The organism is Lacticaseibacillus zeae DSM 20178 = KCTC 3804 (assembly GCF_000260435.1).
Taxonomy (GTDB): Bacteria; Bacillota; Bacilli; order Lactobacillales; family Lactobacillaceae; genus Lacticaseibacillus; species Lacticaseibacillus zeae.
Map to the genome: position 1 here is coordinate 1 of NZ_BACQ01000030.1, position 55549 is coordinate 55549.

At 47.8% G+C, this 55549-nt stretch carries 54 protein-coding genes and 2 pseudogenes; 14 read left to right on the forward strand and 42 right to left on the reverse strand.

All coding sequences use genetic code 11. The features are described from left to right. Nucleotides 1–248: 248 nt before the first annotated feature. The 3 genes from GSO_RS05380 (at nucleotide 249) to GSO_RS05390 (ending at nucleotide 3220) form a co-directional block, all read left to right on the forward strand. Nucleotides 249–1670: a glycosyltransferase family 2 protein gene (locus tag GSO_RS05380; RefSeq protein WP_010489855.1), complete on the forward strand. Its 1422-nt coding sequence runs from the start codon at nucleotides 249–251 to the stop codon at nucleotides 1668–1670. A 124-nt stretch (nucleotides 1671–1794) separates the two neighbouring features. After that, a complete protein-coding gene (locus GSO_RS05385; protein ID WP_010489857.1) occupies nucleotides 1795–2175 on the forward strand; it encodes a hypothetical protein in 381 nt (126 codons plus the stop codon). 370 nt (nucleotides 2176–2545) lie between these two features. Continuing rightward, nucleotides 2546–3220: a type 1 glutamine amidotransferase gene (locus GSO_RS05390; protein WP_010489860.1), complete on the forward strand. Its 675-nt coding sequence runs from the start codon at nucleotides 2546–2548 to the stop codon at nucleotides 3218–3220. 122 nt (nucleotides 3221–3342) lie between these two features. On the opposite strand, the gene GSO_RS05395 is transcribed toward GSO_RS05390, so the two are convergent. The 10 genes from GSO_RS05395 to GSO_RS05445 form a co-directional block, all read right to left on the reverse strand. After that, on the reverse strand, nucleotides 3343–3963 hold the full coding sequence (locus GSO_RS05395; RefSeq protein WP_010489862.1) for an NADPH-dependent F420 reductase: 621 nt from the start codon (nucleotides 3961–3963) through the stop codon (nucleotides 3343–3345). A 243-nt stretch (nucleotides 3964–4206) separates the two neighbouring features. Beyond that, nucleotides 4207–4854, reverse strand: coding sequence for a pyroglutamyl-peptidase I (gene pcp, locus GSO_RS05400; protein WP_010489865.1), 648 nt, complete (start codon nucleotides 4852–4854; stop codon nucleotides 4207–4209). A gap of 13 nt (nucleotides 4855–4867) precedes the next feature. Then, nucleotides 4868–5782, reverse strand: a complete 915-nt coding sequence (locus GSO_RS05405; protein WP_010489867.1) for a DUF979 domain-containing protein — start codon at nucleotides 5780–5782, stop codon at nucleotides 4868–4870. Further along, complete coding sequence (locus GSO_RS05410) at nucleotides 5782–6468, reverse strand: DUF969 domain-containing protein (protein ID WP_010489869.1); 687 nt, start codon at nucleotides 6466–6468, stop codon at nucleotides 5782–5784. The genes GSO_RS05405 and GSO_RS05410 overlap by 1 nt, the downstream gene beginning before the upstream one ends. A gap of 232 nt (nucleotides 6469–6700) precedes the next feature. Continuing rightward, complete coding sequence (locus GSO_RS05415) at nucleotides 6701–7126, reverse strand: Asp23/Gls24 family envelope stress response protein (RefSeq protein WP_010489872.1); 426 nt, start codon at nucleotides 7124–7126, stop codon at nucleotides 6701–6703. Nucleotides 7127–7161: 35 nt separating this feature from the next. After that, nucleotides 7162–7578: an Asp23/Gls24 family envelope stress response protein gene (locus tag GSO_RS05420; protein WP_010489874.1), complete on the reverse strand. Its 417-nt coding sequence runs from the start codon at nucleotides 7576–7578 to the stop codon at nucleotides 7162–7164. Between the two features lie 8 nt (nucleotides 7579–7586). Beyond that, on the reverse strand, nucleotides 7587–7784 hold the full coding sequence (locus tag GSO_RS05425; RefSeq protein WP_010489875.1) for a hypothetical protein: 198 nt from the start codon (nucleotides 7782–7784) through the stop codon (nucleotides 7587–7589). Between the two features lie 98 nt (nucleotides 7785–7882). Continuing rightward, nucleotides 7883–8422, reverse strand: coding sequence for an alkaline shock response membrane anchor protein AmaP (gene amaP / locus GSO_RS05430; RefSeq protein ID WP_010489878.1), 540 nt, complete (start codon nucleotides 8420–8422; stop codon nucleotides 7883–7885). A gap of 13 nt (nucleotides 8423–8435) precedes the next feature. Beyond that, nucleotides 8436–8693: a GlsB/YeaQ/YmgE family stress response membrane protein gene (locus GSO_RS05435; RefSeq protein WP_029345525.1), complete on the reverse strand. Its 258-nt coding sequence runs from the start codon at nucleotides 8691–8693 to the stop codon at nucleotides 8436–8438. Nucleotides 8694–9054: 361 nt separating this feature from the next. Further along, complete coding sequence (locus GSO_RS05445; RefSeq protein ID WP_010489882.1) at nucleotides 9055–9456, reverse strand: pyridoxamine 5'-phosphate oxidase family protein; 402 nt, start codon at nucleotides 9454–9456, stop codon at nucleotides 9055–9057. A 233-nt stretch (nucleotides 9457–9689) separates the two neighbouring features. On the opposite strand from GSO_RS05445, the pseudogene GSO_RS15615 reads away from it, so the two are divergent. Next, a pseudogene (locus tag GSO_RS15615) lies at nucleotides 9690–10659 on the forward strand (2-hydroxyacid dehydrogenase family protein). A gap of 106 nt (nucleotides 10660–10765) precedes the next feature. Here GSO_RS15615 and GSO_RS05455 read toward each other — a convergent pair. From GSO_RS05455 to GSO_RS05475, 4 genes are all read right to left on the reverse strand, one after another. Next, nucleotides 10766–10960, reverse strand: coding sequence for a hypothetical protein (locus GSO_RS05455; protein ID WP_010489885.1), 195 nt, complete (start codon nucleotides 10958–10960; stop codon nucleotides 10766–10768). Continuing rightward, nucleotides 10957–11199 (reverse strand): hypothetical protein, encoded by a 243-nt coding sequence (locus GSO_RS05460; RefSeq protein ID WP_010489886.1) that lies wholly within the window; start codon nucleotides 11197–11199, stop codon nucleotides 10957–10959. The genes GSO_RS05455 and GSO_RS05460 overlap by 4 nt, the downstream gene beginning before the upstream one ends. A 328-nt stretch (nucleotides 11200–11527) precedes the next feature. Continuing rightward, on the reverse strand, nucleotides 11528–11995 hold the full coding sequence (locus GSO_RS05470; RefSeq protein ID WP_010489888.1) for a flavodoxin domain-containing protein: 468 nt from the start codon (nucleotides 11993–11995) through the stop codon (nucleotides 11528–11530). A 135-nt stretch (nucleotides 11996–12130) separates the two neighbouring features. After that, the gene (locus tag GSO_RS05475) at nucleotides 12131–12436 is read right to left on the reverse strand and encodes a hypothetical protein (protein WP_010489891.1); all 306 of its coding nucleotides are present in this window, start codon (nucleotides 12434–12436) and stop codon (nucleotides 12131–12133) included. Between the two features lie 331 nt (nucleotides 12437–12767). Between GSO_RS05475 and GSO_RS05485 the strand changes: the two genes are divergently transcribed. Both GSO_RS05485 and GSO_RS05490 read left to right on the forward strand, forming a co-directional pair. Next, on the forward strand, nucleotides 12768–12974 hold the full coding sequence (locus GSO_RS05485) for an LBP_cg2779 family protein (RefSeq protein WP_010489894.1): 207 nt from the start codon (nucleotides 12768–12770) through the stop codon (nucleotides 12972–12974). A gap of 123 nt (nucleotides 12975–13097) precedes the next feature. After that, a complete protein-coding gene (locus tag GSO_RS05490) occupies nucleotides 13098–14723 on the forward strand; it encodes a gamma-glutamyltransferase family protein (protein WP_010489896.1) in 1626 nt (541 codons plus the stop codon). Nucleotides 14724–14803: 80 nt separating this feature from the next. Here the strand turns inward: GSO_RS05490 and GSO_RS05495 are convergent, their stop codons facing one another. The 5 genes from GSO_RS05495 to GSO_RS05515 all read right to left on the reverse strand — a co-directional run bounded on the left by GSO_RS05495 (nucleotide 14804) and on the right by GSO_RS05515 (nucleotide 19747). Continuing rightward, on the reverse strand, nucleotides 14804–15178 hold the full coding sequence (locus GSO_RS05495; protein ID WP_010489898.1) for a DUF1634 domain-containing protein: 375 nt from the start codon (nucleotides 15176–15178) through the stop codon (nucleotides 14804–14806). Further along, on the reverse strand, nucleotides 15178–16020 hold the full coding sequence (locus GSO_RS05500) for a sulfite exporter TauE/SafE family protein (protein WP_025013497.1): 843 nt from the start codon (nucleotides 16018–16020) through the stop codon (nucleotides 15178–15180). Before GSO_RS05500 ends, GSO_RS05495 begins: the two co-directional genes overlap by 1 nt. A gap of 145 nt (nucleotides 16021–16165) precedes the next feature. After that, complete coding sequence (locus GSO_RS05505; RefSeq protein ID WP_010489901.1) at nucleotides 16166–17479, reverse strand: TPM domain-containing protein; 1314 nt, start codon at nucleotides 17477–17479, stop codon at nucleotides 16166–16168. 263 nt (nucleotides 17480–17742) lie between these two features. Then, nucleotides 17743–18375, reverse strand: coding sequence for an LVIS_2131 family protein (locus tag GSO_RS05510; protein ID WP_010489903.1), 633 nt, complete (start codon nucleotides 18373–18375; stop codon nucleotides 17743–17745). Nucleotides 18376–18385: 10 nt separating this feature from the next. Then, nucleotides 18386–19747 (reverse strand): FAD-dependent oxidoreductase, encoded by a 1362-nt coding sequence (locus tag GSO_RS05515; protein ID WP_010489906.1) that lies wholly within the window; start codon nucleotides 19745–19747, stop codon nucleotides 18386–18388. A gap of 144 nt (nucleotides 19748–19891) precedes the next feature. Here GSO_RS05515 and GSO_RS05520 point away from each other — a divergent pair, with 144 nt between their 5' ends. Beyond that, entirely contained in the window at nucleotides 19892–21742 is a 1851-nt protein-coding gene (locus GSO_RS05520; protein WP_010489908.1) for an FAD/NAD(P)-binding protein, read from the forward strand. A gap of 162 nt (nucleotides 21743–21904) precedes the next feature. On the opposite strand, the gene GSO_RS05525 is transcribed toward GSO_RS05520, so the two are convergent. Then, nucleotides 21905–22771, reverse strand: a complete 867-nt coding sequence (locus tag GSO_RS05525) for a helix-turn-helix domain-containing protein (protein WP_029345526.1) — start codon at nucleotides 22769–22771, stop codon at nucleotides 21905–21907. A 94-nt stretch (nucleotides 22772–22865) separates the two neighbouring features. Here GSO_RS05525 and GSO_RS05530 point away from each other — a divergent pair, with 94 nt between their 5' ends. Beyond that, nucleotides 22866–24446: an ATP-binding cassette domain-containing protein gene (locus tag GSO_RS05530; protein ID WP_010489912.1), complete on the forward strand. Its 1581-nt coding sequence runs from the start codon at nucleotides 22866–22868 to the stop codon at nucleotides 24444–24446. 185 nt (nucleotides 24447–24631) lie between these two features. Here GSO_RS05530 and GSO_RS05535 read toward each other — a convergent pair whose 3' ends face one another. The 9 genes from GSO_RS05535 to GSO_RS05575 form a co-directional block, all read right to left on the reverse strand. Continuing rightward, complete coding sequence (locus tag GSO_RS05535) at nucleotides 24632–25765, reverse strand: baeRF6 domain-containing protein (protein WP_010489914.1); 1134 nt, start codon at nucleotides 25763–25765, stop codon at nucleotides 24632–24634. 155 nt (nucleotides 25766–25920) lie between these two features. Continuing rightward, on the reverse strand, nucleotides 25921–26388 hold the full coding sequence (locus tag GSO_RS05540) for an NUDIX domain-containing protein (protein ID WP_010489916.1): 468 nt from the start codon (nucleotides 26386–26388) through the stop codon (nucleotides 25921–25923). 58 nt (nucleotides 26389–26446) lie between these two features. Beyond that, the gene (locus GSO_RS17985) at nucleotides 26447–26914 is read right to left on the reverse strand and encodes a PolC-type DNA polymerase III N-terminal domain-containing protein (protein WP_010489917.1); all 468 of its coding nucleotides are present in this window, start codon (nucleotides 26912–26914) and stop codon (nucleotides 26447–26449) included. After that, complete coding sequence (locus tag GSO_RS05550) at nucleotides 26911–27585, reverse strand: ABC transporter ATP-binding protein (protein WP_010489918.1); 675 nt, start codon at nucleotides 27583–27585, stop codon at nucleotides 26911–26913. The genes GSO_RS17985 and GSO_RS05550 overlap by 4 nt, the downstream gene beginning before the upstream one ends. After that, entirely contained in the window at nucleotides 27566–28261 is a 696-nt protein-coding gene (locus GSO_RS05555; protein WP_010489919.1) for a hypothetical protein, read from the reverse strand. Before GSO_RS05555 ends, GSO_RS05550 begins: the two co-directional genes overlap by 20 nt. A gap of 45 nt (nucleotides 28262–28306) precedes the next feature. Beyond that, nucleotides 28307–29011 carry a hypothetical protein gene (locus tag GSO_RS05560; protein WP_010489920.1) on the reverse strand — a complete coding sequence of 235 codons (705 nt, stop codon included), beginning with the start codon at nucleotides 29009–29011 and terminating at the stop codon, nucleotides 28307–28309. A 3-nt stretch (nucleotides 29012–29014) separates the two neighbouring features. Further along, nucleotides 29015–29803: a hypothetical protein gene (locus tag GSO_RS05565; protein ID WP_010489921.1), complete on the reverse strand. Its 789-nt coding sequence runs from the start codon at nucleotides 29801–29803 to the stop codon at nucleotides 29015–29017. Nucleotides 29804–30095: 292 nt separating this feature from the next. Further along, nucleotides 30096–31715, reverse strand: a complete 1620-nt coding sequence (locus GSO_RS05570; RefSeq protein ID WP_010489922.1) for a peptide ABC transporter substrate-binding protein — start codon at nucleotides 31713–31715, stop codon at nucleotides 30096–30098. A gap of 325 nt (nucleotides 31716–32040) precedes the next feature. Next, on the reverse strand, nucleotides 32041–34422 hold the full coding sequence (locus GSO_RS05575; protein WP_010489923.1) for a phosphoketolase family protein: 2382 nt from the start codon (nucleotides 34420–34422) through the stop codon (nucleotides 32041–32043). A gap of 432 nt (nucleotides 34423–34854) precedes the next feature. On the opposite strand from GSO_RS05575, the gene GSO_RS18130 reads away from it, so the two are divergent. The 3 genes from GSO_RS18130 to GSO_RS05590 all read left to right on the forward strand — a co-directional run bounded on the left by GSO_RS18130 (nucleotide 34855) and on the right by GSO_RS05590 (nucleotide 36802). Beyond that, nucleotides 34855–35001 (forward strand): hypothetical protein, encoded by a 147-nt coding sequence (locus tag GSO_RS18130; RefSeq protein WP_010489924.1) that lies wholly within the window; start codon nucleotides 34855–34857, stop codon nucleotides 34999–35001. Between the two features lie 15 nt (nucleotides 35002–35016). After that, a complete protein-coding gene (locus GSO_RS18135; protein WP_225358857.1) occupies nucleotides 35017–35196 on the forward strand; it encodes a hypothetical protein in 180 nt (59 codons plus the stop codon). Between the two features lie 157 nt (nucleotides 35197–35353). Further along, on the forward strand, nucleotides 35354–36802 hold the full coding sequence (locus GSO_RS05590) for an MFS transporter (RefSeq protein WP_010489926.1): 1449 nt from the start codon (nucleotides 35354–35356) through the stop codon (nucleotides 36800–36802). 383 nt (nucleotides 36803–37185) lie between these two features. Here GSO_RS05590 and GSO_RS05595 read toward each other — a convergent pair whose 3' ends face one another. Continuing rightward, a complete protein-coding gene (locus GSO_RS05595; protein WP_010489927.1) occupies nucleotides 37186–37482 on the reverse strand; it encodes a thiamine-binding protein in 297 nt (98 codons plus the stop codon). An 18-nt stretch (nucleotides 37483–37500) separates the two neighbouring features. Next, nucleotides 37501–38220: an endonuclease III domain-containing protein gene (locus GSO_RS05600; protein ID WP_010489928.1), complete on the reverse strand. Its 720-nt coding sequence runs from the start codon at nucleotides 38218–38220 to the stop codon at nucleotides 37501–37503. Between the two features lie 124 nt (nucleotides 38221–38344). Here GSO_RS05600 and GSO_RS05605 point away from each other — a divergent pair, with 124 nt between their 5' ends. Next, nucleotides 38345–39166 (forward strand): metallophosphoesterase family protein, encoded by an 822-nt coding sequence (locus GSO_RS05605; RefSeq protein WP_010489929.1) that lies wholly within the window; start codon nucleotides 38345–38347, stop codon nucleotides 39164–39166. 120 nt (nucleotides 39167–39286) lie between these two features. On the opposite strand, the gene ulaA is transcribed toward GSO_RS05605, so the two are convergent. The 3 genes from ulaA to GSO_RS05620 form a co-directional block, all read right to left on the reverse strand. Then, nucleotides 39287–40624 (reverse strand): PTS ascorbate transporter subunit IIC, encoded by a 1338-nt coding sequence (gene ulaA / locus GSO_RS05610; RefSeq protein ID WP_010489930.1) that lies wholly within the window; start codon nucleotides 40622–40624, stop codon nucleotides 39287–39289. Nucleotides 40625–40833: 209 nt separating this feature from the next. Next, nucleotides 40834–41703 (reverse strand): class II fructose-bisphosphate aldolase, encoded by an 870-nt coding sequence (locus GSO_RS05615; RefSeq protein WP_010489931.1) that lies wholly within the window; start codon nucleotides 41701–41703, stop codon nucleotides 40834–40836. 12 nt (nucleotides 41704–41715) lie between these two features. Beyond that, nucleotides 41716–43212 (reverse strand): FGGY-family carbohydrate kinase, encoded by a 1497-nt coding sequence (locus tag GSO_RS05620; RefSeq protein WP_010489933.1) that lies wholly within the window; start codon nucleotides 43210–43212, stop codon nucleotides 41716–41718. A gap of 165 nt (nucleotides 43213–43377) precedes the next feature. Here GSO_RS05620 and GSO_RS05625 point away from each other — a divergent pair, with 165 nt between their 5' ends. Further along, nucleotides 43378–44130, forward strand: a complete 753-nt coding sequence (locus GSO_RS05625) for a DeoR/GlpR family DNA-binding transcription regulator (protein ID WP_010489935.1) — start codon at nucleotides 43378–43380, stop codon at nucleotides 44128–44130. A 133-nt stretch (nucleotides 44131–44263) separates the two neighbouring features. Here the strand turns inward: GSO_RS05625 and GSO_RS05630 are convergent, their stop codons facing one another. Both GSO_RS05630 and GSO_RS05635 read right to left on the reverse strand, forming a co-directional pair. After that, on the reverse strand, nucleotides 44264–45454 hold the full coding sequence (locus GSO_RS05630; RefSeq protein ID WP_010489936.1) for an acetate kinase: 1191 nt from the start codon (nucleotides 45452–45454) through the stop codon (nucleotides 44264–44266). 303 nt (nucleotides 45455–45757) lie between these two features. After that, nucleotides 45758–47104 (reverse strand): replication-associated recombination protein A, encoded by a 1347-nt coding sequence (locus tag GSO_RS05635; protein WP_010489938.1) that lies wholly within the window; start codon nucleotides 47102–47104, stop codon nucleotides 45758–45760. Between the two features lie 158 nt (nucleotides 47105–47262). On the opposite strand from GSO_RS05635, the gene GSO_RS05640 reads away from it, so the two are divergent. Further along, nucleotides 47263–47592, forward strand: coding sequence for a hypothetical protein (locus GSO_RS05640; protein ID WP_010489941.1), 330 nt, complete (start codon nucleotides 47263–47265; stop codon nucleotides 47590–47592). 104 nt (nucleotides 47593–47696) lie between these two features. On the opposite strand, the gene GSO_RS05645 is transcribed toward GSO_RS05640, so the two are convergent. From GSO_RS05645 to GSO_RS15620, 6 genes and pseudogenes are all read right to left on the reverse strand, one after another. Then, nucleotides 47697–48680 (reverse strand): DUF805 domain-containing protein, encoded by a 984-nt coding sequence (locus GSO_RS05645; RefSeq protein ID WP_010489943.1) that lies wholly within the window; start codon nucleotides 48678–48680, stop codon nucleotides 47697–47699. A 141-nt stretch (nucleotides 48681–48821) separates the two neighbouring features. Then, nucleotides 48822–50273: a helix-turn-helix domain-containing protein gene (locus GSO_RS05650; protein ID WP_029345528.1), complete on the reverse strand. Its 1452-nt coding sequence runs from the start codon at nucleotides 50271–50273 to the stop codon at nucleotides 48822–48824. A gap of 409 nt (nucleotides 50274–50682) precedes the next feature. Further along, nucleotides 50683–51768 (reverse strand): WxLIP family cell surface protein, encoded by a 1086-nt coding sequence (locus tag GSO_RS05655; RefSeq protein ID WP_010489947.1) that lies wholly within the window; start codon nucleotides 51766–51768, stop codon nucleotides 50683–50685. Between the two features lie 81 nt (nucleotides 51769–51849). Beyond that, nucleotides 51850–52617, reverse strand: a complete 768-nt coding sequence (locus GSO_RS05660) for a WxL domain-containing protein (RefSeq protein WP_010489949.1) — start codon at nucleotides 52615–52617, stop codon at nucleotides 51850–51852. Between the two features lie 2 nt (nucleotides 52618–52619). Next, complete coding sequence (locus GSO_RS05665; protein WP_010489951.1) at nucleotides 52620–52970, reverse strand: EF2685/EF0750 family sortase-dependent surface protein; 351 nt, start codon at nucleotides 52968–52970, stop codon at nucleotides 52620–52622. Nucleotides 52971–52985: 15 nt separating this feature from the next. Then, nucleotides 52986–54923: pseudogene (locus GSO_RS15620) on the reverse strand (pectate lyase-like adhesive domain-containing protein). Between the last annotated feature and the right edge of the window lie 626 nt (nucleotides 54924–55549).

The window sequence follows — 55549 nt, forward strand, 5'->3', positions numbered from 1 at the left end:
GAGCCGTTTTCGTGCTAATCTAAGGCCATCCAAAAAGAGGGCCTTTGCGTCATCAGTCAATCTTTTCGGCTCAGTCGTTTCACTTTTTCGATAAGTTCGTCGCCACAAGGGGGAGAAAATTTTTCGCGTTAAGTTTGCCGGAATACGACAATGCTGCGTGAGATTTTCTAAGTGCGCGAACGGATACGAAACCGCGCATGATCAGTATAGAAACAGCGTACCGATCACGCGCAAAGGGGGTAGTCAGTATGTTTAAGCATTTTTCTAAATTGGATTCGTGGGCCCTCGTTTTGTTCCTATTGATTGTCATTGGTGGCCCTGTCCTCATTCTGCACAGTATTAGTCATTCTTTTTTACCATTTATTCATCACTTCGGCTTCGTGATTTTCTTGATTGTGATTAGTAGCAGCACTTGGGTTCTTTTGCTGACCATGTATTATGTTTTCATGATGCTGTTTGGCTGGGGCAAGGCACGGCGGGATTACCCGTTGGTCGCACCCAAGAGCCGGTTTCTGATTCTCATTCCGGCACACAATGAAGCCGCCGTCATCACGGCCACTTTGGAGCACCTTCAGCAACTCGACTATCCGCAAGCGGCGTATCACATTGTGGTTGTCAGCGATCAATCCACTGACCAAACAACGGCGCTTGCCGCGGCTCAGGGCGTTCAGGTGATCGACACGTCGCGCCAGCGCTATCAGCGGGTCGGCGTCGGCAAACCGGCCGGCCTCCAATATGCATTGGATGAACTGACCGACTCGGGCACCTTGGAACAATACGACTTGGTAATGGTGCTGGATGCCGACAACTTCACCGACCCTAACCTTTTACGGGAATTGGACAGCCAATATCAAGCAAAGCACTTTACCGCCATTCAGGCCTATCTTGATAGCAAAAATGACAATACGCTGTTGACGTTGGGTTACGCCATGAGTTACTGGACCATGAATCGCTTCTTTCAGCTCAGTAAATATCGGCTGGGTTTGGACAACAGCATCGGCGGAACCGGCTTTGTCGTTGAACGACAATGGCTGGAAGCCAACCATGGTTTTCAATCACACAGTTTAACCGAAGATCTTGAAATGGAAATCCGCATTGTGGAAAGCGGCGGCACCGTGGGCTGGAATCATTTTGCCCGCATTTATGATGAAAAGCCGGATCATTTGCGCGCCAGCATGACCCAACGTTTCCGGTGGAGTCGCGGACATTGGTATACTGCCTTTCACAATTTAGTGCCGTTGTTGCATCACTTTTTGAAAACCGGCGATTTGCGTGACTTGGATCAACTTAGCTATCTCTTTTCCATGCGCCAAAACTTTCAATATCTGCTTGCATCTTTCTTCGGAATCGCGTGGGTCATCAGTCTCGTGATGCCAAGTCTTGGTCTGCATCCAATCTGGCTCATCGATGTCGATCGCAGTTATTTTGTACCGATAACGATAATCAACTGGCTGATTTTGCTGGAGGGATTCATCCCCATGATTGCCGGATTTTTATACGATGCTAATTGGGAAGGTTCCAAATGGTTGATCACCCCAAAAGCCGTCCTAGCTTTTTTCTGGTTCTCGCTCACTTATTTAATTGTTCAAATCGGCGGCTTGCTGACTTTTCCTAATCAAAAAGCCTGGGCGCATACCCAGCATGTCCTGACCGTCACGCATCACCTTTGATATGGCTGGTTTAAGGCGTGCTTATGCCAACCAGTAAGCCGAGATGATAAAATCCAGAATCATTTTGACAATCTCTGACGACAGTTCGATAATGAAGTGGTAACTAAACTCAGAGGCGAAAAAAATGGAATTAGACGGCAAAGAAATCAAGGAAAACGAACAACTGACCGATGCACAGCTGACTGACTTGCACCAGCAATATCAGGCTTTGTGGGATAAATTAAAAAAAGACAACTATCGAACCGAGCATCAGTTCATGGAAGTCTTATATGAAGAACCCGACAACGTTCAAAACTATGAAGCGGCGTTTTTCACGTATCAGATCCGCAAAGATACCGGTGACAATCAGTTTGATCAGTTGAATATCATTTTAAACAATAAACCGACTTTTCATGATCAGCCTGATGAATTCGTATTTGAGATTAGTGATTATCCGGATATGGATGCGATTTATAAGGCGATCGAAGAAAAGGCCCAGCCTTGGATTAAAGCTCACAAGCGTTAGCATTTTGGCTAGGCTCGTGGCTTATCAATGCGGTTAAAGAACCGATCACGATTTATAATGACCGATCTTTAACCGCATTGTTTTTGATGCTGCTTGCCAGTCGCATGCGTTCAACGGACCAGAAACTTGCTCAATAAGGGCTTTGCGCGGAATAGCTAAAACCTGACCTTGCAGCTTTCTGGTGCGAAAACGCGTTCGCTGGCGCAGAAGTCTGCGTATAAGGACCTTGGTCGCAATGGCCTAAGCCCGGGCCATCACGCCCAAGGCCACTTATACTCCGACTTCTAACCGCGCCAGCTTACGCTCTTCTCTTTTGTCCCAATTTTGTGATAAGCTGTTGCCAATCAAACCAAACGGAGGCACTTGATTCATGGCGGATATAATCAAAATCGCGTACTTGTACGAAGATCTCATGAATACCTATGGCGACAGCGGCGATGTTAAAATTTTGCGCTATTTGCTGAATCAACAAGGCTACCAGGTGCAGGTCGATAACATCAGCCTCGGCGACGACTTCAATGCCGACGACTATGACTTCATCTTCTTCGGCGGCGGTCAGGATTATGAACAAACCGTGGTCGCTAAGGATCTGCTTCGGTACGCCCAAACGTTAGGCCGGTATATCGAAAACGGTAAACCCATGCTGGCGATCTGTGGTGGCTACCAATTGCTGGGCGATTACTATAAAACCAGCGAAGGTACCGTCATCAAAGGCCTTGGCATTTTGCCACTGCATACGGTGTTCAAGCCGGACAGTCGCATGATTGGCGACACCAAGTACCAAACCGAATTCGGAACCGTTAAGGCGTTTGAAAACCATAGCGGCCGAACCTATTTTGACGACAAGAAAAAGCTTAAGCCTCTTGGAAAGATGATTGAAGGGTATGGCAACAATCCTGAAGACGGTGTCGAAGGCATGCGCTACAAGAATACCATCGGCAGTTATTCCCATGGTCCCATTCTCAAAAACCAGAACATCGCCAAAGCTATCGCTAAAATGATCGTGCAAAATCACAAAGACCGCATCGGACAGCCTGCGCACTAACACTGCGACTGACGCTGAGTGATTCGGCCTTGATCGCTTTTAAATTTTAGACGTATCAATAAAACGGAAAGCTGCCTCACGCCCGAGCCTGAAATGACGCGTGCATGAATAGCAGCTTTCCGTTATTTGTTTGCCTGCGCCCGCACCTGATCGGCATCGCCCGTAAACAGGAACAACGGACCATCTGCCTGTGCCGGATAACTATCTGCCAAGCCACCAAGATCCACGGCATCAAAGCCGATTTTTTCAATCAAATTCGTCACGGTTTGCTTGGCAGCGGCATCATCCCCGGCAATCGGAATCGCAATCCGATCGCTTGACTGATTCGGCTTAGCCAGACTGCGAATCTTCGTCATGGCAATGGTATTGAATGCCTTCACCACTTTCTTAGTACCGAAGTGCTGCGCCACCAGCTCCGATGAAGTGGTATGATGCTCGGTCAATGCCGAGCGCTCGCCATCACGGCTGGGAAAATAGTTGGTTGCATCAATCACAACCGCATCTGCTTTTACCTTTGTCGGCAACTCGTCTAAGGCGTTGAACGGCACTGCCAACACGACAATATCTTGATCAGCCGCCTCAGCGACCGTGCCTGCTTCGACCGTCGACCGCATCTCGGCAATAACCGGCGCCAACGAAGCCACACCATGGCGATGGGACAAAATCACCTTTTCACCAACATGACTGAAAAGCTGGCCAAGCGCGCGGCCTACATTACCTGATCCAATAATCCCGATACTCACGCAATCGCCCTCCTTGTATAGGTTCATTGAGTGAAAACTGACTTCCACTATTATTATATCGCCTATGGGAGGAAACGGAAAAGACAAGGTTATTCTAGATGGGTGGCAAACTGTATTTTGATTGTTACTGTTCTACAAGACGTGCGCAGTTTCAGAAAACTCCTTGTAACGACTTTGGGCGCAATGGCAAAATCCGCCATCACGCCCAAAGCCACTAATACTTCGATTTCTAAACGCTCGTCCTCAGTGAGTCTTGCCCTCAACCGTTTCCAAATCACCCTTACCATCGCGTTCAACAATGGCTTGGATCGCGGCCGTAATGCCCTTCACATCGTCATCAAGCGACAACGCCGGCGTTTCTGGCCGGGCAACGACTTGCTCCGGTAAAAACGGAATGTGCATGAAGCCGGCTTTGATGGTCGGGAACTCTTTGTCGCGCATGTATTGAACCTGATAAAAAATGTGGTTGCAAACATACGTGCCCGCAGTGTTAGACACTGAAGCAGGAACGCCGGCTTCACGAATGGCCTTTGCCATCGCTTTAATCGGTAATTGGGTGAAATAAGCGGTTTGCCCATCTTCGTGAATCGGATGGTTCAGCGGTTGATATCCAGCGTTGTCTTTAATCCGGCCGTCATCAAGGTTAATGGCCACCCGCTCCGGCGTCAATTCATAGCGACCGCCAGCTTGGCCAATGCTAAGCACATAATCCGGCTTTTCTTTGACAATCGCATCATGCACCACGTCCGCAGACACGTTAAACTTAGTCGGAATTTCCAGCTTCACAATCGTTGCGCCGTTAATTTCGTCTGGCAACCGTTTAACTGCCTCAATCGCCGGATTAATTTTATCATCGCCAAAAGGGTCAAAACCCGTTACAAGAATCTTCATATTAATATCCTTTCTAAAATGCCAAGAAGTACATCAAACCGATTTGAATCACCAGTAACAACACGGCAATCGGTGCCTGTTGCTTGATGACGCCCAATGGATCGTCCATTTCCAGCAACGCGACCGGCAGACTGTTAAAGTTGGCTGCCATCGGGGTCAGCAAGGTTCCACAATACCCCGATGTCATGCCAATCGCCGCAACAATCGCCGGGTTGGCACCTTGGGCAATGACAAACGGAATTCCGATCGCGGCGGTAATCACCGCAAAGGCCGCAAACGCGTTACCCATAATAATCGTGAACAGCGCCATCGCCACACAGTATAAGATGACCCCACCCAGATGACTGCCAGCCGGAAATAGACCGGCAATTAACTTAGCCGTCAACGAGCCGACCCCGGCTGCAGTGAAAACCGCACCCAAAGTGGCCAATAATTGCGGTAAAATGCCGGCAGCACCAACTGAGCGAACCATCCGCTGCGTATCATTATAAACCATTTTTCCGGAAGCTTTGGTCATGATAATAGCGACTACCAGGGAAACTGCTGCGCCAATCCCGATGCCGACCTGACCGCCGAGCTTGGTGAACTGGGCAACCGCGATCGAAACAACTGCCAGCACGACACTCGGAACAAAGACCCAACCGCCGAGCCGTTTAGCCGCCTGAGCCGCATGTGCACCGTCAACTGGTTTGATTTTTCCGATTTGAATCTGCTTGAACAGCGCAAGAATGCCGATGACCACAACCAAAATACCTACAACCATCGCCGGCAATAACGTGCCAAAGGCGAAAATAACCGCCAGAATGAGCCAAAACAGGCCGGTGCCGATACGCGCTGGATTATCTTTTGCGCGAAAAGATTCAATTCCGGCTAGTGCCATCACGACTCCAATCAAGGCATAAAGCACTAGAAGCAACGTATTCACCATCAGTGCTTGCCTCCTTTATCATTCTGCGGGTCCGTCTCAAATTGCCGATCAAACCAGCGATTATAAATAGCCACAACGACTAATGTAATAATCGCAACCGGAATGGATGCCAACACGACCTGCATCGGTTCAACCGGATGCTTGAGGCCCTTCATCGTACTGGCGATCAATAAAACGCCAGCCGTTGCTACAAACAGATTCTGGGCAAAAAAGTTACCGAAATTATCTGTCGCGGCCGACCGCGCTTTAATGAGATCAATTTCCTTATCCGTCAGTTTACGTTTGGATTCAGCGGCTGCGGTGACCATTGGCGTGATCAGCGGCCGAACAAACTGCACCTGACCGGACAACGAAATCCCGAAAACACCGCCTAATTCACGGATCACTAAGTAAAGGTTCAAAATGCGGCTGGGCGTGAGTTTCTTTAGTTTCTGAATGCCGGTCACCGCTACCTCTTTTAAACCATGGCTTTCAACCAGGCCGATCATCGGCAGCGTCAAGAAGAAAAGCGACACCATGCGATTATCAACGAAACTCTGACCCAATGTCGTCAATAAGTCCGGGATACTCATGCCGGAGAAGACAGCCGTGACAATGGCCGCCAGCACCACGACCGCCGTTGTATCCCACTTCAAAGCAAAGCCGACAACGATGATAACAATGCCGAGTAATTTCAAATATTCCAAGTGCTGTTCCCCCTTATCGATAATGGTGAAAATTTTAAAGGTTCTTGGCAGGAAGGTCAATTAATTAAAGCGTGCAACTATTTATAACGGAGACTATTTTATGACGGGCAATCTTTTGACTGCTGCACTGTTGTGGGTGACTCCAATGAAAGTAGCTAAAAAGGGATAGCCCCGTTAGCTTGGGGTTATCCCTTTTGCGTTGAAACGCGTTTACTGGGCCAGTTCACGCTCTTTAGGCCGGTTGCATCTCTTTTTCGTTGTTCTTATCTTTATCCTTTGCCTCATTGCGGGCAATTTCTTCCCTTGTCAGCATATCCTTGACCGTCATTTTAACCTCGGTCACGTTCAAACCGGTCATTTGGCGGACGTTTTTGGCAATCGCCATGGTAACTTTGTTGAAAATTTCCGGTACATTTTCACCGTAACGAACCGTTGCGTCAAGTGAGACGGAAACATCCTGATCATCACTCAAATCAACGTTAACCCCTTTGGTCGGATCTTCATCTTTGCTGAACATGTCGGTGATGTTCGCCATCATGCCGCCTTCAAGCGAGTAAACGCCTTCGACTTCATTGCAGGTGATCCCCACGATTTTAGCAATCACTGCGTCGTCGAATTTCAATTCCTTATTGATGCCGCTTTGTTTCTTGTTATCCATGTTAATCGCTCCTTTTTTTGAGGTCGTTTAGTAACTTAGCGTTTTTGCCATTCGCGTTTCGTCAACACATCTTTAACGTGCATATTCAATTCAACTAGCTGCAGACCGGTCATGCGCTCGATTTGCGCGCTGATCTTGTCGCACAGTTGCTTGAAAATAGCCTGGGCATTGCTATCGAATTCCAGGAAAACATCCATATCGATCGCAAGCTGCTTTTCACCGACTTCTGCCGAGATCCCTTTAGTCAGGTTCTCGCCGCTAGAAAAAGTCTCCGTCAGGTTGTCCATCATGGAGCCGTCCATCCCCAGAATGCCATCGACATTCTGGGCACAAATGGCGGCAATTTTCTCGATGACCTTATCTTCAAAAGTCACCCGACTATTGGCCATCAGCGTCTCGTGCTGATTCGCTTTTGGTGCCGGTGCGGTTTTTGGTGATGCTACTGCATCCATCGACTCACCTACTTTCCTTTACTAAATGCATCTTTGCCAGACGTTAGCCAGCTCATGAGGTTGCCCCAGTTAGGGACGAGATAGCGCTCAATGAGCCAGCCTAATCCGCCAAAAATCACGACAAGCATCATGCCCATAAACCCGAAGCGCATCCAGGCAAAGGCAAGAATGACGCCAATCACAGCTCCGATTGTTCCTTGCTGCATGCTGTTATCACCCTTTCGTTGCTGATGAACGCTGATGCCAACGGTGCTTTGGTACACACCCGGTTTGACTGGCAATCAGCTTTCATCCATCCGCGACATCAAATGACCCGAGCAGTTTTGGCCTTCACTTTCGTTGCCGGAAGCAGTTGCACCCGCACATGCTTGACGGGAACGCCAAGACATTCTTGTAACTTTTGGCGCGCCGTTTCTTCGATTTGCTTGGCCTCTTGTTTCAGCTCCTTACCGTTTCCGGAAAAGGCTGCGATCCGCATGCGGGCCACTTGCTTCTTCCGAATGCTAACGTCCACGTCCACTGATTTGGCAAAATGACGGGCCACGATCGCTTTTGCCACCGTGTTTTCAATGGCACTTTTATCAAGTGTCAGATCTCCATCATCCCCTGCCAAAATCAAAGCATTAGCCGTTGACCGCCGGAAAATCGCCACCAGTAGCATAATCAGAAAGACCAGCAGCACCAATCCCGTCAAACCGATCATAAGCGGCCGTAACCACACAGCTTGCTGCAGATAGAACCGGGTAAATTCGCGATTGGGCCAAAGCAACAACCCAAAACCCACACTCTGGAGCAATCCGCAAACGGCAACGAGGCCGAATAGTCCTTTCGTTATCGGTTTCATCTTTTACGGCCTCCTACGCCTTGCGCCGGGTCGATCCCAACAGCAAGGAAACAAGGAAAACAACAATGACTGCGCCGATAATTGCCGGAATCAACGCCATGCCAGCCAGTGACGGCCCCCAGTTACCGAGTAAAGTCGTACCGAGCCATGCACCGATCAGCCCACCGATAATATTCCCGAGCCAACCAAGCGGCATGTCCCGACCAACGATGAGCTGCCCAATGCAACCGATCACAGCACCGATAATCAGTGTCCAGATTAAATGCATCATGGTAATCATCCTTTCTTGTGAGCGTGAGCCGGCGCTGTTAGGAGTCGGAGTGTAAGCGGCCTTGGGCGTGATGACCCGGGCCCTAGGCCATTGCGACCAAGGTCCTTACACGCAGACTCCTGCGCTGGCAAACGCGTTATGACTAACAACTTTCTGACTATCTTAAGCTTAACGAACCGAACTTATCATTCGCAATAAATATGCTAATAATAACAATTAGTATTTAATTGAAGACGCAAAAAAGCCCGCCGTTATGCGTTTCACACAACGACGGGCTTATGAATCCGTTAATTAAAAAGATTAACGGATTAATCAAAGCGCCACTAGCTCATCCAAATCCGTTTGCGGATTCGGTTCGCGATTAGCCTTCGATCAAATCGCCGGCATTCGGACCGGCATCCAGCTTGTAAATTCGATCAACATTGATAACAACAGCACTGATGGCTGCTGGCAAGTGACGTTCCTTGGCAAACGCCTGAGCATCTTCAAAGATCTTGTCATCATTATGAAATTCAACGGTGCCTTCAAACCGAAAGCCCTTCAGAGCCTTGTAATCAACCGAGGCAACGGCAGCCTTTTTGGAGTACTGCAGATTGTGCCACGCTTGTTTACCGGTTTCTTCGTTGTAAATCAAGTGATGATCATCCAAAACTCGCATGGTGCCTTTTGGGCCGACCTGCGGATTTCCGTTCTCATCGGCGGTTGCCAAGTAGTTAAGCTGTGCACCGATCATGTCTTTCATGTCTTGCGTCAAAGTTGCCATCAACGATCAATCCCCTTTGCTTACTTTTTGTTACCAACGTCAGTGTAACACAAATTGATCGTGCACGTCAGTTCTCGCTTCTTTTTTAACCTTTAAGCAGTTCTAAGCCATCAACGGTGAGTGGAAAAGATGGTCGCGATTTTATTCATTTGGCGGAACCTGTATTACACTAAGGGTAAGTGAGAAATTAATTTTGTCATAGGTTCAGTTTGACCTAAGGGAGGCAGGTATTGATGCCACAGGTTTATGTTTCAGCCGCTTTGCCTAAATCCGCCAACGCAGCGCTGCAAAAAGCCGGAGTGGATTTTGACGCTTACAACGGTAAAGGACTCATTACTGAAGATGAGCTCCAAGTCATTTAGCTAACACCGAAGTTCTCATTACAGCACTTTCAACGCCAGTCACGGCAGCAACACTGGCCAAGGCGCCGCATTTGAAACTTATCGCAAACTACGGGGCCGGTTTCAATAACATCGACGTCACCGCCGCCAAAGCCCAAGGTGTGCTCGTGACGAACACGCCAAAAGTTTCAACCACATCAACAGCCGAGGTGACACTAGCCTTGATGCTGGCAGTTTTACACCGGGTCACAGAAGGCGATCGGTTAATGCGCGGTCCCGGCTTTTCCGGCTGGGCACCGACATTCTTCTTAGGCCACGAGCTTGCCGGCAAAACCGTCGGCATCATCGGCATGGGACAGATCGGGCAAGCCGTTGCCAAGCGCGTGCATGCATTTGATGCCAAAATTCTCTACACGCAACATCATCAACTGACACCTGAAGCCGAACGGGCACTGGGAGCGACGTTCATGGATCAGGCGACTTTGTTGCAACAAAGCGATATTGTCACCCTTCATTTGCCGTTGGTGCCAGCCACGCATCATTTGCTCGACGCTCAAGCCATGGCAACGATGAAGCCGACTGCCTACCTCATTAACGCAGCAAGCGGTCCCTTAATTGATGAAACCGCCTTACTCAAACAGCTAAACGATCATCGTCTGGCTGGAGCTGCGCTAGATGTCTATGAAGCTGAGCCACACGTCAGCTCAGGACTCAAGGCGCTGGACAACGTTGTGCTAACACCGCATATCGGCAATGCAACAGTTGAGGCGCGCGATGGCGCGATGCCATGGCCAAAATCGTCACCGACAATACGTTGGCTGTTCTAAACGGCAAACAGCCGCAATACGTTGTGAATGGCTAAGCAGCAGCGGTTCCAATCATAAAACGCCAAGCAACCTTGTTTGCCGTGATGTCGGCTTCAGGTCGTTTGGCGTTTTGTTTTGTACAAAAATCATGGTTTCAATAAACTAGTGTTTCTGCGAATCATGTGGCTGCCAAAAGCTGGCTAAAAGCAGCGCAAGAACAACGCCCAAAGTTAAACCAAGGCCGCCAACTAAAAAAGGATTCGCAATTTGATGCTGCTGCATGAAGCCATAGATAACCGCGATGAGAACAATGGCAATTGCCACTAATGCAACACGATACCAAGTGTTCTTAGTCATAGGTGAGCCAGGATCGTGTACTTGCCGACATTCTTATAGTCGCCTTTTGCCTTTGAATCAGGTGTACCAGCGGCTTCATAGAAAACCGAGTACTTGCCATCTTTATCTTTTGCAACAACCAATCCCTCGTCAACGACGTGTTGAGCCTTGTAAATTTGCGCACTACGCCGGGCAGCAGCAAAGTCATAATCATTAGCAACTGCATCGCCGGGATTGAAGAAAACAATTTCCTCACTCATCAAGATCCCCTCACTTTCTGGTGAGCGTGAACTGGTGCGGTTAGAAGTCGGAGTGTAAGTGGCCTTAGGCGTGATGGCCCGATCTTGGCCATTGCGCCTAAGGTCCTTACACGCAGACTTCTGCGCCAGTGAACGCGTTAATGTGAGCGCGAGCCAGCGCGGTTAGAAGCCGGAGTGTAAGTGGCCTTGGGCGTGATGGCGGGCTTTGCTATTGCGACCAAGGTCCTTACACGCAAGCTTCTGCGCCAGTGAACGCGTTAATGTAAGCGCGAGCCAGCTTCTGCGCCAGCAAACTCCTTATGACTTCAGTATACCACGCTAATTCAGGTCACTTCTCACTTTGAAGCGCCTCCGCTTGCTTAATCAGGCTCTGCGTAAACGCCGCAAACTGAGGCATTTCTTCCTGTTTAACATTCAACGCAATTTTGACCGGCTCCGCGCCCTGAATCGCTCCGCTAGCTCTCAAAACTGCTTCAAACAACTCCGGAGCTGTGTTGTAATCCTTGCCGTAATAAGGATCGCCGGTGCCAAGCACGCCAAAAACCAGCGGCTTCGCAGAAAAGTCCAGCTTGCTCAAATCCTCATAGAAATCCTGCGTTTCTTCCGGAATCACGCCGCCGGTCCAAGTATACGTTGCCAAAACCAACACATCATAGTCCTTAATCTTACTCGGGTCCGTCTGAATCATTTCGCCAAGCGTAACATCCCAGCCGTAATGTTCAAAAAACTGCTGCTCAACCCGTGCCATTCCTTTGGCATTACCCGTGATTGATGCGTATAAAATGATCGCCTTCATCGTCCTCACCTCATTAAGTCCAGTATACTGATAACTGCGGGGTTGTAAAAGCTTACATGACTGGTGAAATGCGATGTTTGGCTGTGACCACTCAAAAAGTCGCAGTATCGTTCACACTGCGACTCGATAACTCATTCAACTGGCGGTTTCAACGGTCCCTTCACCTTGAAGGATGAAATGAACAGCATCCGCAAGTTCGTTTTCTTTAAAAAAATTGATTTCTTGTTGACCCGAAAAATCATCCACTTCGATAATCGGCTCAAATCCGTTGAAGCGCCGCAATTCTTGACGCAACCAGGCATCCCAGACTTGGGTTGCCAAGCCTTGATGCTGGCTTTGGTTTCGTCGAATGATGATATTCTTATTGTCCCAAATCCGCACACGCAAATCACGGTCACTTTGACTAGCGGCTAAGTCTTGCAAGTAAGCATAGTGTTCCATAAGCTCACCTTACCTTTCAAATCAAGGCAATACTTACAACATCGAACGACTGGCAACCTTGTCCAAACGCCGCCAAATCAACTGTTTTACCATCGGGATGTTGGCGGTTCTGGCACTCTCTTTTAGTACATCTTCATTATACAAACATTTGTTCGCTCTTGCAATCTTTAAGTTCACCCCTGACCATTTTTCGAATATCATCCTGCACTCCGTCTTTGTAACCTGACATTTTCGCTAATGAATCACGACAAAGTTACGATTGAATGTCATACGTGCGCACCTTGACAAAAATCGTTATACTGTTAGTAAAGGCTCACGAGGAGGAATCGTTTTGGCTGAAAAAGATCAAATCAGTGCATTTTCACGGGAAATTATCGACTTCCAGCGCAAAAATCATCTAACGGACACAGAGATGGCGCTTAACAGCCATGTATCAGTGGAACATATTCACAACATCAAATCTATGCGTGAGATGCCGGATTCTTCCGTCGTCGCCACGCTGAAGGACTATATGGAACACAAACCGAACGGTAAGTAAGTTGCGGCACGAAAAGCCCCGTCATCAAATGCAAAAATTTGGTGACGGGGCTTTTTACGCAGGATTGTGATATTCTGTGACCTATATCTCACATTACATATTCGACACAAACGAGGCGATTCGATGTCCTTTTTCACGAACCCTAACAATCCTTACCCGCGTTCGCGCAAGTCAGTCTATGCTAAGTACGGCATGGTGGGTACCAGCCAGCCGTTAGCTGCTCAAGCCGGGTTGCGGATTCTGCAACAAGGCGGCAATGCAGTTGATGCAGCCGTAGCGACCGCTGCCTGTCTAACCGTTGTCGAGCCCACCACCAATGGCATTGGTAGTGATGCATTTGCGATTATCAGCATTAACGGTCAGCAATATGGGATCAATGGCAGCGGTCCGGCGCCGCAAAGTCTCAACGTGGCAGATCTTCAAGCTGCTGGTTTAACGGAAATGCCCAAGTTTGGCTGGACCTCCATTGATGTTCCGGGCGCACCTGCAACTTGGGCCGCGATGGTTGAACGGTTTGGCCAGCTTTCCTTGGCTGAGGACTTAGCGCCAGCCATCGCCTATGTGCGTGATGGCTATCCCGTGTCCCAGACCATCGCTTATTTTTGGGAACGTGCCGCGCAAAATTATCGGCAAGCACAAAAAGAGGCAACTAATCCGGCGATTTTCGACGAATGGTTCAAAACCTTTTGTCCAACTGGTCATGCGCCGCGCACCGGCGAAGTTTGGCAATCTGCGGAACAGGCCGATATCCTGACACGCATTGGCCAAACACAGGCGCGCGATTTTTATGAAGGAACCTTGGCCCAAAAAATCGTTGCAGCTGCGTCACAGAATGGCGGTTATTTAACAGCCGAAGATTTAGCGGCGTATCAGCCGGCTTGGGTGACGCCGCTAAAGCTCCACTATCATGGCTATGACGTGTTGGAACTCCCCCCTAACAGTCAAGGTGTGGTGGCGTTAGAAGCACTAGGGTTATTGCAGGGTTGGCATTTTACCAACCGGGATTCATTTGACACCGTCCACCACCAGATTGAAGCGATTAAGTTAGCTTTTGCCGACTTCTTTAAATTTGCTGGCGACCCGCGGGCCATGCAGCTTGATCCAAATCAATTGCTTGCATCGGATTACCTCGCCAACCGCAGCGCGCTGATCGGTGAATCGGCCCGACCACCTGAAGCTGGTGACCCGCAAAGTGGCGGAACCGTTTATCTGGCAACTGCCGATCGGGATGGCAATATGGTGTCCATGATTCAAAGCAACTACATGGGCTTCGGCTCTGGTGTCGTGGTGCCCGGCACAGGCATCGCCCTGAACAACCGTGGTAACAACTTTTCCTTCGATCCCGCGTCACCCAATGTCCTTGAAGGTGGTAAACGCCCGATCAACACCATCATCCCGGGCTTTTTAACCCAAAATGGGACCCCAATCGGACCATTTGGTGTGATGGGTGGTTTCATGCAGCCACAAGGGCATCTGCAGGTTTTAATGAACACCATTGATTTCGGCCTTGACCCGCAAACCGCGTTAGATGCCCCGCGCTGGCAATGGATGCATGATCAAAATGTCCAGGTCGAACGCGAAGTGCCAGCCGTGACCGTTAACCGACTTGTCGCGGCTGGACATCAGATCGTTGTTCAACCCGAACCCAATGTTTTTGGTCGCGGACAAGTCATCTGGCGCAATCCCGAAACCCAAACTTATGTTGGCGGGTCCGAATCGCGAACAGACGGCGCCATGGCGGTTTGGTAACGCAAAAAGAGGAATTTCAACTCGCAGGCAAAAATGTCTGTGGGCTGAAATCCCTCTTTTTTCGTGCGATTGCTAACGACTTAACGATTGCCCAAATACCCAATCGTCATCGCACCGATTAAGATAATCAGCACGGCAGTCGTAATCCATACATACAGGTGGTCATGTTCCACGGCAAACGCATAAATTGAAACTACCACCCGCAAAACCGGGGTCAAAATCAGCAAAAAAATGCCTGTCATTAACACGGCGTATGGTTTTAAGGCGAAGGTTCCACTCAAAATAGCGCCAACCCGCGTCGGGTGAACGCCTGCCGGATACCCGGTCGACCCGGTCGCAATAAGCAAAATCAGCCCCAAAACAATGACCACCGCCGACAAAATGACGCCAACTTGCATGACTTTGCCGATCATAATTTCGACATCATCAATTTCGGTTTTAAGTTTATTGTCCATCAGATCGACACCCCAAATCCTTTAAGCGCCATTTGAATGCCCATATAGCCAATAACCGGAATGAAGATCATGCGCAAAACCTTGGTCGGCAGAATCTGCATCACCCGAGAACCGACCGTCGCGCCAATGAGGATCCCGATGGCCAGTGGTGCAGCAATTTGCGGCTGCAACTGTCCGCCAAAATAATACACCGTTGCACTGGCCGCCGCGGTGACCCCCATCATGAGGTTGCTGGTCGCACTGGAAGGCTTCAACGGCATGTGCATGATCGTATCCATCGCGATCACCTTAAACGCGCCGCTGCCGATCCCTAACAGACCGGAGGCAATACCGGCGCCAAACATCATCGCAAAACCGCCCGGCACGTTGGTCACCGTATAATTGACTTCTTTACCGGTGGCCTTGTCAAAATAAGCCCCGTTCAAGCGCAACTTGGTCGCAATTTCATCCGGTGTCGTCTGGCGCGCTTCGTCTTCTTTCATCCGCATTTTGCGAATCATATTGAACGCTGAAAAAATCAATAACGCGCCGAATAAAATGTACAACACTTTGCCGTCCACAAGCCCGGTAACAATCGCGCCCAAAACCGCGCCGACCGTCGTGGCAATTTCCAAAAACATCGCCACGCGCAGGTTCAGCATTTCATCTTTAAGATACGCAATCGTCGCACCTGAACTCGTGGCAATGACGGAGACGATGCTGGCTCCGATCGCATATTGAATCGGCAAACCCATTAGCATCGTCAGAATCGGCGTAATAATCATCCCGCCGCCAATGCCAAGCACCGCACCCAGAATGCCGCCAAGCAAACCGGTGCCCATTAACAATAGTATTTGCTCCATTTATCTAGCCCCGTTTTCATGCGTTAAATAATGACAGTTAAAACCACACACCATTTTGTTTGTATTTTCTAATGTTAGCCCACGTGATATGTGATTTTCAAGCTATTTTCAAAAAGCGGGTCGCCACGCTTCACCGATTCATCAGTCACCAGCTACCACCAAAACCGCCGCCGCCACTGGATCCGCCACCAAAACCACTGCCGAAACTGTCGGATCCGCCACTTCCGCCACTACTTGATCCAGAGCCAAAATCAGACATCACCCACAGCGGTAAGTCATCTTGATCTAAGTGCTGATCCTTGTCTGGATGACGGATATGGAAAAGTATGGCCGAAAACGTTGCTGCCAAAGTTTTATCTGAAAAATGATCCGTTGCTTTCACGTTTTCAAGAAACTTCGCCCATGTTGTCACGGCTTCCTGACTGGAGATGCTTTTTTGCCCGCTGAGCCATGTTGCATATGCCGTTTCGTATGGCTTTCCTGTTACCAGCCGATCCGTTAACGCCGGCGTCAGCAAATCAGCCAGTGCCGCTATGGTGGGCGCGTTGACGATTTCTTGATCTGACAGTTTCCGGAGTGCACCTTGAAGATTGTGGTAGTACCAATATGGATGCGGCGTCGTAAACCGAATCTCCTGCGTCCAGGATTCAAACCTTCGTCGCGCTAGCCCAGCCATTCCGATTACGCGTAATTGGTGATGCGCCCAAGCAAAGCGAAATAACGGCAAGGAAGCTGAATCTACCCGCAACTTAATGCCAGCAGCTGTCACCGCTGCATAAATCGGCAACGCTGCCATCGCCCCGGGGTCGCTCATCGCGTCATGCAACCGCGCATTCATGGCAGCATGCACCAAAAAGAAAAGAACCATTAATCCGACCAAAATCAGTGCCGCAATCATTAGCGCCTGCTTGATTGCCGCAGCACGCGCGCGTTTGGCCTTAATTTGAGTTGGCGTTGTAATCGCACTTTGGTGAGCAACGACACGCTTCCCGATATTGGTCAGGAACATCGCAATGGCGCGATCATAATTTTCGGCCTTGAGCTGGTTTTTAACGCTGTCCGTCACGATCTCGTCGGCGCTGCCGTCTGGTACAACGTCCTCTAAGCCATACCCGACTTCCAGCCAATACTTGTGATCATTGCGAGAAAGCACCAACAATAGCCCATTTTCCCAGTCTTTTTTGCCGACGCCGGCCTTCGCAAACTGGTCATTAGCATAATCTTCAATGTCATCATCATGCAACGACGCCACCGTTATGACCGCTATTTGCGGATGCCCTTTTACCTTGGCAAATGTCTGGTCATTTAGCTCGTTTAAAACCCGGCGACTCTTAGGCCCCATCATCGCCCCTTGATCGCGATACCATTTACCTGAACTCGCCTGAACCGGTTGCAGCGTTGCAGCGCAGAGTCCCAGCAACAACATTAGGGGTACCAACCACCAGCTGTGCCGATGCATCCCCTCGCCTCCTTCATTTAATCGGGTTGTGAATGGTTTCATCATACCATGTGCTGAATACCGAACCATTCACTTAAGCATCAGGTTTTGCTGAATTTTTAGTCAGTTCAATTTAAAAGGCCATAACGCGCTCGCCAGCCCAAAAACCTGCATGTAAGGACCTTGAAACCTACACTCCGTTTTTAACCGGGCTGGCTCGCACTCACAAAAAAATCGCCTGACGCAACATTTTGCATCAAACGATCAGATTGTTTCTGTTCGCCTTAATCCTCGACCGGATCAATCTCGACAAACGTATCATTAGGAACCCGTAGAATCGAGAACCGATCAGCAATATGGCCCACGTGCATGCCCAAGCCGTTCAGAAAGCCCGGTTGGTAGCGTGCCGTCACCGTCGCCACATAGGCCTGATCTGCGGTTTGATCAAATCGTTTCAGATACTTTTTCGACCACGGATAGGCGGCAGCTCGCGGCGTTAAGGGTTGGGCGCCTGAGCTGACTTCCGCGTTATGACTGTTGTTTTCATACTTTGCGCCTTCCGTCCAGTAAGTATAGTAGAGGATTGGATTTTTACCGTTACCGGTGTGGACCCGAACGTAGAAGGAATGCTCGTCGCCTGTTTGTAAGATCAGCGGTTGCGCGCTATGGCTGATGGTGACGGCGTGACTATCGCGGTAATCGATAGGCCGCAACCAGCTTGCCCATACCAACCCGGCCGTCGCCAGGAATAGCACGGCTACTTCCGCAAGATCAACCAGCACCACCGAAGCCGGCACTTGGCGACCGGATTTGACGATCGCTTTAATATGTCGCCGGCGAATGTGCCAGACGATGAAGATGAAGTAGGCAATTAAGATCACCCACGCTGACAGTCCGATAAGATTCCACGCGTTCATAATTTTCCCCCTACAACTTTGCGTTATCTGCCTGCATCACTGCTAACTGGCCTAATAAATTAAGATAATGCCATGGTTTATCATAATTCGGATTAAACAACATATCGACATAGGCCAGCTGATCAATCGTATTGCGATTTTGAATCATGACCGAAATCAGATTCGCCGCATTGGCAATGTCATATTCACTATAAAACTGTGCCCCTAGAATCCGGCGATCGCGCGTATCATAGACCAGCACCATTGTAATCTTGACCGTATGCGGCATGAATGGCGGTCGGAAATCATCCGTCATGGTCACACTGGCTGCCGGCAGATGATTACGCTTGGCGTGGGCAAGTGTGAGTCCGGTAACCGCCAGACTATGATCATACAATTTTAACGCACTGGTCGCCTGTGTTCCCATATATTTAATATTCTGGCCAAAAATATTGGCACCGGCCATTTTTCCTTGGCGAACGGCATTCGTTGCCAACGGCGCATAAGCATCTTTACCGGTCGGGTTAAAATGAACGGCAACGGCATCACCGGCAGCATAAATATCCGGATTGCTGGTTTGCATATAATCATTCACATGAATCGCACCATCCGGATTCATCTCAACCTGTCCGACCAGCAATTCGGTCATCGGACGAAAACCGACACAAACCACCGCCAAGTCGGCCTGAATCTCCCCTTGATCCGTCTGAATGAAGACATGCTTGGCATCACTGTCAAAATGTCTGGCAATCGTATTGGTCTTGAGTTCAACGCCGCGTTTCGTCAACACAGAAGCAATTTCCTTACTGAGCGGCAAGTCAACATAGTGGCTCAACAACGGCGACACGCCATTGATCAAAATGACCTGTTTGTGGTTGCGGCTATAGGCCTCGGCCAATTCAACGCCGATATACCCACCGCCAACAATGGCAATTTTGTCGGCATCTTTGGCGCTCTCTTTAATCTTGCGCGCATCATCATAACTTTTGCACATCAAGACCCGCGGAATACTGACACCGGAAATCGGCGGAATCACTGGATAACTGCCCGTGGTCATAATGAGCTTGTCGTACTGATAATGTTGCTGCTGGCCGGTCGCCAGATCCTCGGCCACGACCCGATGATCAGCTGCATCAATCGATAAAACGTCATGCTTTAAATGGACGTGCACCTTGGCGCCAAGCGCTTCAAGCGAAGCCGGGGTAGCATAAAACATATCTTCCAGTCGTCCAACTGTTCCTTCAAGGTACAAAGCAATGCCACAAGAAAGAAAGGAGATGTCTTCGCGACGTTCAAAAACATCCACTTCCGTTTCCGGGTGTCTCGTTAAAAGTTCGCGCACTGCCGCAGTTCCTGCATGCGTACAGCCCACAACGACAACTTTCATCAGCATCTGCCTTCCCTTCTAGATTATCAATACAAACATTATGACACGAAAAAGGGGAAATCTAAAGCAAGTCGCTAACGGCTTTGCGACGCTTCCAAGTATAATAGCTTTGTTGCTTCTTAATTGGTCAATTCATAAAAGGAGTTCAATATGCACATCACACTTATCGGTGCCGGGCCGCGGGGCTTGCTGCTTTTAAGTCGGCTGCTGAGTTGGCAACCGATCCGCTACCCCAAGCGCCGGCTTAATATCGTACTGGTTGACTTTTATCCAATCGGCGGCCGAGTATGGAAAATCAATCAGGATCCTAATTTAATTATGAACACTGCTGCTTCGCAAATTACCTTATTTACGGATCAGAGCGTCACTGACGTCGGGCCATTTATCACCGGACCCGATCTGAGCACTTGGGCACTGACGATCGCGGCAGGCTATCTGGATGCCCACCCTGAACTGGATAATCGGGCAATTTTGTTACGCCAAGCTGCCAGTCTCGGACCCAACAGCTACGCTTCCCGCGCACTTTACGGCGTGTATCAGCGGTGGTTCTTCGACTTACTACGCGCCCAGGCCGGCCAAAATACCATCACCTACAAACAACAAACAGTGACCCGCTTAGATCAAAAAAATCCCGGATTCACCATCACAACCGATCAGGAAAGCTGGCAAACCGATCAAGTTGTCATGGCACTGGGGAATTTAAAGAACTCATTGACGCGCGATCAAAAAGCCTTACACGACTATGCCAAAGCGCACAAGCTATTTTATCTGGAACCGGGTTTCCCGGAAGAAGGCGACCTCAGCAACATCGAACCGCAAGCGCCGGTTATCGTTCGGGGACTCGGCTTGAGTTTCTTTGATTTAATGAGTCGGTTAACAGAAGGTCGCGGCGGGCGGTTTCAGAAAACCGCAGATGGCTTGCTCGCCTATCACCCGAGTGGTCGCGAGCCGCACATCTTTGCCGGCTCGCGGCGCGGTTTTCCATATCGCGCTAAAGGCCACAATCAAAAGGGACCGGGCGAGGAATGGCAGCCGCAATTTCTGACGCCTGAGCAAATCAATGCCTGGCAGGCCCGCGGTGAAGTAAGCGGTCAGACTTTCTGGGACGCGTTAAAGCATGAAGCCGAGTTGATTTACTATCGTCTCCTGTTACCGCAACGCTATCCCGACATTGACGAGACCGCGTTTGAACATGATTTTCTCGCGGACCCGGTTGCGACTTTAGGCACCTTACCGATCGCCGCTAAAGACCGCCTCGATTGGGATGTGCTCGCCGATCCGACCAAAGCCCATCCCAGTGGCCAGCCATACCAAGACTTCATGCGCCATTATCTCCGGCAAGATGCCCGCGAGGCGATGCGCGGCACGAAAACCGGCCCGCTAACCAGTGCGCTAGAAGTCTTACGTGACATGCGCGATCCCATTCGCCAATTTGTCGAACGTGGCCTCTTTAGTCAGGACCAGTATCTCGACTTCTTCTTGCGTTGGTTCAACTCACTGAACGATTTTCTGTCGATCGGGCCACCTGCTCTGCGCATCGATCAGCTGCAGGCCCTAATCGGTGCAGGCATCGTCACAATCCTACCACCAGGCATGCAAATTAAAGGCATCGACGGTCAATTCCTTTTAAAAACACCAAGCGATCCAAAATTCTCCTTGCAAGCCAAAGCCTTGCTCGAAGCACGGGTTCCAGCCGTCAACGCTCCAACTGCGCAAGATCCTCTCGTTCAGCAACTGCTGCATGACGGCTATGCGCATCCTTATGAACTGCAACTCAATGCCGACAAACGTTTCCAGTCAGGTGCGATCGCCGTCGATAGGCAGACCCAGCAATTGCTCGACGCCAATGAACAGCCCCAAGCCGGTCTCTTCTTCTGGGGTGTCCCAACGGAAGGCGTCCACTGGCTCACCACCGCCAGTCCGCGCCCACTTGTTAATGATGTGAGTTTGAAAACCGCGGAGCAGATTGTGAAGGCGATTTTTGCTGGTACCGGTTCGTGATTTCAATTCAAAATTTCTATGAATAACTCAAAAGGCTCAGCATCCCGCATTTTGGATGTCTGAGCCTTTGTAGTATTCGCAAGTCGGCATGTCTGGAAGGCGAAAATCTAAGCGAAGTAGTACATTTTTTAAACGATTTAAATTTTATCAGCCGTTGTGTTATTAAGTTGCCGTTTCATTTATGAACATTTCAGCCTGTTTCTTGAATGCAACAAAAAAACTTTTTGACCCAAGCATTTTCTGAATCTCCACGATCTTCTCGACACGCTCTTTATTTTCGGGGGACGGTTCTTCACAGTATGTGCAAAGTGCTTCTGCGAGTGTGATCAAAAACCGTTCAGCCATCATGTTGTCCTCAATATGACTGTTCTTCATAACGCGTAGAAAAAGCCTGGCCATTTTTAAATCCTTAGCCGTTAAGTTTAAAAGTATAACATTGTATAAAAGGCTTATATTAAGTTGCAGATTTTGGTGTATTTCCAAAGCCTCATTAGTTTGAGAAGCTAATTCCCGCGCCAGCTGGTTAACGGTTACTAACGGCATAACTGACAACGTATTTCCGAAAAGCAACAGTTCGAATCGAGTCCAACCATCCACATTAAACAGATAATCTGCCAAGAAACTGACATCGGCTTTTGAGAGTGATTCACCATTCATATCGGCAATCATTGCTTTAACCATAATCAAAATGAGCCGATTATATTTTCCTGAATGCTTCTTGAAATGCGCTTCAGCCCTGTCTTCTACCAGTGCAGCTTGGCCCCCGTTGTTATTGACAATTGCCTTGGTAATGTCTTCCAATATCGACTGCTCGTACAGATTCTCCTTAATAGCTAGAGCATTACCGAATTCGGCAAATGTGACGTGTAAGCGTTCAAGAAGTGCCAGAAGCTTATCAGCGGAAATCTGGGTTAAATTCCTTTCAAACTTAGATAACTGCGCCTTCGAAAGAATCCCGTCACTAAGCTCTGCCTGGCTCATGCCCTTGTTCTCACGAAAAACATGAATAACTTCGCCAATCTTTTCCATGATGCTCCCCTGCTTTTTCATATCTGAAACATTTTTTGTTGGCATCATATTACCACATATACTAGGGCCATCAAATTAATGTGAGGCGATCACCATGAAACCAACTATCAGCTTACTATCGCGACAAAAGGCGTTGACGCTATTAACAACGTTACTGATTCTAATCGAGTCGCTTGGCAAAGTGGCCAGCTCACTGACCCTTGCACCCTTGACCGATCAACTCATCAACAAAAACTTTAATGGGGTCGTCTTTTGGCTACTGTCGACCATTACCATCTGGGGCATCACCCTAACCATTGGCTACTTGAATTCTGTACTGAAAGCCCAAATTATCCGTAAGGTAACGAATCAGTTGCGTACTGATATTGCGGACGGACTCAGCACTGTATCGATTTCCGAATACAAGAAAGTCAACCATAATGAATACGTCTCATGGTTAACCAATGACATCAATATGATCGAACAAAATGGCTTAGATGCGTTCTTCTCACTGCTAGGCAATGTTACAACGTTGCTGTTTGCCGTTACGTCGTTAGCTTTTTACCATTACAGTTTGGCACTGGCTGCCATTATTTTAGGACTTCTCACAATGACCATCCCCCAGTTCTTCTCTAAAATTATGACCAGAGAGACTAATCGGCTTGCAACTGCCAATAGTTCTTTCCTAGGAAAAGCGGATGACATTATTGGCGGATTCTCCGTGTTTTTCAGTCACAATCTTGGCAACGCCTTTACACATAAGCTGGCTGTTGCTTCCGATCAACAGGGAAAAGAGAAAGTTCTTTACACCAAAAATGTCGGCTTGGTTAATTTGCTGATCAGTGGCGTCAATGTAACCGCACAAATGCTCGTTTTGACACTAACTTGCTTGTTAGTTGTCGGCGGTTATTTTACAGTCGGCGTCATCTCATCTAGTGGTTCATTGGCAGGCACCGTCTTCAACAATCTCGCAGGTATGATTCAAGGTATCTTTCAGATGAAGTCTGTTACAGTATTGCTTCATAAAGATACTTCCTCAAAAGAACCCGCGCTCTCTCCTGAGGATGATTCATTTAAGAACGCACTTACGGTTGACCATCTTTCTTTTAATTATGACGAAAAACCTGTCATCAAGGATATCTCTTACCGCTTCGAGAAAGGCGGTAAGTATGCCATTCTCGGAAAAAGCGGAACTGGCAAATCAACACTTATCAACCTGATGAGTGGCAGACTTACTAATTACAGCGGTTCTATCCACGTCGATGATCTAGAATTAAACTCACTTCCAGCATCAACGCTGAATGCCAAAATCGAACTTGTCGATCAAAAATCATATATTTTCAATGAAAGTGTTCAAGAAAATATAACATTGGGAAAACCTAGCGCTTCAAATACACTCAATAAAATCGTAGAGTTTCTTGGTATCAACACATTCACCAGTTTAAGTACGAATATCCACGAACACGGCAGTAACTTGTCTGGTGGGCAACGACAAAAATTAGCACTAGCACGCGCCTTATCATTTCGGAAACCAATCTTGATTGTCGATGAAGTCACAGCTGGTATTGACGACGAAAGTGCCCAAGCCATTGAAGATGCCTTATTAGCAGAAAAAGATCTCACGGTGATTATGATCACACATCACCTCACGCCTAAGACAAAAGCACAATTGACTGGAACACTCGAATTAGCTTAGGAGGCTAAGATCATGCAATATGCAGGAATTGATCCATACAGTAAACCCAATGCTCCTGGCATTTCCACTTTGACTTAGGCTCACTAACTGAACCGTAAAACAGACGCTTACATCTCCAAATAATTTGGAAATATGAGCGTCTGTCTTTTTGCTTAGGGTTACGTCTAATCTTTTCCGAAACAAACTCAAGCGTAACGCATCATTGCCCCGACTTTGGCCGGTAGTTGTTCCTCTGGCAATACCACGACCTGCCCGCCATGGCCTATCACGATATCTGCCAATGTGTTTAATAAGTTGGCGTGCTGAGCAACTTTTGAGTCACGCTCGATTCGCTCGCCATCAAGTCGGGCATGAATCCGGGCGCCCGCTTGAACAAACAGCATAGCAAGTTGCCCACGCAATGCTGCTGTGACAATGGTGGTCAGTTCCTCGGTGTAACTGCCATTACTCCGCGCCTTTTCGATCGTCTCAGCAAAACGCTGACGTCGCCGATCGCGCAAAGTTTCGCGAATCGGCGCCAACAAATCATCCAATTCGACAAAATCAAGCGTTGCCGGGCTTTTCATCACCGCAAGTTTCGGCAATAAATGATGGTTTTTGGAAATCTCCCGAAAGACCGCCACATTTTCGGCTAAGCCCATCAGTACAAGCGGCATTTTGTTCGGATTGCTATAATGCGCGAGTAAATACTGATCGACAGCCTGATAAAAGCGGCGTTGATCACTGGCCTTTTCAGCGGACTTGTCATTGTGGCCGTGATACGTCACATGGCCGCCACCTTGAGGCACACTGTTTAACTCACCGCCACGAATTTCGGTGCCCAGCGTCCCTGTCAACGTCTGGGGCGCGTCATCCGGCAAGGACACCGATCGCACCTGATGGCCGTGGTTATGGTAAAGCTTGATACTGTCGGCATTAAGCGCCAGAATATCAAAATCCGTTGCGGTCGCTTCATCCAGCATCAATGGCAAAATCTGTGGCAACTCGGTCACCATCGCCACCTCATCAACGGTTTCATACATTGGCGTGACGTACGTTTGCGTGCCGTTTGTCAGCACGCCAATACCATTCGTCTCGCATGTCTGCCAAAACATCGGATCCTGTTCATACGGTTCAAGCTCAGCAGCGTATGGCGCGAAATCCGTCTTCGGATAGGTTTCGCCCATCACCGCTTTGACATGTTTCATCATATTCTTAAACCGAATCCGTAATTCCTCAACCGGTGTGTTGTCCGGCCAAGATAGATACCGTGATACATAAGGGCCTTGCTTCGTGTCTGCTAAAAACTGCTGCAACGTCGGTCTAGTCGTTATATCCATCAAAATGCAACTCCCTTCCGGCCTGTAGCCTACCTTTAGCGTATCAAGGTTAGCAGGTAAAGGCAAAGTAAGCACCTCTAATTAGACATTTTATAATTGATGCTGCTTGTAAAGCTAGCCGGAGAGGCATGCGCCATAAGGACGGTGACACTGTGTCACTCTTTGTGATGGTCAACTAGATGCAAAAATGTCTCACTAGGCCGCATAAATTCAGCCAACTTACGCGGCCGTATTTGCCGAGATGCCTCTGAAAATGACAGCCATTGACCCCGCAAGCCTTCCTGCCAAACTATGGCTTCGGCCTGTTCTGACGATAATTCAAATCGATGCACCAGAATTAACTGCTGATAAGTTTGCTCCGGTTGTTCCCAAAATGATTCAAGCACACCCACCAGAGACGGTTGCACATCTTTCAGCCGCAACTCCTCATAAATTTCGCGAACAGCAGCCTCTGCAGCTGTCTCGCCAAATTTCACGGCACCACCGGGGACAATCGCAAAACCGCTCGTCGCTTCAAGCGTCACTAAAACCTGATCGTCGTGAATTAATAAAACCGCAGCCCGGACATCAAACTTGGCATGGGGGTTTAGTTGAAATCGAAGATCATCCTTTTCTTGAACCAAGCTATCACATCCCTTCAGAAATCGGTGCCCGCAGACAACAATTTTGCAGCTATACGCCTTAAGCTTTAAACGGCACAAGCTGCACCTGATTTTGCGAGTGCAGCGCGTGTGGCAAGGTAACCATAACCACTCGATTAAACTTAGCCTGACTGTAATAGGAATCCGTCATGGTAAGCACCTTATTATTCCGACTCAAACTTACCACTGATTCATTGGCGACTTTTCTTCCTTCGCGTTGCTGTTCAATTTGGAAACGCATATGCTTGATACTTTGTTTGGCAAGGGGTTGATCAAAATGTAACTGCACCTGCCACTTGCCGTGTACAACCCTTGCCTCAACCTTCTCAAGTATAGCTGTCTTTTGATTTAAGCCAACTTTAGCCGGTAACTTCAGCGTCCTCACACTAACTGCCGGATGCGCTACTTTAGCATTAATTGTGTGGTAACGCCACCCAAATAAACCGATAAGCAGTATGATAACCGCCAAAAATCCGAGTCGGAAAAATCGCCGCTGCGAGGTGCTCATGCTTGCATCACATCCTCGATTTTATGAAGCTGACCATTCGTCAATTCAAAGGTCTGATCAGCCAATGTTTGTAACCAAAGAAGATCGTGACTGGCAATTAACACTAGTTTGCCCTGATCTCGCAGTTCTTTTAATAGCTTTGTCAGGAAGGCAATCCCTTCTCGATCAAGCGCATTGGTCGGTTCATCCAGCACAATCAGTTGTTGATCCTCCATGATTGCTTGGGCAATACCCAATCGCTGAATCATGCCTAGTGAATAGTCTGACACTGGCTTTTTATCATCCGGCAAACCCACTTTCACCATCACCGCGTGCACATCTTCATCCGTGAGATCACTCCGAATTTGGCCAAGTGCCAATAAATTATCATGGCCATTCATATCGTTGATAAAACCCGGATGTTCAATAATTGCGCCCACACTGACTGGAAAATCACGGCGCGGATCAATCTGAACGTCATTGATTTTCACACTGCCACTGGCTAATCGAATAAAGCCAAGCAATGCTTTAAGAAAAACCGACTTGCCCGTGCCATTCGGACCAACAATGCCATAAATATTCGGCGAAACAAAAGAAAGTGAAATGTCATCAAGGATCTTTTTTCGTTTAATCGTGACCGCTAAATGAACGACATCAACCTGAATCTTTGGCTTATCTACGCTCTGTGACATAACGTCCCCACCTTCCCGGCATATAAAAAACTTGAATAAGTGTGAGCAAAAGAATCAAAACCATCTGATACCAAAGTACATTTAGCAATTGGTGATTCGTCGCAGGCATGCTCCCGATGGCAAATCGTAATGGCATTAAGGAAACCTGCAGAAAACTCAGGAAAACAACAACCAAAGTGCTCACGACACCGATCACAACCCCAAAATAGCCTTCGACAACTGTTTCAAAAACCACCAACAACACTTGGCTCATAACAATGACCAATGTAAACCAACCAGCAGCAAAAAAATGTTGCTCCGGCCAAATAAAAGGCACAACGACTGTAAGAACTACTCCCATCATGAACAAGAAACCCACTTCCATAAGCAGTAATTGTTTAAGCGGCCATAAATATGCCGAAAGCCGCGGTCGGATGCGTAAGCTAACGTAAGTATACAGGCCATCTTGGTAAGCATTCGTCACCCCTGCACCGATAAAAATTGGCAAGGTCATAAAACCCACCCAGAGAAATAGCCATAGCACTTGACTGCTGGCAAACCGATCCGGCGTTGCTCCGATAAAGGCCATCATGACCGGATCATGCACTTGACTAAACGTCGCACTATGCCGATATTGGAAACTCAGCGCTAGCGATCCCATTAAGAGAACGAGGAAAATAACCGACGCTATGCTCAATCGCCTTCGTAAAAGCCTTCTTACCCACCGTCTCTTCATATATTTTCACACCTTTATCGGCAAACGAATATGCATCAAAGTGATCGTCATCAGCTCGGTTGCAATAACGACTAACAGCCACTGCTTAACAATGTCAATCGGCCACATAGCTCCTTGGGTTAATTTTGGCGTTATAAGATTGGTTATCGCATCCAAGCCGAAACTTGGCGCAATGTAAAAAACAATGATCACTCCCAATCCAAGCGAAATGCCAACCGCTTGAGATCTGAATGCCAAACAGAAAAATAGCGTCAGCAACGTGTCAATAAAAAGTGCCGTCGCAACATTCATCATTAGATTAAGATTGGCAGCGATTATCATGACACCTTGCCCCACTTGCGAAAAAAGAAGGACAGCACCGAACCAAATGCCCCATACAACGACTGTGACAGCTAATGTATAAACTGATAGCTCATGTAGAATCTGCCGAGCAATCGATACCCGCGATCCAATTCGTAAAAGCAGGCTAGTGTTTTTTAACAGCTTTACCAACAAAAATGTCAGTACCCCAACAATTGGCAGCAAAAGTATTATTTGGCCAAAGGGTCTTTGAACAGAGAGATTGGCACCAAACAAGCCTTTTTGAAACTGCCCCGTCATTAATCCCATGATGGTAAAGCCGGATGAGACAACTAGCATGAGCAAAATAAAGACGAGTCTAGGCATCTGTGGTAAAAATCGAATTGCCAATAGCTTTCCTTTTCTTTTCATCGCTCACACCTCAACCGCCGGAACCCGAAGCGCCAAGAGACTTAATCCGATCAAAACAAAAGGCCACAGCAAGACATATATCAACGAGGGAGCACCAACTGTCGGCACTATTTGCAGATAGGTCATTGGTGCTAAGCTCACACGGGAAACCATGCTAATACCTAGCAATAAAAGTTGAAGACCCATCAAGCCCAGCAATGCGACGATTGTCTTCCCCGTCATAAAATAAAGAAAATTGGAGAAGACTGCGTAGCTTGCTCCGTAAAGGGCGATTAACAGAATCCACGCCACCATATATAGCCAAGTGTGTGTGTAAAAGAAATTGCCACCAAATCCCAAATAGCTAATCGCGACATTGTTGTTAAGCCACTGATTTGGCAATACGTTGGGATGAATGGCAAGCAATCCAAGAAAATCCATGATCAAAACAACGCTTGGTAAGATCGCACCCCACGCGCCGCCGATCATGAGTGTCTTTAGTCGATAAGCTTTGAAGTTTAATCGGCTGCGCATTAATCTGACATAACCGCTACGTCCTTGATTAGCAGCAAACATCCCACCTGCAAGAACTGAAAGCAATGGCGCTGCCATGCTCCATGCAACCGGTATGTTTGAAGAGATATCAACAGGCAGCCAGTTCATATATGGCGAGAAGAAAAAGAACCCTACCGTCTGCTTACCACCGTTGGCATCATAACCAAGATTGGCATAAAGATGCCCCAAGAGAAATAGGAGTGCCATTAAGAAAGCAGTTATGGTTGATTTGGTTTTCCAGTACTGCTTGTTGAGCAATTAAATCAACTCCATGTTTCAATTGATATCATGATGTTAAATCTCTGTATTACTTTATTCAATCATTTTTACCTCATTTTTTCTTTGATTTTACAAATCAATTTTTATTAACAAGATTATTTGAGTTCATATATTAATATGTACGAATAGTTCTATCTCTTTTTGATTTTCAAAAAATCAGTAGAAGCTCACATCAGCTTGATTTCACACTTGGATAAAAAGGGACAAGAAAAAGCTCTCTACACCACCGGCTTTCACCGATGTGGCATAGAGAGCAATTTCAAGTTTTAGCTTACTTCGCCATATACGCCCCAACAAAGTTATACATGTTGGCCGGACTGAAGGTTTCGCCTTTCAGTTTCGGATTGCGTAAATGTCCTTGAACGGTTTGATACAGGGTTGCGACTGGTGCTTCTTTGGAGAGCAGAACCTGTGCCTTCAGGAGATCATCATAGCGCTTGGTCTCATTGTTGGCATCGGTGGTCTTGGAAGCTTTGAGCAGATCATCGTACTGCTTGTTTGACCAGTGGCTGAAGTTATAGGTATTGCCCGTTGAATAGAGATCCAGGAAGGAAATCGGATCCGGGAAGTCGCCTTGCCAGCCGGAAAGGATGAACTGTGCGCTGCCATCCAATGACCGTTGGATCCGGGTCTTAAATGGTACGGAAGAAATTGATACCTTCATACCTGGCAATTGTTCCAAAGCTGATTGCAGATATTCGCCCGTCTTCTTGGCAACATCCGTGTCGTCTGTTGTCAGTGTGACTTGTTCGCCGGTTTTACCAACTTCTTTCAAGCCTTCAGCCCATAGCTTCTTAGCTTGTTTAAGGTCATACTTCTGAACGGTTTCAGATTCTTTGGCTGCATCCTTGGCAAAATCTTCGCCGGTCTTCGGATTGCTGCCTGAGTTTTCCGGTGTGATGGTTGGGATACCGAATGAGCCATCGCCGATAACCTTCTCAGCAAGCTCTTTCCGGTTAATCGCCATGGCAACCGCCTGACGCAATTTCGTGTTCTTGAAATCAGGAACCTTGTCTTCGTTCATATCAAGGTAAGTGGTACGGCCCTGTTTGTCACCAACGTAATCCTTGTCATTTTTATGCTGCTTGGCAATTTCACCAGTTAGAACAGCGTCGTCAAGCTTCTTGGTTGAGTACAGGTTAGCGGCTGTGTTGGAATCCTTAACAACCTGAACGTGAATTTTCTTTAACTTAACCTGCTTGGCATTCCAGTATGAATCGTTCTTCACTTCATCCCATGAATTACCGGTACCATTCCAGTTAGTCAACTTAAACGGTCCATTAAAGACAAGGTACTTACTTTGCGTCCCGAACTTCTTGCCATACTTTTCAACTGTCTTTTGGTTCAACGGGAAGAAGACCGGGTTGACCATCATCGTGCCAAAGTAAGGTGTTGGATGATCCAGGGTTACGACAAGTTTGTAATTGCCTTCAGCTTTGACACCCAGTGTTGAAGGTGCCTTTTTACCGGCCGTGATGTCGTCAGCGTTCTTGATGCCTGAGAACAGATAAGCATACTCTGACTTGGTCTTAGGATCGGTCGCGCGCCGCCAAGCAAACACAAAGTCCTTGGCTGTTACGGGATCGCCGTTACTCCACTTGGTTTTACGTAAATTAAATGTATACGTCAAGCCATTGTTAGTCGGCTTCACCACTTTGGTTGCGACCGCAGCCTGAAGTTTCTTACCCTTGTACCGGTATAAACCATCGCCGGTATCGACTGCCGCCTGCCCACTGACAACGTCCGTAATATGGGCATTGTCCATCGTGGAGATGACATCCTTCTCCATTCGATTAAAAGTGTCTGAGCTGCTGCTCTTGCTGCCACACGCAGCCAAAAGAACGGTTGAAGCAAAGATCATGGCTCCTGCAACTAATCGTTTAACTTTCATTTACTCACCCTCAAAATGATATTGCATTAAGAGTATATTAGATTTCAGGGAAAGTAAAGTGATTTTTTACAGATATTACACAATTTCTTGCCATTTGTTTCACGGTTTTGTCACTTATCGCGTCAACTCGTAGCTGGCATAGTCGCATAAATGCTGATGCAGCAGAATTGTATGCGATTACATTTTTTGTCGGATTAACGTCAACGTCTTGGTTTTCAAAATGTCGGAATTTTCACGTATATCCCAACAAAAAAATCGACCTCCAGTTGCGGAGATCGATTTTCGTCATGTTCATCTGTTAATGTCAAACAACACTTAGACCTGATTACTTAATCGGCTTCCAAGTCCATTCCTGCACTTCAGGGATATCTTCCCCGTTTGCGCGGATGAAGTCATGGTGGTATTGCAACGTGTCATCCATCTTCTGAATGAAAGCTGCAGCCTTTTCGGCATATGCCGGCACGTGCTGAATGACATCCTTGGCTAAGTGGAAGCGGTCAAGTTCGTTCAGAACCCGCATGTCAAATGGTGTCGTGATGTCGCCTTCTTCACGATAACCATGAATCAGCACATTGCGATTCTGGCGGGTGAAGAAGATGTCGCGAATCAAGCCTTCAAAGCCATGATAAGCAAAGAGAATTGGCTTGTCGGTGGTGAAGTAGCTGTTGAATTCGGCATCACTTAAACCACGTGGGTCGATTTCCGGACTGCGCAACTTCAGAAGATCCAAAACATTAATGAAGCGAATCTTCAAATCCGGGAAGGCATCATGCAACAAGTTGATTGCTGCCAAGCTTTCCATGTTCGGTTCGGTACCCGCTGCAGCCATCACCACATCCGGTTCAACACCGTCATCGTTGGAAGCCCAATCGATGCGTTTAAGCCCGGCATTGGCCAAAACGGTTGCTTCATCAATACTGTAGAACTGTGGCCGTGGCTGCTTGGAAGTGATCAGCACATTGACGGTGTTTTGCGAGCCGAACAATTTTGGTGAGATCGCCAACAAGCTATTCGCATCCGCTGGCAGATATTCGCGGATGTATTCAGGCTTCTTTTCCGCCATGTGGGTCAAAATGCCTGGATCCTGATGGGTGTAACCATTGTGATCTTGCTGGAATGAGGTCGAAGTCGAGACCACATTCAGACTTGGGTAAGCCTTGTGCCATGGTTCTTCGTGGGCCTTGCGAATCCACTTGAAGTGCTGGGTGAGCATGGAATCGACAACCCGCAGGAAGGCTTCATAGCTGGTAAATAAGCCATGACGGCCGGTCAGCGTGTAGCCTTCATTGAAGCCTTCTGACTGATGTTCGGACAGCTGTGAATCAATGATCCGACCAGCTGGTGCCAGGTATTGGTCAGCCGGTTCCTTGATTGGTTCCAGCCATTGCCGGTTGGTCACTTCAAACAAGCTATAAAGCCGGTTACTCATGGTTTCATCAGGGCCAAAAATACGGAAGTTGTGCGGATTCAATTTAATCAAATCACGCAGATAATCGGACCAGACAATCATGTCCTGCTTGATCTGCTTGCCATGCTCCTTGTTGTCCAGCGCATATTTGCGATAATCTGGCAGAACCAATGGCTTTGGATCAATGCCGCCATTGGTAATCGGGTTGGCGGCCATCCGTTGGTCACCCTTTGGCGGCAAGGCAGCCAATTCCGGAATCAACTTGCCATTTTCGTCAAACAGTTTGTCCGGATGGTAGGACTTCAACCAGCCTGCCAAAGAATCCGCATGCTCCATGTCTTCGGCATCAACCGGAATCGGAATCTGGTGCGCACGGAAGGAGCCTTCGATCGGTTCGCCATTCCAACTCTTAGGACCGGTCCAGCCTTTTGGTGAGCGGAAAATAATCACTGGCCAATGTGGCATGGTGGTGTCGCCGGTTTCACGGGCGTGCTTTTGAATTGCCTTAATCGTTTCAATCGCATCATCCATGACCTTGGCCATTTCCGGATTCAGCTTGGTCGGATCGTCGCCTTCAACAAAGTACGGCTTCCAGCCCATGCCTTCAAAGTACTTGGTCAGATCTTCATCCGACTTCCGGGAGAGGATCGTTGGGTTAGAAATTTTGAACCCATTCATATGAACGATTGGCAAAATCGCGCCATCGCTAATCGGATTGATGAAGGTATTGCTGAACCATGAAGCTGCCAATGGGCCGGTTTCCGTTTCGCCATCGCCGGTCACAACCGCCGCAATGACATCAGGATTATCCAGAACCGCGCCGGTTGTGTGACTCAGCGCATAGCCTAACTCCCCGCCTTCATGAATCGAACCCGGCGTCTGGGCGCTGGCGTGTGACGCCACACCGCCTGGCCATGAGAATTGCGTAAACAGACGCTTCATGCCTTCTTTATCCTGTGAAATCCGTGGATAAATTTCCGAGTATGACCCATCCAGATAAGAATTGGAAACCATAACCTGGCCACCATGACCCGGACCCTCAATGTAGAACATGTTGAGGTCGTACTTATTAATGACCCGGTTCAAATGGGTGTAAATGAAGTTTTGACCGGCAATCGTGCCCCAGTGACCGATCGGATGCGGCTTCACATCTTCACTTTTCAGTGGCCGTTCCAGCAACGGATTGTCCTTCAAATAGAGCTGGCCAACCGACACGTAATTAGCGGCTTGCCAGTATTCTGTCATTCGGTCGAAGTATTCCTTGGATGAGTAATCAACAGTCTTAACTTTTGTATCCATGCTCATACCTACTTTCGGTTTTAATGAGTTCAGTATAACACAGATTGACGAAAAAGCACTTATTTTGACTTAAATTCACTTAAATTGCCTTAATCTTAATTTGGTTAATTTTTCCAAGAGCGTGAACTGGTGCGCTTAGAAGTCGGAGTATAAGTGGCCTTAGGCGTGATGGCCCGGTTTTGGCCATTGCGCCTAAGGTCCTTATATTCCGACTTCTGCGCCAGTGAACGCGTTTAAGGCAGAGCGTGAATCAGCCCGGTTAGAAACCGGAGTGTAAGTGGCCTTGGGCGTGATGGCCCGGGCTTAGGCCATTGCGACCAAGGTCCTTACACGCAGGTTTCTGGGCTGGTGAACGCGTTTAAAGCAAAGTGATGGTAAAATAAAGTTGGATTCAAAGTTTGACAATCTGGAGGCATGCGAAGGAGGAAACCTATGAAAAGCCACTTTTTGAAAGCATTCATGGCCATCGCGGTAGTCAGTGCGGCGGCTTACTGCTTAAAGCGTTTCAGTGACGAACTTGTTGTCTATGTCTCACCCGACAAAGACGCCAGTGACAATGATGATTGGACAGACTTTTAAGGCTGATGCTTGGGGGTGATTGTTTTGTCACTATCACAGATTGATTGGCTGTTGCTGTTCTTCGCCTTGGTTGGCGCGCTTAGTTTGATCCTATTTGATCAGGTTCTGGCAGCCGCCGTAATTATCATTTTAATGGCAAGTGCGATCGTGGTGGATCGTCACATGCCACGGCATCCACGACGTCCTGCATTGTAAAAAGTTAAGACGACCGTCCGCTAGAAAATGGTGGGTGGTCTTTTTATAGTAGTTGCTCAATCGAAGCAATGTGCACGACACCCCCCCTTCCTCCGTTATCTAATACTAAAAGTCTTGACCCCAATTGGTACAATGTAAGTACTAAGGAGATGCAAACATGTCGACAACAACGAAACCTCAAGGCCGCGGTCTGGTGATGGCGGCGGTTTTTATTGCAACGTTTATGACTTCGGTTGAAGTGACGATTGTGACAACTGCTTTACCTGCGATTATTAGCGACTTGCATGGACTGGCTTATCAAAGCTGGATCATGAGCGCTTACCTGCTGACGACAGCCATTACCACGCCGATTTACGGAAAATTGGCGGATGCGATCGGCCGCCGAGGAATCTTTCAGTGGGGTGTTGTGCTGTTCACAGTCGGCACCTTGCTGAGCGGCTTGGCACCGCATATTTTATTGCTTATTTTAGCCCGTGCTTTGCAAGGGATTGGTGCTGGGGCGGTGATGCCGCTGACGTTTACCATCATTGCCGACTACTATGATTTCGCTCACCGGGCGAACGTGATGGCGCTTAATAATACAGCATGGGGTCTGTCTGCTTTGGTTGGCCCGCTCATTGGGGGCTTTTTGGTTGATCAGTTGTCGTGGCACTGGGTTTTCTTCGTGAACGTGCCACTGGGTATGCTGGTCTTCTTCCTCATTCAGATCGGGTACCGCGAACCCAACCGCAAGCATGTGTCATTAACGATTGACTGGCTGGGCATTGCTTGGCTAGCGGTTACGTTAATCGCCCTGCTATTAGGTATTCAGGCACTTGATCAACAGCCCTGGCTAGCAGCACTTTTGTTAGTCCTGGCATGTGTGGGTGGGTATCTTCTGTTCCGGCAAGAACAACGGGCAACCGATCCGTTAATTGCGCCGCAAATGTTTCAGAGTTTTACCTTTACCGTACAGATTTTGACGGCGTTATTGCTTAGCGGCGTCTTAATCGGTTATCAAATTTACTTCCCGATTTGGTTACAATCGCTGTACCATTTGGGTGCAACCGCAGCCGGGCTGGTAGTGACGTCTAGCTCCGTGTTATGGCTGGCATCATCTTTTCTGGTCGGTCCCTTGATTAAAAGATTTGTCCCGCGAACCTTGTCGTTAATGCTCGTCTTCATTCTGACATGCGCCTATTTACTGCTCACGGTTGCTTCGCCGAATTTTCCGGTATGGGCTTTTTACGTGATTGCCATGGTTAATGGAACGGTGATGGGGATTGTCATCAGCATGAACACGGTGCTTAGCCAACATCTTGTGCCGGATCGCTATGTCGGGTCGGCTACCAGTATTTTGACGCTAGGGCGCTCGCTGGGACAGACGGTGATGACTGGCGTGTATGGAGCCGTGCTGACTTTGGTGATTCGGGCGAACCTGCATGGGCTTTCTTTCAAAACCGTCAATGCGGCAATCAGCGCCAAATCAGCCACCTCGGTTCACAATCCGCAAGCAGCTGCCGCGATTCTCACCGGTCTGCATGGTGTTTTCATGATGGTCGTCGTGATGATGGTACTCGTCTTGATCATTAATTGGCGTGATCCTAATCGCGACATTATTCAGTAACTAACGAAAATGAAGTTGAGCCATAATTTCACGAGGACGCTCATAGGTTAGTGAATTCTGAACTATCAAAAAAACTTAGACAATAAGTTCCTTGCCGTGCCAATCTCCGGCCAGATGGGGTGGCGATGCGAAGCTAGAGCGGAGACGGCGCTTTGAGCCAGAAAACCGCTGTCTCAAAGTCGCCTAACAACATCAGCGACAAGCCCAGTCGCTGTGTTGTTTGCAAGTCTGAGCCCCATCTGGCCTACGATTGCTCCGCTTTGGCACTGACGAATTAATAATTTCTAGCAAATTTTCCTAGGAAAACAAAAAATGGGCCACGAATTATGACCCACCCTCTTTTGTCAGCCAGGGTTAATGACTATATGGCCACTTTTAACTGCTTAATGCTTGAACTTATCGACCTTATCGGCAATCGTTAAGCCGGTATCCTCGGGAAAATAATTGATCTTGGCATACACCATCTGGGATGTACCGCCAGCTTTAGCCGTGACCACGGGGATCTGCTTCAAAATAGCCATTAGCTGATCGTAATCGCCTTCCATAGTCGTTTCAAACGCGCTGACCTCGTAATTGACACCGGTTGATTGAATATACGCAATCACCGCGTCGACAACCTCCAGCACTTTCTTTTGATCCGGATACATTGGCAAAACCTGTACCGCAATACTTGCATTCATGACATTCGTCCTCTCTATTCACTCATTGGATGATTCTTCTGCGTGACGCCACTTACCACTGCCAGGGTCATCGTGCGGCGGTTCAACCTGAGTCGCTTCCGGCGGCCACTGATCTTCGGTTAAATTCGGTTCGAGTAAAAAGCGGTCGTCATAGGCATGCCGCACTTGCGTCTTCCCGTGCTCGTCAATCAGCGCATGCCATTCGCGGGCGTCATCCAGACTGATGCCAGCCAGTAACGGCGCAAAATCGGCCTGCATTTTGGCGTAATTTGTGTACGGGCCAAACCCCAGCCGATTAAACAGTCGCATCGCATAAGTGTCCGCAACAAACGTCTTCTTGCCAAACGTGTACATTAGCATCACGTCAGCCGTTTCATTACCGATGCCGTTTAACGCCAGCAAGGTTTTTCGCAGCTGATCGGTCGGTTTTTTGGCAATTTCGGTAAAACTGCCACCTTGGGCCACGAACCAAACTAACAGATCATGAATGCGTTGCGCCTTTTGCCGATAAAAGCCCGCTGGCCGGACAAGTTCTTCAAGTTCGGCCTGCGACAATGCCAAAAGTTGCTTAACACTCATATATGGCCGCAAGTTATGGACAGCCTGCGCAACATTCTTGGAACTGGTCCGTTGAATCAAAATCATCATCAGCCAATCTTCCAACGAATTTTGTTGCCACCAGTACTGTTTGCCATAATGTTGGCTCAAGTTATGCATGACAATCAGCCGTTTATCCATCTTTTCACCCCTAACCATTTATTAATATCGCACAATCGGCAAAAAATAAAGTAAACTGTACGTAACGGTTATTTTAATCAGACCATAACAGCTCACGCAAGAAGACGTTGAGGAGGCGACGGCGATGACCATGATTGTTGTTTCTGATATTCATGGCAACTTAAAGACAATGGATCGAGTCCGTCTGATGCAGGAAAAGTATCCGCATGTTCTGACGGTCTATCTTGGCGACTACATAGATGGCTACCCTTATGGCGGCCGCGTCTTGGCTCAGATTCATGAACAGGTTCAGGATAGTCAGGCGATCGCGGTGCGGGGCAACCATGATCAGATGCTATTAGACTACTTGGCTGACAAGGATAATCCTTGGTTCATCAATGGCGGTAAGGCGACGCTGCGTCAAATGGTCAAGGATTTTGCACCGGCTGTCAAAGGAATGAGTCTTCGTGAAGCGGTGCGCACGCATATGGCACCGTTAATCTCATTCATCGCGGAGATGCCTACTGCCATTGCTTTTGATAAGCTTTTGCTCATTCACGCCGGCCTGGACTTTTCGCTGGCAGACCCGTTAAAGGAAACAACGCCGTTTAACCGGATGTGGGTCCGTGAACCTTATATCTATGATATGAAGCAAACCCAAAGTCGTAAACACCCGATTTTTGCGCATAACCCGCTTAATAAAACCATGATTACGGGTCACACGCCGACCGCGTTGATTTATGGCGAATATGAGGACCAGGTTAAACCGCCGATCGCCGAAACGACTTTTACCGGGGGTTATCCGAAATGTCCGGTCAAGGTTATCCAATACCCTGGCGAATCGCCACGCTACTTTATTGACGGCGGCAATCACATGGGCTTCAAGGCCAATTACGGTAATATTTGCGTTTTTGACGAAACCAAGGGCGTCATGATTGACTCGGATCAAGGGATTAATGCTGAATGAACCTACCGGCTGACAGACGTTACGGAAGGTTCGCTAACCCTAAGTGTATAAAAAAGATGCAACCGGTAGATTAGCCGCCTGCATCTTTTTTGTTTGGTTCAACGCATCAGATCCGGTACATTAATCAACCAACTTCTTTTTGTGCAAAGCACTGAAGACGAATGGAAAGGCAAAGATGATTAATGCCGCAATCATGATTGGCCACTTGCCGACTTTGGCGATGAGTCCCAAGATAACGCCGATGGTATTGAAATCACTATCAGACCAATATGTTGTGGTGTAGCCCAAACCACCGTAAAGACTGGTGGCAATCAGTGGCAGGAAGCTCAAGATGATGCCACCGAGAAATGGTCCAATCAAAGCGCCTTTTCGACCGCCAGTGGCATTGCCAAAGATGGCTGCAATGCCGCCGCAGAAGAAGTGCATGACGATCCCTGGGATGACAATGGTGGTGCCAATCAAAATCTGAACACCCATGGAAAGCAGGCCGCCAAGTAAGCTGACCAGGAAGCCCGCGAGCAAGGCATTAGATGTACCTTTGAACAGAATAGCGAATGGATAACCAGGTACAGCACTTGGAACAATCTTTTCACTGAATCCTTTGAAGGCTGGGGTAATTTCTGCCAGTAACATGTTAACGCCTTGGACCAATACGATGATCCCGGCTGTGAATTGTGCGGCCTGCAACAGTGCCCAAACATATGGATTCAGGTCAGTCAATTTACCAACATAAGCCGGACCGGCAACCGCAGTCACAATGAAGAACAGAATGGTCATGACGATGGTCACCGAAACGTTACTATCTTGCAGAAAAGCTAATGATTTCGGGAAATTAATATCTTCAATAGATTTTGACTTTTTATCTTTATTGACTAACGAACCGATTTTAGCAGACATCCAGTATTCCAGCGTGCCGAAATGGGCAAAGCTCATGTCGTCGCGGCCTGTGATAATTTTCATCGTTGGGTGGGCAATTGCCGGGAAGACACAGAGGATGACGCCGAGCGTCATGGAACCAAAGACAATCGCTTCAAGTGTATTCAAACCACCCAAAAGCATCACTGGCGTCAAGCAACACGCCATATAGAAAGCATGGTCGCTTGATAGAAAGATATATTTGAATTTGGTGATGCGGGCCAGCACAATATTCAACACGAGTCCGAAGACAAAGATAAAGGTGGCAACCGTGCCATACTTTGCGACGGTCACGCCGATAGCGGCTTCGTTACTCGGAATCATGCCGTGCATGTTAAAGGCCTTGGTAAAGAGCTTGGCGAAGTTATTCAACGCGCCGACGATGATGTTGGTCCCGGCCAGCATGACGACGAACCCGATAAATGCCCGCACCGTGCCGCCAATCACTTCGGTAAATGGCTTACGCAGCGCAATCAGCCCCACGCAAACAACTATTCCGGCAATGATGGAAGGCTGACTAAGCATATCGACCAGAAATTTCATGAAAATAATGCCTCCTTAAGTATCGTGAGCGTGAGCCAGCCCGCTTAGAAACCGGAGTGTAAGTGGCCTTGGCCATTGCGACCGAGGTCCTTACACGCAGGTTTCTGGGCTTGCAAACGCATTATCGTGAGTGCAAACTAAAGCGCTCACATTCCTTCTTTAAAAACAAGCGGACAGCATCACGGCTATCCGCCTGCTTTCTAAAGTGATTAAGCCTTCCCTGCTGAACCAAAGACGCGCAGACGGCCGCGAATTTCTTTTTCAACCATTTCGGTTTCCCAGATGCTGGCGTCTGAGATGAATAGCTGTTTATCGCTATCATCCTGTTCCAACTTCTTCTGAACGCCTAAGGCAACGCGGTGAACCATTTCGGAATAGTAATTGATCTTGCAAATGCCATTTTCAACTGACTTGCGATATTCTTCATCAGTCAAGCCGGAAGCACCGTGAACCACTAATGGGAAGTTAACCAAATCAGAAATTTCCTTCAACCGACTGAAGCTCAAGTGCGGCTTTTGCGTGTAAACACCATGAACCGTCCCATACGCAACCGCCAGCATATCGATACCGGACTCTTCAATGAACTGTTTGGCTTCTTGCGGGTTGGTGTAAGTTTTGTCCAGATCCGCATAATCCACTTTCTTATCCCCGCTACCTTCACGATTCATTGGCCCGAGTTCGGCTTCAACCGTGATATCCAACGGCTTGCAAATCTTCACGATTTCTTTGGTCTGCGCCAGATTATCGGCAAAATTCTCCTGCGAAGCATCGACCATCACCGAGGTAAATCCAAGCCGAATCGCCCGCATAATATTGTCAAAGGTTTCCCCATGGTCAAAATGAACCGCAACCGGAACGCTTGCTTTACGGGCAATGTTCAGCATCACCGGCGCAATTACATCTAGTGGCACATACTTATCATGCAACTCCGCAAACTGAATAATGACCGGTGAATTTTCCTTTTCGGCAGCGCCAACAATCCCACGAATCATTTCGATGTCGGTGACGTTAAATGAACCAACTGCATAGTGACCTTCCTTGGCCTTTTTAATCATTTCTTTTGTGTTAACTAAAACCATAATGATTTCCTCCTATAAGTCCCGTAACTTCTTACCAAATGCATACAGTTGCTGATACTTTTTGTACTGGTGGTTGTAAAAGGCAACATTCTCCGGAATCGGCTTGAAGACTTTATCGATCGAAACCAATTTCTTCATGGCGGTTTCAAAAGAATCAAACAAGCCAACCGCAACGCCAGCCATGATGATGACGCCCATGGTTCCTGATTCCTTCATATGAACGCGGCCAACTTCGCGGTTAAAGACATCCGCTTTGATTTGCAGCCAGGTATCCGACCGTGATCCGCCGCCAGTCGCCCGTAAATGATTGACATGCATCCCGCCGGCTTCCATGTTGTCCAGATTCATGCGCATCTCAAAAGCCACGCCTTCCATCAACGCCCGGTAAATATCAGGTTTCCGCGTTGCGCCGGAGAGTCCGAGGATCATGCCGCGCGCATCTTCGTCAAAGTAAGGAACCGCTGCACCGGAAAAATGTGGTAGAACCAACAAATTTGTTGGCTTTTTCGGTACATATTTATCAAAGATGTTGTAGACGCTGACCCCTGATAACTCGGCCGCCTGAACTTCTTCAAAACCAAACGTGTCGCGATACCATTTAAGCGATGTGCCGCCATCGTACATGTAAGCAATGGTGGTATATTTGTTGTCCAGATACGGTACCGTTGGATAATTCTTTTTGGCATTTTCCTTAAGATGGCTGGTATCTGTGAAGATCGGTGAAATATTATCGACCGAACCCATCCCGTCAGTCGCATCGCCAACATCGATGGTGCCAGCGCCAATCGACACACAAATTTGGTCATGGGCGCCGGTAACAAGTTTCATGTCGGCGTTAATCCCTAACTCAGATGCCAACTCCGGCTTGATCGTGCCGACCACCGTGCCTAGGCGGTAACACTTTGGCAAAAGCTTGCGATCAATGCCGGCTGCTGCCAAGATGTCCGGATCCCAGTCATTGGTCGAAACGTTAAATGCCAGCGACCGATCAGCCAGGGTGTAATCAATCGCATCAACATTACCAAGTTTGTATAGGATATAAGCGCCGTAAAGCAGGATACGATGAATCTTTCCATAAAGTTCCGGACGGTGTTTTTTGATCCACATGATCTTAGGTACCGCGAATGTCACCGCCGGATTCAACCCGGTTTTATTCCTGATGTCCTCAGCCGAAATCCGCGTCAGCAGGTCCTTTAATTCATCCTTGCCGCGGCTATCTGTCTGCAACATCGTGTTCATCAGCGGCTGCCCTTGATCATCAACGGCAACAAACGCTTCACCGAACGATGAAACACTGACGGCCAGCACATCTTCCTTAACGAATTTCTTCGATTCCTGAATGACCTCCTTCGTTGCCGACCAGACCACGCTTGGATCTAGCTCGTATTCACCTTCCCTGGGAACCGACGTCTCATATTCCCGGTAGGCAGCAGAGAGAATGTTGCCTTGATTGTCTGTGATGGTACTCTTTACCCCGGTTGTCCCGAGATCCAATCCCATAAGTGCCACGCTGAAAACCTCCTTCGCTTTCGTAAACCGCTTTCATAGAGTAGTATATGAGTTGTGAAAAATATTGACAATGCATGACGAGCAACTCGATAATTTTTCATATTTTTCCATATATGTGCTATAATTTTGCATAAAATCATTCAACTTAGGAAAGAAGGCGCTTTAATGGTTTCTTTTCAACGGCAAGATCAAATTCTGAAAATTTTAAATGCTCAACAATTCGCCCGGTATAGTGACTTAGCCAAGCAGCTTTTCGTCAGCCCTGCCACCATCAGACGGGATACACTGGATATGGAAAATAGGGGTTTGATCAAACGGGTTCTAAATGGCGTCACGTTAAGCGAGGAACCCGAAGACGTCCCTTATGATTATTCGGTAACCTTGAACCTTGATGCCAAGCGAACGGTCGCATCAAGGGCGGATCGGTTGATCAAAAGCGGCATGAGCCTTTTTATTGATTCAAGTACCACTGCTTTAGTTCTAATTCGTGAATTAAGTGGTATTGATGAATTGTACATCGTCACAAATGGCATTCTGGTTGCACTTGAAGCTTCCAAACATAAAGGCTGGCACGTCAATCTTGTTGGCGGTGCGGTCAATAAAATGCTGGAAAACATCAGTGGCGACCGGGCAACGCGGGATATCGAAAACTACCAAGCCGATCTGGCAATCTTCTCGTGTCGCGGACTGATTGCTGCCGGTGCAACTGATGCTAACGACCAGGAAGCCAACATCAAGCGGGCGTTTGCGGCGCACGCAGACCAGGTTATGTTACTGGTAGATCACACCAAAGTTGGTAAACATCAACTCTATATGAGTGCACCCATGAATACGCTGAATTACATTGCCACTGACAAGGCCATGCCCGAAGATATCGTCAGCACCGCGCGGGCGAACCATGTGCAGATTTTTGACTGAAGCCATGAAGCTTTAGTGAGGGCAAAAAAATAGACGCTAGATGACAAGCGATAAAGCTTGTTTCTAGCGTCTATTTTGGGTTTGTGTTGTGGCAAACCCTTTTATCGTGATCTTTGCAATCTGTTCTGGATCCTTAGCTTAAGGCCATCACGTCGCGCACAATCATTAACTCTTCGTTCGTTGGCACCAGTAACGTTTTGACCGTCGAATCCGGCGTACTGAGATCGGCTTCGACACCATGTGACTTGTAATTGATATCATTGTCAATCTTAGCGCCGAGGTAACCTAGCGAGCGCATGATCTTGTCACGAACTTCATCCCCGTTTTCGCCGATGCCGGCAGTGAAAATAAGTGCGTCTACCCCGTTCATCAAGGCTGCATAAGAGCCAACATATTTCACAACCCGATTGACAAAAATATCCAATGCGAGTTTCGCCCGCGGATTCGTATCTTCGGCCGCTTCCAAGTCCCGCATATCGTTGCTTAAACCGGAGATGCCCAGTAGCCCGGAATCATTGTTGAGAATATGGATCATCTGGCCAACATCCGGAATGTCCAGTTTCTTCATCAAGTAAGCGACCAGTGATGGATCAATGTCCCCAGAACGCGTGCCCATGGTTACCCCAGCCAGAGGCGTAAAGCCCATGGAGGTATCAATGGACTGGCCATCTTTAACCGCGGTGATACTGGAACCAGAACCCAAGTGCATGACAATCATCCGTAAATCTTCCAATGGTTTGTTCAGCATTTCAGCAGCACGCGCGCTCACGTAACGCACACTGGTTCCGTGCGCACCGTACTTACGCGCGCCATACTTTTTGTAATAGTCGTAAGGAATGCTGTACAGGAAGTTCTCAGGCTGCATCGTTTGATGAAAAGCCGTATCAAAAACCGCCACTTCAGTCGCCCATGGCATCATTTTCATGAAAACTGCGATATAATCGGCTTCAACCGGATTATGCAATGGCGCGTAGTCACGCAGGTTTTGAATCTGCAGCAACGTCTCATCGTCAACGACAACGGATTCAGCAAAAACTTCGCCACCGGCAACAACCCGGTGACCAACACCGATAATTTCATGCAAATGCTCGACCAAGCCCAAAGACTTGATATTGCCCATCAGACTGGCAACCGCTTCTTGGTAGTTGGCAATCGGCGTATCACTTTCGTATTTTTGACCGTCACCATATTTAATTTTAACTTTCGATTGCGGTTGGCCCAAACGATCAACCAAGCCCTCGGCCAATTGAACCTCAGCCGGCATATCAAAAAGTTTCCACTTCAGGGTAGAACTGCCTGCGTTGACTGCGAGAATCTTCGCCATTTTGTATTCCTCCTATAGGTAAGTGAGCGCGAACCGGTGCGGTTAGGGACCGGAGCATAAGCGGCCTTGGGCGTGATGGCCCGATCTTGGCCATTGCGACCAAGGTCCTTATGTGCAGGTCCCTGCACTGGTGAGCGCGTTATAGTGAGCGTGAGCCAGCCCGGTTAGAAACCGGAGTGTAAGCGGCCTTGGGCGTGATGGCCCGGACTTAGGCCATTGCGACCAAGGTCCTTACACGTAGGTTTCTGGGCTGGCGAACGCGTTATGATGAGCGCGAACCAGAGCGCGCCAGTGTCGTCCCAATCACGACTTTTTCTTGGTATCCGGTGGTGTAGGGGTAGGGTGTTGCGCGTGCCATGCCTTAATCTGTTCGAGTCGTTCTTTGACTTTCTCTTCGCTACCTTGATCAGTAGGATGATAGTAAGTTCGCCCCACCAGATTATCCGGCATGGTTTGCATCGTTGTCAGCTTGTCTTTGGCATTGTGGGCATATTGGTAATCTTTCCCATAACCGAGATCCTGCATCAAATCAGTTACCCCATTACGAATTTGAAGCGGGACCGGTTCAGCCAATGTTTCGGTTGCATCTTTTTTGGCGGCACCATAAGCCGTATAAAGCGCATTGGATTTGGGTGCCAGTGACAAATAAGTAACGGCATGGGTTAAGTGCACCGTACACTCCGGCATGCCGATAAATTGGCACGCCTGATACACGGTAACGGCGATTTCTAAAGCTCGGGAATCGGCCATACCGATATCTTCGCTGGCAAACCGAACTAGGCGGCGGGCAATGTACAATGGGTCTTCGCCTGCCTCTAGCATGCGGGCCAACCAATAAATGGCCGCATCCACATCAGAATTGCGCATCGACTTGTGTAATGCCGATATCAGATTATAGTGCTCTTCCCCATTCTTGTCATACAATAAGGCCTTTTTGGTCAATAATTGTGCGACATCGGCCTGCGTAACCGAGATGATATCCCCCTTGGTCTCGGCGTTCGTGACCGCCATTTCCAGCGTATTCAACGCGATCCGCGCATCACCATTGGCAAAATCAGCAATCTGCCCCAACAGCTTTTTGCTGATCTTCACCTTCTGCAAGCCATAACCGCGTGGATCCTTCAGCGCTCGTTGCAACAAGTCAACCAGTTCTGCACTGGTCAGACCATGCAAAACGAACACACGCGTCCGCGACAGTAACGCAGCGTTCACTTCAAACGACGGATTCTCGGTCGTGGCGCCAATCAGGATAATGCTGCCTCGTTCGACATATGGTAAAAAGGCATCCTGCTGGGCTTTATTAAACCGGTGAATCTCATCAACGAACACAATCGTTTTTTGACCCAGTTCGCGATTCTGCTCAGCCTCTTTCATCACCTGCTTAATCTCCTTGATCCCGCTGGTGACTGCAGAAAACGTCACAAACTGTGCTTTGGTTCTCCTGGCAATAATTCGCGCCAGGGTTGTTTTACCAACCCCCGGCGGACCCCAGAAGATCATCGAGCTAATCTCATCATGTTCAATGAGATTGCTCAATACCTTATTCTTGCCTAACAGGTGGGTCTGGCCAACAAACTCATCAAGCGTTTGTGGCCGCATCCGACTCGCCAACGGCTGAAAGTTACCATTTTGAAACAGACTTTGATCCATATGCTCACCCCCGATCAACGTCCAGCCCTAATTTTAAGCGTTTTCAAGCTGCGACGCAATCATTCCATTGTTCTATTATTGTGTTAACATAATGATAAGTAAATTCATAACCACCCGACGTTGTCAGAACAACGTACGCAGGCCCCAGGAGTGATAAAATGGCACAACCACCTTCATCGCTAGAAGGATTTCCAAAAGGTGAATTTGCGGCTTTTTCAACCGCTAAAATGACCCACTTCCTACCTTACTCGCAGGACACAACTACGAAAGATTTAAAGGGATTCTTCGGCACCAACTTCCAGTACCTCACCAAAACGCCAATTGGTCGGCTCAAAATCGAAATTCCCAATACCGAACCGCTCATCGTTCAATATGGCGAAATCATCGCCCGTTTCACCAATGGCAAGTTCAAAGTCATCGACAGCAACTACTTCCACAAGAACTTCAACGATCCATTGGTTGATGAGGATTCAAAGGGTATTTATTGAGTCAACTGACATGTTGTGAAACAAATTAAAAAGTGCTCGTCTTCGTTTGAGAAGTCGGCACTTTTTTTGATGAACTCGTCATTGTTTGGTGCAAAATACGGTTACTATTGTTCGCCTAAATTCTTAGGCGGTAAGGCAAGAATGACGATCTGCACGATAACGAGAATCAAGGGAATTAAAGTTAAAACAAGGTTCTTGTTGCTTGCTTGAAGAGCCGAGACGAAATTCGACACGACATAAAACGCAACAAACCACCATGGACTAATGCCTGCATCTCTGAACCGGCGCCAAGTTACTGTCAACATCGGCAAAGACAACATAGACCATGCATAGAAAATAGCAAGGAACAGAACAACTAAAATGACAGCACCAAAGCCTAATGAATTAAAAATATGCGCTGCATTTTGCGGGGCTATTTTTCCTGCAGCAGCTACCCCAACAAATGTGGCAACTAGTGACAAAATAACGAATAATCCTGTAGGGACCATAATGAGGACAGAAAATAAAATACTCCACCAATACTGACTCCGACTAGATGTCCCGGTAAAGTCGCCGCCGCGAAGGAAGAGATTTTTAACGGCTGCACCAAAACCTACGCCAACTGTGCTAGGCGAATGTGGTTGAACCGGAAAAGGCTTCACTTCCTGCTCACGGCTCGGTAACACCAAGATAATTAAAGTTACCAGTGCCGCAACGATCGGTAGAATGAACAATGGCAACAGTCCCATGCCACTCGCCGCCAGTAGTGGCCCGGCTAAAGCCACGATCACTAACACTAGATACAACCAAGGGCTAACCTTGGCATCACGAAACCGCCGAATTGTCAGACTTAGTTGGGGATAACCTAAATACCCAAGCGCAATTGCTGGCAACATCACCAGCGTTTGCAAAAGACTAGCGCCAAAAGACTTTTCGCCATTAAGAATCGCGGGCCCGGTGACACCGATCAAAACGCCGGCCACAACGCCGACTAGAATTTGAGCTAGAAACACCCACCAATACTGTGCCCGTGAACTAACACCTTTGAAGTCGCCAGCACGAAAGAAGAAGTCCTTAATCGCTGGCCAAAAACCATTTTCTTGTTTCATAGTGCCTCGCCTCCTGTTGTGAATATCGTGAGTATAACATAAGAAATCTATAGATCAAAAAAAGATACGCTTGGATAAAAAACTAGTTGTGTGAAACACTCACGTTTAATCACTCTAGATGCAGACTGCTACAGTAGTCGTTCAAACACCATTCGGCACTAAGCGAAACGCCAAAAGCTCGCTAATCAAATGCTCCCAATCTTCCGCCCGCGGTGGCGAAAGCCAGATCACTTTAGGAATATCGGTATGCCGGTACGCGTTAACCAAATCAGTAATGATTAAGCGCGTCTTCGGCTGCACTTCATTAGTGACTTTGACATTTAACATCGAAAATCGCTTGATTCCCCGTTCAATAATGGTGTTGTAGGCTTCCCCCAAAGTAAAATCAACGCAAACATACAGTGGTTCAAGCACACTACTCAGCGGCACATTCGCCACCAGTGTCAGCAAGCAGCGATAAAAAATGAATTGGGCCTGCTGATCATCTAACGCGGCTTCTTGTTGTTGCACATAGGTCTGACAATATTCAAAAAACTCCGGAAACGTTCTGGCAAAATAAGCAATTTCGGTATGGTATTCAAAGAAACCGCTTCTAAGCGGAAAGGCGACAACATCAATCCAACATTTATCAACTTCGTAAGTGATATTTTGCTTCGCTTCCAACGTTAATGTAACACCAAACCGTTCTTCAAATCCGCGAATAAAGTCGCTGCTTCTTTGCGTCACTTCATCTGGAAAAATCACTGCCGGAGCGGAAATGATTCCCACAATCGCAAGAAACGTACCTAGGTAATCACACTCATTGTTGATAGCTTGCTCATCGGCGGGAAAATGGGTCTGAAAAATCGAAATTACCTTGTTCCGCTCTTCAAGTGCCTGCTGCCGGATTTTACTGATCAATTTAGCAACTTCCGGTGAGGTCGCAACGAAATAACCTTGTTGAAATCGCAATAAGCTAGCGAGCAAATAAGCTTTGGTTTCAATCAGTTGGCTCATTGACGGGGCAATAATCGGTGTATCAATCAACTCAAGTAACTCATGCAAGGCTGTCCGAATCTCGTCATCAAACGTTTCTTCACCGACGTGGGTAATGATGATGAGTTCCGCCAATAGTAAGCGAATGGCTAACTCATCACCGGTCAACTCACTATTGTTATTAAGATTAATCCCCCATTTTTGCAGTGTTTGGCGCAGCGCCGTGAAACGTTTATACATAAATGTATAACTGACATAATGCGCTTCCGCAAAATCATAGAGATCAAAATTCTGCCGTTGCGTCACTAGCAACATCAGGATTTTAATTTGGTAGGAACGCTCAAGATAATGATTCAAAAAGACGAAAATGTTGGTGTTGTGATTTTTATGCAGAATCGTGGTGGTTTCGGTCACTTCAATATCAAATAAACCTGACAACTGAAACGTATCAATGTCATCAGCAATTTCTTTAGTCCGCCGTTTAAAGAGATAATACGAAATATCCAATTTGTGTTGTAATTCACTATTCCTCAGTCGCTGGTTTGGATGTTGATCAAGATAATGCAACAGCTGGAGTTTCTTTTGATCATTTTTTTCCATTAATTCAGATAATCTCATAAATACCACCCTCACCTTAAGACTAAAACCAACCCGCTTACCTGATGTCGTACCTTCACCAAATGATCAAATGCCCACATCATCAATGAAATCAAGCTTTCAATTTTGCTTTTACACAATTCAAATCACATACATGACTAAAAATTCGCACAATTAGGCTGTCAGCGTCCTCAGACGTTGGCAGCCTAATGTGCGGATTTTAAATCTGTTGTTTAAGTTGGGCGCCGCTTGAAAATGCTCATTTTTTAATAAGCGCGTTCATCATGAACCAAATAGATAGTTGGGTTGCAACTACTTTTAACCTAAGCCAATTCATTCATATCCTTAGGTACTGCCCGTTGAGCGTCGCTTGATCCGAAGTCAAAAGAAGTATCAATGTTTACCTTAAATTGTAACATGTTTAATCTACTCATTCACGTTCCGCGCTTTTTTTGTGCTTGTGTTTTAGCAGCACGATCACCAGTAGCACAACGACGATGAGTAAAATCGCGACCACTGCCAGCAATGCATAGACCCACCAATGATTGGTTGACTTCAGGGTCACATCTTTTTGATTCAGATTCTTGGCAGTATGGTCGGTAATGGTAAATTCTTTGGTCAATGTCCAGTGATTTTGATAGCGTTGTTTGGCGCTGTTGGTTTGCCGTGTCACCTTGCCATCCGAACTCTGATTGCCATAGACTTCTAGTTGGGCAATGTAAGTGCCTGGCTCCAAGGCTTTCCCTGCCAACGCGATCGGAAAATCGAAAGTCGTATTAGGAGCTAATTGCATGCCTTCTTTTTTAACACGATAAAGCACCTTTTTGGCCCCTTTGGCACGCACATTCGCGTCAATGGCAACTTTGTTGATGAACGTCGGCGTGATGTTTTCCAGAGACGCGGAAATGACGTTGCGATAATTCACCTGGCTCGGCTTAACGGTATTCAATTTCAGCTCTGGTGCAACCGGCTGGGTAGTCTGTTGAAGCACAAGGCCAATGACGTAGGAAAACCGGTTGTTGATCGACAATCCTTTGCCTTTTTCTTTATTGGCCTGATCTTCCGTTTGATGCTCTTTGAGCGTGATCCCTCCGGCCATCTGCCCTTTCAAGGCGGCATCAGGCATGGTGACATCTAAATTCAAAACCATATTGCCCTTGGCCGGAATCTTGATCTGGCTAGGCGCTTTGACGTGATCCTTGAGATTAAACGCAAGGCTTTTGGCCGGTTTAATATCGTTAGGACTATATTCCACCACGCCATTAATGTTGGTTGTCGCGCTAGCAATGCCGACATCGACTTCGACCTCATTTTCGGTATCATTACGTAGATCAACGTGAAGGGTTTGCTGAGCGCCGCGATCCATTTTGATGTCAAAATAGCTAACATCTGTATGAACCTGATTGTCTGGCAGCTGAGCCTTTGCGGCAAAATTCAATTCTGAACCAAAAACATGCACGGTAGGGGTCAACAACATGGCAACAAACGCTGCTAAACAGAAAAGTATTTTCTTCACAGAAATCTCCTTTTTAAAAATGGTGTCTCGAGGCTATCGGCAAAATCATGCTAACGCTGGCCAACATTCGGTTAATTTTGACTAAGGCTTAGGCGTTACATTGGCCGGGGTTGATTCTAAGGTCCAAGTCAACGCGGTAACGTAAGCCTTGGCCATCTTCGGTGTCTTACCCGGAACTGACAATTCAACGGAATGGCCCATTTGCTTGTCGTCACCGAAACGGTAGATCCATGTGCCCATTCCTTGGTCCTTAACTGCTTCAACCGGGGCAATCTGGGCGGTGCCCGGAATTAATTCAAATGATGCCAAACCGGTTGGGGCGTACTTCGAATCGGTTGCTGAAACCAGACTCGCATTCTTGAACTTCAGTTGCGCGCCGATCAATTCACGGGTGGCATCATCTTTCACAGCGAACTGTTTATCTTGCTTCACTTTCAAGGTCCAACCTTCAAAAGTTCCACGCTTGTCGGAAACCTGAACATAATTAGGCCGGTCGACAGTTGTGCCGTCTTGTTGGGCAAACGCCTGTGGCTTCGCATAGTATTTGGCATCATCGCTACTGATCGCTGCTTCGCCGAACGTAAAGCTGGAAGCAAAGTCCAGTGACAGCGGGCCGCTTGTCCCCGGTGTCGGGTTGCCGCCTGGGTTACTTGGATCAATCGGCTTGATTGGATTAGGATCGGTAGGATCAAGCGGATCTTTTGGTCCGGTACTTGAGTTGTCGGCTTTAAACGTCACCTCACCATTTGAAATCATGTCAGTTGCTGAAGCCGCGTTAACTGCTGCCGGTGCTACAAGTCCTACCAAGGTTAATCCCAATAACGGTGCTGTCCAGATACTCTTCTTCATTTTTATTTTCCTTCTTCCTTATCTTCTTTAGGTTGTTTGATGATGAAAAACAGGAGCATGGTGACGATCAACAAGCCGCCGATTAAGCCGTATAGTATTTCCGGTCGCTCCCCAAGTCGCGGAACGAGTCCGGACCTGGACGGCGGGGCTTGTGACGTCGCTGATGGCTGATGTTGCTGGTTATTCGACTCGTGAGTTGATGAGGCTGTCGATGTTTCTTCGGCAGTAGATGAGGCCGGTTCAACAAAAACAACCTCACCTGTCGACGTGTATTGACTATCTGCAATGGCAACGAATTGTGGATGGCAAGCGAGTCCCAGCAAAAGAACAGCCAGTGGCAACCATTTTTTCATTTGGCCTATCCTTTCTTAATTTCCTGGCACGTCTTGCAGTGACCAGTCCAGTTCTCCCGAAAAGCTGCCGATCTTTTGTTTTTCAATCGGCAGGGTCAATTTGAACCCGCGAGCCGAGCTATCAATGGCGGTATTCCATTCACTGCTAACATCGCGTTCGGTGATACCCACATTGACTTCAGCAAGAATCGCCTGACTGGACAGAGTTTGTTCCTGACCGGCCTGATTCGTATAGGTTAGGCACCGGGTCGCGTCCACATTGCCGTTTTTAAACGGGCGTGCCATTCTAAGATAGAGGCGCGATTTCCGGGAGCCATTCGTGCGCGAATCTTCAATTTTTAAGCTGCCTTGAACGCGTGGCCGTAAGATTTGGGTCAACCCGGTAACCGTTTGATTCCCAAAATCCAAATCCGGCACGCTGATGACGGCTAGCTTGCCTGCTGGTTTCGGAACCACTTGCCGCTTTAATTTAAAAACCGACGCATTGCCCACCTGCTTTGCAACATCAGTGGGAAGTGCCGTTGGTTGCCGACTTACATACTTACCGTTAAAAATCCAATCGTCGTCACCGGTTTGGGTTGTCAGTAATTGGCCGTCCGCATGAACCTCGTACCCTTTTGTTTATTGGTTAAAGGGTTCAAGCAACACATTGGCCTGACTGGAAACCAAACCGGTGGGACTCGTTCCCCCAAATTTTCCGGTTTCAAGTATTAATTCATCGGCGTTATCAAGCGTAATGGTGCCTTTCCCTTTCTTGAAGAAATCGCCATTGACGTTTTTTAAATTTGCTTTCGCCCCCGGCCCTAGATTGATACTGGAGTTACTATTGAAATTGGTTGCACTAACCGTTTCGGCTAATAACTGGCCATTTCTTTGAACATCGATGGTCAGATCATGGTTATAGAACATTAAATTGCCAGCGACCGTTCTGCTGGTCTTAACATCCAAAACCGCCTCTTCACCAATGACGATACGGTTGTTGCGGATTGCGCCGATGCCGGTGTAGACAAGCGCATTGGTGGTATCGACTTTCAACCGTGCCCGCTTCTTTAATTCCAAATTCAACGGCCCGGTTGACGGCCAAAAGGTTCCCAGGACCTCGCCTTTAGCCAAGGTGATGGTGGTGTCTGAATCTTCTTCAAATAAAAAATTAGTGGCTTCGGCGAATTCCTGGATGAAGAATGAACCCGGGTTCTTCGTCGTGTAAAAACTGTTTTTCCCTCTGAAAATAATCTGGTTACTTTTATCGCGGATGTGAAGCGGTTGGGCACCATAATCTGAGTAATAGTCGACGTTTTCAATGATGATCTGACTGTTTCTAATGCTATTGTCTGCCGGCGCAATGCCGTAGTAGTTATTGGCAGAATGTTTAACGGACGCCTTGCCGATTTTAATATTTTTAAACGTAATCTGGATGCCACTGGCCGCGAAATAAATCCCGCGATGCCAATCTAGTCCGCTATTGTACATATAGGTGTATTTGTGATCGCCATCAATGGTGACTGACTGGCGCACCGGGATAGCGGCATCGCCAATATTGATATCAGCCGTTAAGCGAATATGCGTTTCACCACGTTTAATGGCGGCTGCCAATTCTTGAGCAGTTCCTACTAGAAAAGGTGAGGATTGGCTGGAGCTTGGTGCGGGCGCTGCTCTTTTTTGCCGCCGCTTCGAAGTCGCTGCGTCATCGGCTTGATCAGTTAGCGCTTCGTGAGTTGTATCACTCGCAATTGGCTGACTGGCAGACGCGGCGCTGACGTTGCTCGCTATCATTTGATTCGAACTCGTCGATGCTTCGCTACTTGTCTCAAGCTTACTTTCGGGGCTAGTAGATGGCACCTGTTGATCCGATTGTGAAACCGACGCTTCATTTAAGACTGGGCTAGGTGCTGATGAAGCTGCCTGTGAACCGACATTTAATGTAAGTGGTTGCAACAGCATGACACCTGACAAAAGCCAAAAAAAACTGTTTCATTTGTTTCACCCCTTTCTCAATGTTATTGATTATATAAGGTGGTTCTGACGTTTGTCATTTTCAGTTTTTATTTATAGGCTTAAAAAATAAAAAAATAACGGCTAATCCCGTTAATTTCCTAGGTATACAAGATTTTAAAAATCAGCTTGAAAACGGCGTCAATTTAATTCGGTTAGTCCAGTTAGCTGTGATCAATTTGTGAAATTGTTCTTTAATGGATACTGAAGAACATTTTCGCAATTACTCATCATCGTTAAAAACAAACCGCAAACCATTTCTTTTATAACGGTAGATGGGTGCTATTCGTAAATCAGTTGGTAATGGTTCATGCCATTTACGATAGGCCTGTGTTGGAAGTGGCGTCGTTCCCCATAACGCGTTCGCCGGCGCAGGAGTCTGCGTGTAAGGACCTCGGTCGCAATGGCCAAAGACCGGCCATCACGCTCGAGGCCACTTTTGATTAGGTATCTAGATGTACGTAACCCGTACTCTCTCCATAACGCGTTCGCCGGCGCAGGAGTCTGCGTGTAAGGACCTTGGTCGCAATGGCCAAGCCCGGGCCATCACGCCCAAGGCCACTTACACTCCGACTCCTAAACGCGCC

Coding starts and splice junctions, on each gene's coding strand:
- GSO_RS05615 (WP_010489931.1), bottom strand. CDS start 41,703: ATGGTTTTAGTTAACACAAAAGAAATGATTAAAAAGGCCAAGGAAGGT.
- GSO_RS05495 (WP_010489898.1), bottom strand. CDS start 15,178: ATGGACAATAAACTTAAAACCGAAATTGATGATGTCGAAATTATGATC.
- GSO_RS05635 (WP_010489938.1), bottom strand. CDS start 47,104: ATGGATCAAAGTCTGTTTCAAAATGGTAACTTTCAGCCGTTGGCGAGT.
- GSO_RS05415 (WP_010489872.1), bottom strand. CDS start 7,126: ATGGATAACAAGAAACAAAGCGGCATCAATAAGGAATTGAAATTCGAC.
- GSO_RS05575 (WP_010489923.1), bottom strand. CDS start 34,422: ATGGATACAAAAGTTAAGACTGTTGATTACTCATCCAAGGAATACTTC.
- GSO_RS05505 (WP_010489901.1), bottom strand. CDS start 17,479: ATGCATCGGCACAGCTGGTGGTTGGTACCCCTAATGTTGTTGCTGGGA.
- GSO_RS05405 (WP_010489867.1), bottom strand. CDS start 5,782: ATGGTGAATACGTTGCTTCTAGTGCTTTATGCCTTGATTGGAGTCGTG.
- GSO_RS05530 (WP_010489912.1), top strand. CDS start 22,866: ATGAAACCAACTATCAGCTTACTATCGCGACAAAAGGCGTTGACGCTA.
- GSO_RS05600 (WP_010489928.1), bottom strand. CDS start 38,220: ATGGATAAACGGCTGATTGTCATGCATAACTTGAGCCAACATTATGGC.
- GSO_RS05550 (WP_010489918.1), bottom strand. CDS start 27,585: ATGTCACAGAGCGTAGATAAGCCAAAGATTCAGGTTGATGTCGTTCAT.
- GSO_RS05420 (WP_010489874.1), bottom strand. CDS start 7,578: ATGGATGCAGTAGCATCACCAAAAACCGCACCGGCACCAAAAGCGAAT.
- GSO_RS05595 (WP_010489927.1), bottom strand. CDS start 37,482: ATGAATGCAAGTATTGCGGTACAGGTTTTGCCAATGTATCCGGATCAA.
- GSO_RS05510 (WP_010489903.1), bottom strand. CDS start 18,375: ATGAACGCGTGGAATCTTATCGGACTGTCAGCGTGGGTGATCTTAATT.
- GSO_RS05535 (WP_010489914.1), bottom strand. CDS start 25,765: ATGGATATAACGACTAGACCGACGTTGCAGCAGTTTTTAGCAGACACG.
- GSO_RS05660 (WP_010489949.1), bottom strand. CDS start 52,617: ATGAAGAAGAGTATCTGGACAGCACCGTTATTGGGATTAACCTTGGTA.
- GSO_RS05560 (WP_010489920.1), bottom strand. CDS start 29,011: ATGAAAAGAAAAGGAAAGCTATTGGCAATTCGATTTTTACCACAGATG.
- GSO_RS05390 (WP_010489860.1), top strand. CDS start 2,546: ATGGCGGATATAATCAAAATCGCGTACTTGTACGAAGATCTCATGAAT.
- GSO_RS05605 (WP_010489929.1), top strand. CDS start 38,345: ATGACCATGATTGTTGTTTCTGATATTCATGGCAACTTAAAGACAATG.
- GSO_RS05525 (WP_029345526.1), bottom strand. CDS start 22,771: ATGGAAAAGATTGGCGAAGTTATTCATGTTTTTCGTGAGAACAAGGGC.
- GSO_RS05590 (WP_010489926.1), top strand. CDS start 35,354: ATGTCGACAACAACGAAACCTCAAGGCCGCGGTCTGGTGATGGCGGCG.
- GSO_RS05630 (WP_010489936.1), bottom strand. CDS start 45,454: ATGGCGAAGATTCTCGCAGTCAACGCAGGCAGTTCTACCCTGAAGTGG.
- GSO_RS05665 (WP_010489951.1), bottom strand. CDS start 52,970: ATGAAAAAATGGTTGCCACTGGCTGTTCTTTTGCTGGGACTCGCTTGC.
- GSO_RS05460 (WP_010489886.1), bottom strand. CDS start 11,199: ATGAGTGAGGAAATTGTTTTCTTCAATCCCGGCGATGCAGTTGCTAAT.
- GSO_RS05640 (WP_010489941.1), top strand. CDS start 47,263: ATGGCACAACCACCTTCATCGCTAGAAGGATTTCCAAAAGGTGAATTT.
- GSO_RS05455 (WP_010489885.1), bottom strand. CDS start 10,960: ATGACTAAGAACACTTGGTATCGTGTTGCATTAGTGGCAATTGCCATT.
- GSO_RS05625 (WP_010489935.1), top strand. CDS start 43,378: ATGGTTTCTTTTCAACGGCAAGATCAAATTCTGAAAATTTTAAATGCT.
- GSO_RS05445 (WP_010489882.1), bottom strand. CDS start 9,456: ATGGCAACTTTGACGCAAGACATGAAAGACATGATCGGTGCACAGCTT.
- GSO_RS05425 (WP_010489875.1), bottom strand. CDS start 7,784: ATGCAGCAAGGAACAATCGGAGCTGTGATTGGCGTCATTCTTGCCTTT.
- GSO_RS05650 (WP_029345528.1), bottom strand. CDS start 50,273: ATGAGATTATCTGAATTAATGGAAAAAAATGATCAAAAGAAACTCCAG.
- GSO_RS05515 (WP_010489906.1), bottom strand. CDS start 19,747: ATGCTGATGAAAGTTGTCGTTGTGGGCTGTACGCATGCAGGAACTGCG.
- GSO_RS05490 (WP_010489896.1), top strand. CDS start 13,098: ATGTCCTTTTTCACGAACCCTAACAATCCTTACCCGCGTTCGCGCAAG.
- GSO_RS05435 (WP_029345525.1), bottom strand. CDS start 8,693: ATGATGCATTTAATCTGGACACTGATTATCGGTGCTGTGATCGGTTGC.
- GSO_RS05385 (WP_010489857.1), top strand. CDS start 1,795: ATGGAATTAGACGGCAAAGAAATCAAGGAAAACGAACAACTGACCGAT.
- GSO_RS05475 (WP_010489891.1), bottom strand. CDS start 12,436: ATGGAACACTATGCTTACTTGCAAGACTTAGCCGCTAGTCAAAGTGAC.
- GSO_RS05500 (WP_025013497.1), bottom strand. CDS start 16,020: ATGGAGCAAATACTATTGTTAATGGGCACCGGTTTGCTTGGCGGCATT.
- GSO_RS05470 (WP_010489888.1), bottom strand. CDS start 11,995: ATGAAGGCGATCATTTTATACGCATCAATCACGGGTAATGCCAAAGGA.
- GSO_RS05570 (WP_010489922.1), bottom strand. CDS start 31,715: ATGAAAGTTAAACGATTAGTTGCAGGAGCCATGATCTTTGCTTCAACC.
- GSO_RS05520 (WP_010489908.1), top strand. CDS start 19,892: ATGCACATCACACTTATCGGTGCCGGGCCGCGGGGCTTGCTGCTTTTA.
- GSO_RS18130 (WP_010489924.1), top strand. CDS start 34,855: ATGAAAAGCCACTTTTTGAAAGCATTCATGGCCATCGCGGTAGTCAGT.
- amaP (WP_010489878.1), bottom strand. CDS start 8,422: ATGAAACCGATAACGAAAGGACTATTCGGCCTCGTTGCCGTTTGCGGA.
- GSO_RS17985 (WP_010489917.1), bottom strand. CDS start 26,914: ATGAGCACCTCGCAGCGGCGATTTTTCCGACTCGGATTTTTGGCGGTT.
- GSO_RS05380 (WP_010489855.1), top strand. CDS start 249: ATGTTTAAGCATTTTTCTAAATTGGATTCGTGGGCCCTCGTTTTGTTC.
- ulaA (WP_010489930.1), bottom strand. CDS start 40,624: ATGAAATTTCTGGTCGATATGCTTAGTCAGCCTTCCATCATTGCCGGA.
- GSO_RS05645 (WP_010489943.1), bottom strand. CDS start 48,680: ATGAAACAAGAAAATGGTTTTTGGCCAGCGATTAAGGACTTCTTCTTT.
- pcp (WP_010489865.1), bottom strand. CDS start 4,854: ATGAAGATTCTTGTAACGGGTTTTGACCCTTTTGGCGATGATAAAATT.